The sequence below is a fragment of the Paraburkholderia dipogonis genome (assembly GCF_046027395.1).
Lineage (GTDB): Bacteria > Pseudomonadota > Gammaproteobacteria > Burkholderiales > Burkholderiaceae > Paraburkholderia > Paraburkholderia dipogonis_A.
In genome coordinates this window covers 171340-215388 of sequence record NZ_JAQQEG010000013.1, presented here as the reverse complement: position 1 = coordinate 215388, position 44049 = coordinate 171340, and the positions used below count along the sequence as shown (strand labels likewise).

Annotated in this window: 42 protein-coding genes and 1 tRNA gene (1 of these 43 only partly in view); 22 read left to right on the top strand and 21 right to left on the bottom strand. The window is 63.8% G+C overall.

Going from position 1 to position 44049, the window contains the following annotated elements; all coding sequences use genetic code 11:
• Positions 1-122: 122 nt before the first annotated feature.
• Complete coding sequence (locus PQR32_RS15715; protein WP_408228234.1) at positions 123-1421, bottom strand: c-type cytochrome; 1299 nt, start codon at positions 1419-1421, stop codon at positions 123-125.
• Positions 1422-1442: 21 nt separating this feature from the next.
• Positions 1443-2174 carry a c-type cytochrome gene (locus PQR32_RS15710; RefSeq protein ID WP_408228231.1) on the bottom strand — a complete coding sequence of 244 codons (732 nt, stop codon included), beginning with the start codon at positions 2172-2174 and terminating at the stop codon, positions 1443-1445.
• A 370-nt stretch (positions 2175-2544) separates the two neighbouring features.
• Here PQR32_RS15710 and copC point away from each other — a divergent pair, with 370 nt between their 5' ends.
• Together copC and PQR32_RS15700 are read left to right on the top strand one after the other, a co-directional pair.
• Positions 2545-2922: a copper homeostasis periplasmic binding protein CopC gene (gene copC, locus PQR32_RS15705; RefSeq protein WP_408228228.1), complete on the top strand. Its 378-nt coding sequence runs from the start codon at positions 2545-2547 to the stop codon at positions 2920-2922.
• Positions 2919-3848 (top strand): CopD family protein, encoded by a 930-nt coding sequence (locus PQR32_RS15700; RefSeq protein ID WP_408228225.1) that lies wholly within the window; start codon positions 2919-2921, stop codon positions 3846-3848. The genes copC and PQR32_RS15700 overlap by 4 nt, the downstream gene beginning before the upstream one ends.
• Before the next feature lie 228 nt (positions 3849-4076).
• Here PQR32_RS15700 and PQR32_RS15695 read toward each other — a convergent pair whose 3' ends face one another.
• From PQR32_RS15695 to dgoD, 3 genes are all read right to left on the bottom strand, one after another.
• Positions 4077-4307 (bottom strand): YodC family protein, encoded by a 231-nt coding sequence (locus tag PQR32_RS15695; protein WP_408228222.1) that lies wholly within the window; start codon positions 4305-4307, stop codon positions 4077-4079.
• A 13-nt stretch (positions 4308-4320) separates the two neighbouring features.
• Complete coding sequence (locus PQR32_RS15690) at positions 4321-4623, bottom strand: hypothetical protein (RefSeq protein WP_408228219.1); 303 nt, start codon at positions 4621-4623, stop codon at positions 4321-4323.
• 381 nt (positions 4624-5004) lie between these two features.
• Entirely contained in the window at positions 5005-6153 is a 1149-nt protein-coding gene (gene dgoD, locus PQR32_RS15685) for a galactonate dehydratase (protein WP_012434262.1), read from the bottom strand.
• 281 nt (positions 6154-6434) lie between these two features.
• On the opposite strand from dgoD, the gene PQR32_RS15680 reads away from it, so the two are divergent.
• On the top strand, positions 6435-7112 hold the full coding sequence (locus PQR32_RS15680) for a FadR/GntR family transcriptional regulator (protein WP_408228249.1): 678 nt from the start codon (positions 6435-6437) through the stop codon (positions 7110-7112).
• 75 nt (positions 7113-7187) lie between these two features.
• On the opposite strand, the gene PQR32_RS15675 is transcribed toward PQR32_RS15680, so the two are convergent.
• Positions 7188-8726, bottom strand: a complete 1539-nt coding sequence (locus PQR32_RS15675; protein WP_408228216.1) for a DHA2 family efflux MFS transporter permease subunit — start codon at positions 8724-8726, stop codon at positions 7188-7190.
• Between the two features lie 137 nt (positions 8727-8863).
• Between PQR32_RS15675 and PQR32_RS15670 the strand changes: the two genes are divergently transcribed.
• A complete protein-coding gene (locus PQR32_RS15670; protein ID WP_007180479.1) occupies positions 8864-9307 on the top strand; it encodes a MarR family winged helix-turn-helix transcriptional regulator in 444 nt (147 codons plus the stop codon).
• 128 nt (positions 9308-9435) lie between these two features.
• Here the strand turns inward: PQR32_RS15670 and PQR32_RS15665 are convergent, their stop codons facing one another.
• From PQR32_RS15665 to PQR32_RS15645, 5 genes are all read right to left on the bottom strand, one after another.
• Entirely contained in the window at positions 9436-9786 is a 351-nt protein-coding gene (locus PQR32_RS15665) for a hypothetical protein (protein WP_408228212.1), read from the bottom strand.
• 94 nt (positions 9787-9880) lie between these two features.
• Positions 9881-9957, bottom strand: a tRNA-Met gene (locus PQR32_RS15660).
• A gap of 89 nt (positions 9958-10046) precedes the next feature.
• Positions 10047-11705 carry an MFS transporter gene (locus PQR32_RS15655; RefSeq protein WP_408228209.1) on the bottom strand — a complete coding sequence of 553 codons (1659 nt, stop codon included), beginning with the start codon at positions 11703-11705 and terminating at the stop codon, positions 10047-10049.
• A gap of 216 nt (positions 11706-11921) precedes the next feature.
• Positions 11922-13469, bottom strand: a complete 1548-nt coding sequence (locus tag PQR32_RS15650; RefSeq protein ID WP_408228206.1) for a sensor histidine kinase — start codon at positions 13467-13469, stop codon at positions 11922-11924.
• Positions 13470-13478: 9 nt separating this feature from the next.
• Entirely contained in the window at positions 13479-14255 is a 777-nt protein-coding gene (locus tag PQR32_RS15645) for a response regulator (protein ID WP_408228203.1), read from the bottom strand.
• 231 nt (positions 14256-14486) lie between these two features.
• Between PQR32_RS15645 and recA the strand changes: the two genes are divergently transcribed.
• The 8 genes from recA (at position 14487) to PQR32_RS15605 (ending at position 22908) form a co-directional block, all read left to right on the top strand.
• On the top strand, positions 14487-15563 hold the full coding sequence (gene recA, locus PQR32_RS15640) for a recombinase RecA (protein WP_408228200.1): 1077 nt from the start codon (positions 14487-14489) through the stop codon (positions 15561-15563).
• Positions 15564-15570: 7 nt separating this feature from the next.
• Positions 15571-16266: a recombination regulator RecX gene (gene recX / locus PQR32_RS15635; protein ID WP_408228197.1), complete on the top strand. Its 696-nt coding sequence runs from the start codon at positions 15571-15573 to the stop codon at positions 16264-16266.
• Between the two features lie 159 nt (positions 16267-16425).
• Positions 16426-17166 carry a DUF2889 domain-containing protein gene (locus tag PQR32_RS15630; protein WP_408228194.1) on the top strand — a complete coding sequence of 247 codons (741 nt, stop codon included), beginning with the start codon at positions 16426-16428 and terminating at the stop codon, positions 17164-17166.
• The gene (gene sucC, locus PQR32_RS15625) at positions 17163-18332 is read left to right on the top strand and encodes an ADP-forming succinate--CoA ligase subunit beta (protein WP_408228191.1); all 1170 of its coding nucleotides are present in this window, start codon (positions 17163-17165) and stop codon (positions 18330-18332) included. Before PQR32_RS15630 ends, sucC begins: the two co-directional genes overlap by 4 nt.
• Before the next feature lie 135 nt (positions 18333-18467).
• Complete coding sequence (sucD, locus tag PQR32_RS15620) at positions 18468-19349, top strand: succinate--CoA ligase subunit alpha (RefSeq protein ID WP_085487621.1); 882 nt, start codon at positions 18468-18470, stop codon at positions 19347-19349.
• A gap of 144 nt (positions 19350-19493) precedes the next feature.
• Positions 19494-20198, top strand: a complete 705-nt coding sequence (locus PQR32_RS15615; protein WP_408228188.1) for a TerC family protein — start codon at positions 19494-19496, stop codon at positions 20196-20198.
• Positions 20199-20340: 142 nt separating this feature from the next.
• A complete protein-coding gene (locus tag PQR32_RS15610) occupies positions 20341-20964 on the top strand; it encodes a pilin (RefSeq protein ID WP_408228185.1) in 624 nt (207 codons plus the stop codon).
• Positions 20965-21123: 159 nt separating this feature from the next.
• Entirely contained in the window at positions 21124-22908 is a 1785-nt protein-coding gene (locus PQR32_RS15605) for a PglL family O-oligosaccharyltransferase (protein ID WP_408228182.1), read from the top strand.
• 66 nt (positions 22909-22974) lie between these two features.
• Here PQR32_RS15605 and moaC read toward each other — a convergent pair whose 3' ends face one another.
• The gene (gene moaC / locus PQR32_RS15600) at positions 22975-23451 is read right to left on the bottom strand and encodes a cyclic pyranopterin monophosphate synthase MoaC (protein ID WP_408228179.1); all 477 of its coding nucleotides are present in this window, start codon (positions 23449-23451) and stop codon (positions 22975-22977) included.
• Positions 23452-23709: 258 nt separating this feature from the next.
• Here moaC and PQR32_RS15595 point away from each other — a divergent pair, with 258 nt between their 5' ends.
• On the top strand, positions 23710-25419 hold the full coding sequence (locus PQR32_RS15595) for a M48 family metalloprotease (RefSeq protein ID WP_408228177.1): 1710 nt from the start codon (positions 23710-23712) through the stop codon (positions 25417-25419).
• Between the two features lie 67 nt (positions 25420-25486).
• On the opposite strand, the gene PQR32_RS15590 is transcribed toward PQR32_RS15595, so the two are convergent.
• From PQR32_RS15590 to PQR32_RS15565, 6 genes are all read right to left on the bottom strand, one after another.
• Positions 25487-26074 (bottom strand): DUF2946 family protein, encoded by a 588-nt coding sequence (locus PQR32_RS15590; protein WP_408228174.1) that lies wholly within the window; start codon positions 26072-26074, stop codon positions 25487-25489.
• On the bottom strand, positions 26067-27191 hold the full coding sequence (locus PQR32_RS15585; RefSeq protein ID WP_408228171.1) for a YheT family hydrolase: 1125 nt from the start codon (positions 27189-27191) through the stop codon (positions 26067-26069). The genes PQR32_RS15590 and PQR32_RS15585 overlap by 8 nt, the downstream gene beginning before the upstream one ends.
• Before the next feature lie 39 nt (positions 27192-27230).
• A complete protein-coding gene (locus tag PQR32_RS15580; RefSeq protein ID WP_408181847.1) occupies positions 27231-27677 on the bottom strand; it encodes a nuclear transport factor 2 family protein in 447 nt (148 codons plus the stop codon).
• Positions 27678-27854: 177 nt separating this feature from the next.
• Positions 27855-28880: a lipopolysaccharide heptosyltransferase II gene (gene waaF, locus PQR32_RS15575; protein WP_408228168.1), complete on the bottom strand. Its 1026-nt coding sequence runs from the start codon at positions 28878-28880 to the stop codon at positions 27855-27857.
• A 351-nt stretch (positions 28881-29231) separates the two neighbouring features.
• Positions 29232-29426, bottom strand: coding sequence for a zinc-finger domain-containing protein (locus PQR32_RS15570; RefSeq protein WP_007180502.1), 195 nt, complete (start codon positions 29424-29426; stop codon positions 29232-29234).
• A gap of 61 nt (positions 29427-29487) precedes the next feature.
• Positions 29488-30411 carry a branched-chain amino acid transaminase gene (locus PQR32_RS15565; RefSeq protein ID WP_408228165.1) on the bottom strand — a complete coding sequence of 308 codons (924 nt, stop codon included), beginning with the start codon at positions 30409-30411 and terminating at the stop codon, positions 29488-29490.
• 312 nt (positions 30412-30723) lie between these two features.
• Here PQR32_RS15565 and PQR32_RS15560 point away from each other — a divergent pair, with 312 nt between their 5' ends.
• The 9 genes from PQR32_RS15560 (at position 30724) to PQR32_RS15520 (ending at position 40750) form a co-directional block, all read left to right on the top strand.
• Positions 30724-31470, top strand: a complete 747-nt coding sequence (locus PQR32_RS15560) for an AzlC family ABC transporter permease (protein ID WP_408228162.1) — start codon at positions 30724-30726, stop codon at positions 31468-31470.
• On the top strand, positions 31467-31790 hold the full coding sequence (locus tag PQR32_RS15555; protein ID WP_310813994.1) for an AzlD domain-containing protein: 324 nt from the start codon (positions 31467-31469) through the stop codon (positions 31788-31790). Before PQR32_RS15560 ends, PQR32_RS15555 begins: the two co-directional genes overlap by 4 nt.
• A 272-nt stretch (positions 31791-32062) precedes the next feature.
• A complete protein-coding gene (locus tag PQR32_RS15550) occupies positions 32063-33256 on the top strand; it encodes a phosphoglycerate kinase (RefSeq protein WP_408228159.1) in 1194 nt (397 codons plus the stop codon).
• A gap of 460 nt (positions 33257-33716) precedes the next feature.
• On the top strand, positions 33717-35153 hold the full coding sequence (gene pyk / locus PQR32_RS15545) for a pyruvate kinase (RefSeq protein WP_408228156.1): 1437 nt from the start codon (positions 33717-33719) through the stop codon (positions 35151-35153).
• 416 nt (positions 35154-35569) lie between these two features.
• Complete coding sequence (gene fba, locus PQR32_RS15540; protein ID WP_408228153.1) at positions 35570-36634, top strand: class II fructose-bisphosphate aldolase; 1065 nt, start codon at positions 35570-35572, stop codon at positions 36632-36634.
• A 132-nt stretch (positions 36635-36766) separates the two neighbouring features.
• Complete coding sequence (locus PQR32_RS15535) at positions 36767-37657, top strand: phosphoribosylaminoimidazolesuccinocarboxamide synthase (protein ID WP_042321200.1); 891 nt, start codon at positions 36767-36769, stop codon at positions 37655-37657.
• 230 nt (positions 37658-37887) lie between these two features.
• Positions 37888-38406, top strand: a complete 519-nt coding sequence (gene purE, locus PQR32_RS15530) for a 5-(carboxyamino)imidazole ribonucleotide mutase (protein ID WP_132373250.1) — start codon at positions 37888-37890, stop codon at positions 38404-38406.
• A gap of 96 nt (positions 38407-38502) precedes the next feature.
• Complete coding sequence (locus PQR32_RS15525; RefSeq protein WP_408228150.1) at positions 38503-39699, top strand: 5-(carboxyamino)imidazole ribonucleotide synthase; 1197 nt, start codon at positions 38503-38505, stop codon at positions 39697-39699.
• 10 nt (positions 39700-39709) lie between these two features.
• Entirely contained in the window at positions 39710-40750 is a 1041-nt protein-coding gene (locus PQR32_RS15520; protein WP_408228147.1) for an L-threonylcarbamoyladenylate synthase, read from the top strand.
• Positions 40751-40842: 92 nt separating this feature from the next.
• Here the strand turns inward: PQR32_RS15520 and PQR32_RS15515 are convergent, their stop codons facing one another.
• From PQR32_RS15515 to dacB, 3 genes are all read right to left on the bottom strand, one after another.
• On the bottom strand, positions 40843-42093 hold the full coding sequence (locus tag PQR32_RS15515) for an SGNH/GDSL hydrolase family protein (RefSeq protein ID WP_408228144.1): 1251 nt from the start codon (positions 42091-42093) through the stop codon (positions 40843-40845).
• A 94-nt stretch (positions 42094-42187) separates the two neighbouring features.
• Positions 42188-43150, bottom strand: coding sequence for a sterol desaturase family protein (locus PQR32_RS15510; RefSeq protein WP_408228141.1), 963 nt, complete (start codon positions 43148-43150; stop codon positions 42188-42190).
• Between the two features lie 187 nt (positions 43151-43337).
• Positions 43338-44049 carry the end of a D-alanyl-D-alanine carboxypeptidase/D-alanyl-D-alanine endopeptidase gene (gene dacB / locus PQR32_RS15505; protein WP_459252006.1) on the bottom strand. The gene runs 968 nt beyond the window's last position, so only the last 712 of its 1680 coding nucleotides appear in the window; the start codon falls outside the window, past its right edge; it ends in the stop codon at positions 43338-43340.

The window sequence follows — 44049 nt, the reverse complement described above, 5'->3', positions numbered from 1 at the left end:
CCCCCCCCCCCCCCCCGGGCCGGCCCGCCCCCCCCCCCCCCCCCCCCCCCCCCCCCCCCCCACCCCCCCGCGGGGCCCCCCCCCCCCCCCCCCCCCCCCGCCCCGGGTGCAACGAACGCTGCTTAGTCGAGCGGCGCCGAACGCAGATCGGACACTTGCTGCGGTGACACGGCCGTTCCGTGGTTGCCCCACGACATACGGATGTACGTCACAACCGCCGCGACTTCCTGATTCGACAGCGCTTGCGCGAACGGCGGCATGCCGTACGGATGCGGGTTGCCATCCGTGCTCGGCGGGTAGCCGCCATTCAGCACCATACGGATCGGGTTGACCGCCGACGGCATCTGAATCGACTGGTTGTTCGCGAGCGGCGGGAAGTTCGGCGGCATGCCGAGACCATTGTCCGCGTGGCACTTCGCGCAGTTGTCAGCGTAGATCTTCTGACCTTGCTTCAACAGTTCGCCGCCGAACTTTTCTGACGTTTCGAGTTGCAGCGGTTCCGGTGCTTCGCTCTTTTGCGGAATCGTCTTCAGGTACGTGGCCATTGCGTTGATGTCCGCATCCGACATGTACTGCAGGCTGTTGTGAACGACTTCAGCCATCGGACCGAACACCGCGCCGCGGTTCGACACGCCGGTCTTCAGCAGGTCGGCGATGTCTTTGGTTTCCCAGTCGCCGAGGCCGGCTTCCTTGTTCGACGTGAGCGACGGTGCGTACCAGTTCTGCAGCGGGATCAGGCCGCCGGCAAACGCCGCCGAACTCACCGGGCCACCCATGGCGTTGATCGACGTGTGGCACATGCCGCAGTGGCCGAGGCCTTCGATCAGGTACGCGCCACGGTTCCATTCGACCGACTTGGTCGGATCCGGCTTGTACTCGCCTTCACGGAAGAACAGCGTGCGCCAGCCGATCAGCATGTTGCGCTGGTTGAACGGGAATTTCAGTTCGTGCGGACGGCTCGGCACGTTGACGGGCGTGACTGAACGCAGGTACGCGTAGATCGCGTCCGAGTCGGCGCGCGTGACCTTCGTGTAGCTCGTGAACGGGAAGCCCGGATACAGCAGGCTGCCGTCTTTCGAACGGCCAGTGTGCATGGCGCGGTAGAAGTCGTCCTGCGTCCACTTGCCGATACCGTACTGGTCGTCAGGCGTGATGTTCGGCGTGAACATCGTGCCGAACGGCGTAGCCATGGGCAGGCCGCCGGCGAACTGCTTGCCGCCGCGCACCGTGTGGCAGGCGATACAGTCGCCGGCGCGGGCGAGGTACTCGCCCTTCTTGACCAATTCGGCCTGGTCGGCGGGCGTTGCCGCCATGGCCGTGCCGTTATGCAGGTGGTCGCCGCCCGACCACAGGACGGGAACGAGTGCGGCAGCCGCAACGACGACGACTGCCGAGAGGGCGAACAAAGACTTGCGTTTCATTTGAGTGTCTCTCCCGGTGCCTTATTGCGGTTCGCTGCCGCAGGCAAGCGGAGTCTTCATCGAGCGGGCCGGAGCCGGCACGGGGTTTTGTGGAGCCTGTTGCGTGGAAAGCCATGCAGCAACGGCGTTCACGTCTTCGTCGGTCAGACGCGTGGCGATGGTGTGCATGCAATCAGGTGCGATGGCATGGCGCGAGCCCGAGCGCCATGCGCCGAGTTGTGCGCTGATGTAGTCGGAGTGCAGACCGACCAGACCCGGGATAGCGGGTTCCATACCGGTCAAACCCTTGCCGTGGCAAGCCGCGCAAGCCGGAATCTGCTTCGAGGCGTCGCCGTTCAGCACGATCTGCTGGCCGCGCGCGAGCGTGCTCGACGACACCGTCGGCTTGGCCGGCTGCGGATACGGAGGACGCTGTTGCGAGAAGTACGTGGCGATCTGATGAAGGTAGTCGTCCGAAAGGTACGTGACGAGGTAGTTCATGGGCGGGTACTTGCGGCGCCCTTCGCGGAAGTTCTGCAGCTGGTTGTACAGATAGTCGGCCGGCTTGCCCGCGAGGCGCGGGAAGTAGTCGTTGTCGGTACCTTGGCCATGCGAGCCGTGACAGGCCGTGCAGCCTTGCACGCGCGCTTCCATCGTATCGGGGGCCTTCGGTTGAGTCTGCGCTTTCGCAGCGCTATAGACGCCAGCAGAGCCGATCAGCAGAAGGGCGAGCAACGGGCGGAAAATGCGTCTTGAAGACACGCGTAACTCCATCAAAATCGGGGACCTGACCGAACTTCGAGCGGCTCGGTGTGAAGGGCAGCCGGCGCTGCGGCGACGCAGCATTCTATCATCGAAGGGTGATGGTGACTATTTGGCACATTAGAGAAGGTTCCGGCTGTCACAGCCATGCGACAGTTTGACGCGCACGACTGCTTCGCGCGGCTAGCCTGTTATCCCAAATTTGTCTGCGCGATCAACGGCGCACGCCTCGAGCCTGCGCGATCTATCCATAAACCAGGTTGAACCGACGCCCGCGCGAACTATCGAAGCGTACACTTCCGGGCGCGCCGGACTTTGTCCGGCCTCGATGCGCCTGGCTTCGACGCCCACCGTTTTCCTGATCATCCGCTATCGGCCTTACATGAAGCTACTTAATTTTTCCCGTCCGGCGTTGCGAGCGTCGATGCTCGGCGCCGCCGCGCTGCTTGTGACCTCCACGGCATTCGCCCATGCGCATCTGAGCTCGAGCGAGCCGGCGGGCAACGCCGAAGTCGTCGCGCCCACCGAAGTGACGATCCATTTCACCGAGCCGCTCGAGCCGGCTTTCAGCAGGATCGCGCTTGCCGACACGAGCGGCAAGGCGGCCGCGCCGGCTGAGTCGCAGGTCGACAAGGATGACGCCAGGGTCATGCATCTGCCGCTGCCGCAGTTGAGCGCCGGGCGCTATGCGGTGCACTGGATCGCGGTAGCCACGGACGGCCACCGTACCCAAGGCGACTTTGCGTTTATCGTCAAATGAGCATCGACGGACTCTGGATCGGGCAGGTCGCCATGGCCGCGCTCATGAACGTCGCGTTTGCGTTTGCCGTCGGTTCGGCGTTGCTCGGCGCGTGGCTCGCGAAGGACGCCCAGCAAAAGATCTCGCCCGCGCGTCCCGCGTGGTTGCGCGCGCAACGCTCGATGCTGACCGCCACCGTCGTGCTGGTCCTCGCGGATCTCGGCTGGCTGCTGTATCAAGCGGCGTCGATGAGCGGCGTCGCGTTGCCGGCCGCCATCGGCGTGGTGCCGACCGTGCTGACGCAAACGCATGTCGGTTACGGCTGGAGCCTTGCGTTCGCCGGCGCGCTGGTGCTGCTCGGCACGGCGATGGCCAGTCATACAGGCATGCTGCGCAACGCGCTGCTGTGGCTCGCGGTGATCGCGATCGCCGCGGGCAAGGCGTCGCTGGGTCACGCGGCCGATGCCGGGCCGGCCTCGGCCGCGATCGCCATGCAAACGCTGCATGTGCTCGTCACCAGCGTGTGGGGCGGTCTGGCGATGGCGGCGGGGCTCGCGGTCCTGCCGGCGCTCGGCACCTCGACCGCGCGCGGCATGTTGATCCGCACGGCGACTCAGGTGTCGAGCGTGTCGGTGGTGGCGGTTGCGCTCGTGCTGCTGTCCGGCATCTTCAACGCGGTGCGGGGTTCGGGCGGCTCGTTCGAGGCAATCGAACTCAGTACGTGGGGACATGTGCTGATGCTCAAGCTTGCGCTGGTCGCGCTCGCGCTCGTGCTCGGCGGACTCAACCGTTTTTTGGCGCTGCCGCGCCTGCGCCGCACGGCTTCGACGATGGACGCCCACACCTTCGTCAACGTGCTGTATCTCGAAGCGCTGGCGATGATCGGCGTGTTCGTCACGGCGGCCGCGTTGTCGCATAGCGTGCCGGCGTTCGCCACGCTCGGTTGACGCCACAGTGCGAGGTCATGCGCGCGAGTCGAGCGGTATGACCGACGGCACCTGAACCGCAGCGCGTCCGCGGCGGTTCAGGTCTGCAACGTCCCGCACGCGCCACATGAGCCGTAGCCGCCGCACGAGCCACATGAGACGTCACATAAAAAAGCGCCGCACAGCAAAAGCGTGCGGCGCAATACACACGGTCGCCTGGCGGTGGCCAGCAATCCGTTACTACTCTTTTCAGGCGGCGAGTGCGTGGCTCGTCCGCTCTAGTGTCTCCTCCGGAAACATCTCCTGCTGCAACTCGCCGGCGTCGCTGAACCATTGGCAGATCAGCCAGTTGCCCGGCGCGAACAGCACCGTCCCGCTCCAGGTTACGGTCATCGGGCGGCTGCCGGACTTGAGTTTCAGGACGTCGCCCACGCGAAACGCGGGTTTCGCCCGCCTCATGAGCTGCTTGGCCAGCCGCATGGTGAGCCTCCGCTTATTCGAGGCCGAGCCGATGTCCGAGGATCGGTGCGCAAAAGAGCGCGATGGCGCAGCCCGCGGCTTTGCCTTCGAGTTCGGCGCCCGCGGCGCGCGCGCCGTACATATGCGTCAGAAGATCGAACAGTTGCGGCAGGCAGTACACCACCGCGGCGCCGATGAAGCATTTCTCGACAACCGAGATGCGCCAGCCGCGTTCGAATGCGAGTGCCGCGCCGAGGATGCGCAGCACGCCGAACACCACCAGCGCGCCAACGGCGGCCTGTTCGCGGAGCAGATAGTCTGGAAGGAATTCGCCCATATTTTCCCCGATGCATGTGTTGTTTGAATGCATTTGAGCAAGGAGCGGGCCATGCGTCTGTCTGATGCCGAACAGACGGTATGAAAGCCTTGGTGGGTAAGGCTTTGCGGCGATGCGTGCGGGGCGGAGAAGGACGAGCGGAATGCCCGTTTGAGCCGGTTCGGTCCGAGGTGTTACGTTACTGCGACGGCCCGTGCGTCACGTCACCGTAACGCGCAGCCGCGAAAGAGGACGTCAGTTTGCGGCGGTTTGGCGCTCAAGGACGACGTGTGTCGGCGAGGAAGCCGAGTCCGTCGCTGACCGCGAAACACGAACGTCAGCGCGAAACAAAAACATCGACGCAAAAAAAACGCCGCCCACGGGCGGCGTTCCTTCGCGCACTTACCATTCGGCGACGCTGCCGTCCTCGTGGCGCCACACCGGATTGCGCCAGCGATGGCCGACCTTTGCCATCTCCCGCACCTTCTCTTCGTTGACCTCGATGCCGAGGCCCGGGCCTTGCGGAATCGACACGAAGCCGTCTTCGTATTTGAAGACTTCGGGGTTCTTAATGTAGTCGAGCAGGTCGTTGCCCTGGTTGTAGTGAATGCCGAGGCTCTGCTCCTGGATGAACGCGTTGTAGCTCACCGCGTCGATCTGCAGGCAGGTGGCCAGCGCGATCGGGCCGAGCGGGCAATGCAGCGCGAGCGCGACGTCGTAGGCTTCCGCCATCGATGCGATTTTGCGACACTCGGTAATGCCGCCCGCGTGCGACGCATCCGGCTGAATGATGTCGACGTAGCCGCCCGACAGAATGTGCTTGAAGTCCCAGCGCGAATACAGACGCTCGCCCAACGCGATCGGTGTGTTGGTCTGGTTGACGATGTCGCGCAACGCTTCCGCGTTCTCCGACAGCACCGGCTCTTCGATGAAGAGCAGCTTGTACGGGTCGAGTTCTTTCGCCAGCACCTTGGCCATCGGCTTGTGCACGCGGCCGTGGAAGTCCACGCCGATGCCGATGTTCGGTCCGACCGCCTCGCGTACGGCCGCGACGTTGTTGATGACGCCTTGCACCTTGTCGAAGGTGTCGATGATCTGCAGCTCTTCCGAGCCGTTCATCTTCACGGCCTTGAAGCCGCGCTCGACCACGGCGCGCGCGTTGTTGGCGACATCGCTTGGACGGTCGCCGCCGATCCACGAATACACCTTGATCTTGTCGCGCACCTGGCCGCCGAGCAGCGCATGAATTGGCACGCCATGATGCTTGCCCTTGATGTCCCACAGCGCCTGGTCGACGCCGGCGATCGCGCTCATGGTGATCGGGCCGCCGCGATAGAAGCCCGACCGGTACATCACTTGCCAATGGTCTTCGATCAGAAGCGGGTCTTTGCCGATCAGATAGTCGGACAGCTCTTCTACCGCGGCCGCCACTGTATGCGCGCGGCCTTCGACCACCGGCTCGCCCCAGCCGACGATGCCTTCGTCGGTTTCGATTTTCAGGAAGCACCAGCGCGGCGGAACGATGAAGGTTTCGAGCTTGGTGATTTTCATGGTGTGCGTCTCCTTTGTCGGCCGGCGTTAGCGCTTTAGCGCTCCGGCCCCATGCAAGGCATCGGCCTGTGCGCCTGCGAACTATTTCGAGGTTTCACATGCTACAACAAAAGCGCGTTTAAGTACTATTAATAGTACTATTGGCCAGATAGTGGTGAGACCCGCGTCTCGGCGCGGCGTTGTCGAAGCAGTGATCTCAAGGTTGAGATACCGGGATAATCGCGCTCGTTCCGGTCTTGGTTCCAATATCAATAGCGCCGCAAGGCCGCTAGGAGAAAGCTATTCAGCACGATCTGCATGGGCGTGTCGCCCATCTGCTGGCGACCGCGATTCTGCGCGGCGACTATGCGCCCGATTCGATCCTGCCGCGCGAAGCGGAGTTGATGGAGACGTTCGGCGTGAGCCGCACGGTATTGCGCGAGGCGTTGCGCACGCTGACGTCGAAAGGCCTGATCGAATCGCGTCCGCGCGTGGGCACGCGCGTGCGGCCGAAACGCGCGTGGAACCTGCTCGATGTCGATGTGCTCGACTGGTACTCGCGGGTCGCCGAGCCGATGGCGTTCGCGCTCAAGTTGCAGGAAATGCGCGAGATGATCGAGCCGTATGCCGCGAGTCTGGCGGCGGCCTCGCACACGGACGACACCTTCTACGCACTCGCCGCAGCCCATGCAGCGATGGTAGCGGCGCGCAATGTCGACGAATGGGTGCGCGCCGATCTGCAGTTTCATCTAAGCGTGCTGACCGCGTGCAGCAACGAATTGCTGATTCCGCTCGGCACGTTGATCGAGCGCACGCTCGAAGCACAACTGCGCCTGAACGCGAAACGCGCGGACGTGTTCAATGCGTCGCTGGCCGAGCATACGGCGGTGTTCGAAGCGATTCGCGATCGCGACGCCGGTGCCGCGCGCACGGCGATGGCAGGACTGTTGAGTGTGACGCGCGGGCGGATCGAGAGCTAGGGGCGGCGGCGCCGCGGCTGAGCACGGCGACGTGCCACGTGGTCGGGCGGCGGTGGATCGATTCTGCGCCGCGTGTCAATCCATCGCCGCGTGCGCCACCGACGCATCCGCCGCCTTGTGCGCGGGGCGGATCAACAACAGAAGCGGAATAACGAGCAGCGTCGCCATGAACATCAGCTTGAAGTCGTTCAGATAGGCGATCATCGACGCCTGCTGGGTGATCGACGCGTTCAGTGCGGCCATGTCGTAGTTCGAGCCGCTATTGAGCATTGGCTGGATAGCGGGATTGAAGGGCGTGATATTCGCCGCGAGGTCCGCATGCGAGACCTGCGTGTTGCGCGTCATCAGCGTTTGCACGATCGAAATGCCGATACTGCTGCCGATATTGCGCATCAGGCTGTACGTCGCGGTGCCGTCAGCGCGCAGTTCTGGCGTGAGCGTCGAGAAGGTCAGCGCGCTCAGCGGCACGAACACGAGACCGAGCCCGAAGCCCTGAATCACCCCAGGCCAAACGATGTCCGATGCCGACAGCACGATCGTGTACTGCATCATCTGCCAGAGCGCGAACGCCGAGATCAGAAAGCCCGCGAGCAGCAGAAGCCGCGCGTCGATCCGCTTCAGCAGGCGCCCCGCGAACAGCATGGCGACCATCGTGCCCGCGCCGCTCGGCGCAGTGACGAGGCCGGTGGTCGCGACCGGATAGTTCATCAGGTTCTGCAGCATGGGCGGCAGCAACGCGCGCGTCGCATACATCACCGCGCCGATCACGAAGATGAAAAACGTGCCTGTGGCGAAGTTCGGGTCCTTCAGCAACTCGTATTTGAAGAACGATTTTTTGCCGACCGTTGCCGTATGCACGAGGAAGAAAGCGAAGCTGATGGCCGCGAGCAACGCCTCGATAACGATTTCATTCGAACCAAACCAGTCGAGCTGCTCGCCGCGATCGAGCATGGCCTGCAAACCGCCGATGGCGAGACCAAGCGTGGCGAAGCCGAACGCGTCGAACTTCGCGTCGTGTTTCGGCTCGCGCGAAGGCAGGAAGGTCGCCACGCCGAACAGCGCGAACGCGCCGATCGGCACGTTGATGAAAAACACCCAGCGCCAGTTGTAGCTGTCGGTGAGCCAGCCGCCGAGCGTCGGTCCGAGAATCGGTCCGACCATCACGCCCATGCCCCACACCGCCATGGCCTGGCCCTGCTTTTCGCGCGGGTTGATATCGAGCAGGATGGACTGCGACAGCGGCACCAGCGACGCGCCGAAAATCCCCTGTAGCAAACGCGACGCGACGATTTGCGTGAGCGTCTCCGACAAACCGCACAGCGCCGACGACACCGTGAAGCCGCCGATCGCGAAGATCAACAGACGCTTGACGCTGAGCCGGTCGGACAGCCAGCCGGTGAGCGGCGTGGCGATCGCGGCGGCGACGATGTACGAGGTCAGCACCCACGTGATCTCATCCTGCGACGCGGACAGCGTGCCCTGCATATGCGGCAGCGCCACGTTGGCGATCGTGCTGTCGAGCGTCTGGATCAACGTCGCCAGCATGATCGAGATGGTGATCATCGGCCGGTTGAGCGGCGCGGCGGCGCTGGCGGCCGGAGTGTCGGAAGACATGAATGAGCGGAGGTCGTCGATATAGTAAGCATGCTTAGTATATCGGTTGCGCGCATGCTTGCCATCGGGAATTATGCGGAGCCTGAATTGCGCCCTTTTCAACGCTGAAAAACGAAGGCCTTTCGTATAATTCGCGCATGAAAACCCAACTCGATGAGCGCTTCGGCTTTCTGATTTCCGACGTCGGCCGCCTGACAGGCAAGCGTTTCGACGACCTCGCGAAGTCTTCAGTCGATCTGACGCGCGCGCAGTGCCGTGTGCTGGCGTACCTCGCGCACTACGGCGACACCAATCAGGCGCGGCTCGCGGACCTGCTCGAGGTCGCGCCGATTTCGGCGGGCCGTTTGCTCGACCGGATGGAAGAGGGCGGCTGGATCGAGCGGACTGCCAATCCGCAGGACCGCCGCGAGCGCCAGGTGCACATGACGCCGAAGGCCGAGCGCACGCTCGGCAAGGCGCGCAAGGTCGGCGACGAAGTCGCGCTCGAAGCGCTGAACGGCTTCACCGATGAGGAAGCGAAGCAGTTGATCGCGTTGTTGCAGCGGGTGCGGGGGAATCTGAGCCGCTTGGTGGATCGGTGACAGGCGGCGCGCGGTTGGTTGAGCGGGGTGTTGACTGCGCCGGCGCCGGCCTCAAGCCGTAGCTTCACAGTCTGAAGGTCGGCGCAGCGCGTGCGGTTGACGGCGCGCTTCGGCACGCCGTGCGCCGGCTACTTCGACTCGGGAGTCCCCGACGCTCCCGACGGCGGCACCAGTTCGAAACATGCCGGCGGCGCGACGGATGTTCTCGTTTTCGCGTCGGGCTGCTGCGGGTCGATACATTTGAAGGCGCTCTGATCGCGCTGGACGAAAATCGTGTCGGCCGGGCCAGAACTGCCATGCGCGCCATTCACGACGGCGACGATCTTGTAGCCGTCCTGCAGCAGCGTGGACAGCGTGGTCGCGCTGGTGCGCCACTGACTGTCGGGCGGTGTCTGAGCCCGAGCGGCGAATGCGGCAGTGCCGCTGAGAAACGCGATGGAAGCGGTAGCCACGGCAAGCGCGGCGGTGCGGAACGTCATCAAGAAACCTCCTTGAAGTTGCTGTAGTTGCAGTTCGGAAAGCCAAAACAAAAAAGCCGCTGAACCTTGCGGATCAGCGGCTTTTTCTTGCAACTGGTGGCGAATCAGGGACTCGAACCCCGGACCTGCGGATTATGATTCCGTCGCTCTAACCAACTGAGCTAATTCGCCGAAAGAAGCGAGATTATGCGGATGGCGCCGGAGGCTGTCAACCCCCGGCGCGCAACTTTTTCAAGAAGCTGTTCCGGCCATCAGACGTTTCAATCCTTCGCGTAGATGTCCGAGTCCTTGGTTTCCCGGACGAACAGCATGCCGATCACGAAAGTGACGAGCGCGATCACGATCGGATACCACAGTCCCGAAAAGATATTGCCCTTCGCCGCCACGATCGCGAAGGCGGTGGCCGGCAGGAAGCCGCCGAACCAGCCATTGCCGATGTGATACGGCAGCGACATCGACGTGTAGCGGATGCGCGTCGGGAACATCTCCACCAGCATCGCCGCGATCGGGCCGTAGACCATCGTCACATAGATCATCATGATCGTCAGGATCACCACGGTCATTGGCCAGTTGATCTGCGTGGGATCGGCCTTCGGCGCATAACCGGCGGTCTTCAGCGTCGTCGAGAGCGTCTTGTCGAAGGTCTTGGCTTGATCCTTGGCGTCCGCGGCCTTGCCGTCATACGTGTTGATCACCGTATCGCCGACCTTGATCTCCGCCAGCGTGCCCGCCGGGGCGGCGACGTTCTCGTAGTTCAAGCCGGCCTTCGAAAGCGCGCTCTTGGCGATGTCGCAGGAACTCGTGAACTTCGAGGTGCCGACCGGGTTGAACTGGAACGAGCACTCGTCCGGATTCGCGATCACGACGATCGGCGCCTTCGCGGTCGCTGTTTCCAGCGCCGGGTTGGTGTAGTGCGCCAGCGCCTTGAACAGCGGGAAGTACGTGCACGCGGCGATCAGCAGGCCGGCCATGATGATCGGCTTGCGGCCGATACGATCCGACAGCGAGCCGAAGAACAGGAAGAACGGCGTGCCGATCAGAAGCGCGATCGCGATCATGATGTTGGCGCTGCTGCCGTCCACCTTCAGCGTTTGCGTCAGGAAGAACAGCGTGTAGAACTGGCCCGTGTACCAGACCACGGCCTGGCCGGCGGTGAGGCCGATCAGCGCGAGAATCACGATCTTCAGGTTCTTCCACTGGCCGAAGGCTTCGGTCAGCGGCGCCTTGGAGGTCTTGCCTTCGGCCTTGATGCGCTCGAACACCGGCGATTCATGCAGTTGCAGACGAATCCACACCGACACAGCCAGCAGGAGGATCGACACAATGAACGGAATGCGCCAGCCCCAGGCGCCGAACGCGTCCTCGCCCATTGCCGTGCGCACGCCGAGAATCACCAGCAGCGACAGGAACAGTCCGAGCGTGGCGGTCGTCTGGATCCAGGCCGTGTAGAAGCCGCGGCGTCCCGCCGGCGCATGTTCGGCCACGTAGGTGGCGGCGCCGCCGTACTCGCCGCCGAGCGCGAGGCCTTGCAGCATCCGCATCGCGATGAAGATCACCGGCGATGCAAAGCCGATCGCCGCGTAGCCCGGCAGGAAGCCGACGAGGAACGTCGACAGGCCCATGATCACGATGGTCACGAGGAACGTGTACTTGCGCCCGACCATATCGCCGAGCCGCCCGAACACGATCGCGCCGAACGGCCGGACCGCGAAGCCGGCCGCGAAGCTGAGCAGCGTGAAGATGAACGCGGCTGTCGGATTGACGCCGGAGAAGAAGCTCTTGCTGATGAAGGCCGCAAGCGAGCCGGCCAGATAGAAGTCGTACCACTCGAAAACCGTACCCAGCGACGATGCGAAGATCACCCGCTTCTCTTCGCGCGTCATCGGCACGTGCGAGATTTGCCCGCCAACGGTAGCCATATGTCGTCTCCAATATTGATATGCACGCGGTCCGCCGGTAACGGCGTTCCCGTGGAACCGATTATTGGAGTGGAAACTTACGGCGTACTGACGTGGCGAGGTGAAATTGCAGCGTGACGCGTGTTGTGGGTTTTGTCCAACACGCGCCGATCTGGCGTCAAGCTCGCCCAATTTGCCATCAAGTTATCTCAATATGGAGATGGCGAATTTGCCGGCTCAAGTCGCGTTAGGGTAAGTCCCGCCCCGTCCGTGCACGTGCAAGCTGACGCGTACGAGCGTGCCGGCAAGCCGCGGCGAGGTTTGATAGACGTTGTCGTCGATCGTCAGCTCGCCTCCGTGCATGGTTGCGATCTCGCGGACGATCGCGAGTCCGAGGCCGCTGCCGTCACCTTCGCGGCCGAGAATCCGGTAAAAGCGCTCGATCACCCGCGAACGCTCGGCGACCGGAATGCCGAGCCCGGTGTCCTCGACTTCCAGATGCACGAGCCGTGCCGGTGCGTCATGCCTGACCCTGACGGTGATGCGCCCGCCCGGCGGCGTATAGCGGATGGCGTTGTCGATCAGATTCGACAGCATTTCGCGCAACATGACCGGATTGCCGTCCACTTCGACCGGCTCTTCAGGCGCTTCGTAGCCCAGATCCATCTGCTTGGCGAGCGCGGCCTGAACCCAGTCGCGCACGGCATGGCGCGCGACTTCCGTCACCTCGACCGGCGTGAAAACCTGCCCCGACATGCGGTTCTCGGCGCGCGCCAGCGCCAGCAACTGCGTGACGAGCCGCGCGGCTTGCTCCGAGCTGGTGGCAATCTGCTCGAGCGAGCGATGCACTTCCGCGGAGGCGTCCTGGCGCAGCGCCAGTTCGGCCTGGGTACGCAGGCCGGCTAGCGGCGTTTTCATCTGATGCGCGGCGTCGGCGATAAAGCGCTTTTGCAGTTCCATGTTCTGTTCGAGGCGCGTCAGCAGATCGTTGAACGAGGTCACGAGCGGCTCGATTTCCGGCGGCGCGCGGCGTGCTTCAAGCGGTGACAGGTCGTCCGGACGGCGCGCGCGGATATGCGCCTGCAGCGCGTGCAGCGGCGCGAGACCGCGCGAGAGCCCAAACCACACCAGCAGGATCGCGAGCGGCAGGATCACGAACTGCGGCAGGATCACGCCTTTGATGATGTCGTTGGCGAGCTGGCTGCGTTTGTCGAGCGTTTCGGCGACCTGCACCAGCACCGGCTGCGCACCGGGCGTCTGCGGAAACTCGACGGTCGTATAGGCGACGCGGATATCGTTGCCGCGCAGCACGTCGTCACGAAATTCGACGAGACCCGGCTGCGGCCGGTCTTCCTCGTGCGGCAGCGGCATGTCGCGCTCGCCGCCCACCAGTTCGCCGCGCGTGCCGAGTACCTGATAGAACACGCTGTCCACATTGTCCGCGCGCAGAAAGTCGCGCGTGGAGTCGGGCAGCGTCAGTTCCGCCACGCCGTTGACCGGGTGAATCTGGCGCGCGAGCACGTACGCGTCGGTTTCGAGCGCGCGGTCGAACGGGCCGTTCGCGATCGACTTGGCGACCAGATACGTGACCGCGAGGCTCATCGGCCAAAGCAGCAGCAGCGGCGCCAGCATCCAGTCGAGAATCTCGCCGAACAGCGAGCGCGGGCGTGCCTCGGCGGCGGCTTCGGTTTCGTCGGGCGGGGCGAACGGATTGGCGTAGCGCTCGTCGCGCGCTTCGTCGAGGTCCGCCGCGTGCGCCGTAGCGCGGTCTGCGCGCGCGGACATGGGCGTCCTCTATTTGTAGTGATGGCTCGCCGGCATCGCACCGGACGGCGGCGAGGCGGGCGGCTCGGGTTCGGCGGGCGGGGGCGTGGTCATGGCGTTCGCGCTCGTGGTCGCCGGCGACGCCGCTTTCTCGAGGCAATAACCAAGACCGCGCACGGTGATGATGCGCACGCCGCTCGGTTCGATTTTCTTGCGCAGGCGGTGCACGTAGACCTCGATCGCGTTGTTGCTGACTTCCTCCCCCCATTCGCACAGGTGATCGACGAGTTGTTCCTTGGAGACCAGGCGTCCGATCCGTTGCAGCAGCACTTCGAGCAAACCCAGTTCGCGCGCCGACAGATCAATCACCTGCTCGTTGACATAGGCGATCCGGCCGACCTGGTCGAACGACAGCGAGCCGTGCCGCACGACCGTCGGCCCGCCACCGGCGCCGCGCCGGGTCAGGGCGCGCACGCGCGCTTCAAGTTCGTTCAGTGCGAAGGGTTTGGCCATGTAATCGTCGGCGCCGAGGTCGAGGCCCTTGACACGTTCGTCGACGCTGTCCGCGGCGGTCAGGATCAGCACCGGCATATTGGAATTGCGCGCGCGCAGGCGGCGCAACACCTCGAGGCCGGACATGCGCGGCAGGCCCAGATCGAGAATCAGCAGGTCGAAAGTTTGCATCGACAGCGCGGTGTCGGCCTCGACGCCGGTCTTCACGTGATCGACGGCATAGGCCGATTGGCGGAGTGATCGAACCAGACCATCCGCGAGTATGCTGTCGTCTTCGGCAATCAGAATTCGCATGGTGCGCCAGCCTGGCCTTGCCGGCACCGCGGGTATCCCCCGGCGCACAGCGGTCTCCGAAAATTATTGTGGGTAGTTGGGCAGCGCGACGGTAAAAATGCGCGTTCGCATGAGAATCGTGCTTGCCAAAACTACTGTTTTTTTATACAGTGTCTGGGTTTCGTGTGCTGTCCTTCAAAAGTGGGCTGCACATCTGCCTCAGACGCCGTTCATCATAGCAAAGGACGATTCATGGAAGAAAGCAAGAAAGGCTCGGCTGGACTGACTGCTGAAAAGAGCAAGGCACTCGCTGCCGCACTCGCGCAGATCGAAAAGCAGTTCGGCAAAGGGTCGGTCATGCGGCTCGGCGCAGGTGAGGCGGTCGAAGATATCCAGGTGGTCTCAACCGGATCGCTCGGCCTCGACATCGCGTTGGGCGTCGGCGGTTTGCCGCGTGGCCGTGTGGTCGAAATTTATGGCCCGGAGTCGTCCGGTAAAACCACGCTGACGTTGCAGGTCGTCGCCGAAATGCAGAAGCTCGGTGGCACGGCGGCGTTTATCGACGCGGAACACGCGCTGGACATCCAGTACGCGGGCAAGCTCGGCGTGAACGTGAACGACCTGCTGGTTTCGCAGCCGGATACGGGTGAACAGGCGCTCGAAATTGCCGACGCACTGGTGCGTTCGGGCTCGATCGACATGATCGTGATCGACTCGGTCGCGGCCCTCGTGCCGAAGGCTGAAATCGAAGGCGAAATGGGCGACTCGCTGCCGGGTCTGCAAGCGCGTCTCATGTCGCAGGCGCTGCGCAAGCTCACCGGCACGATCAAGCGTACGAACTGCCTCGTGATCTTCATCAACCAGATCCGCATGAAGATCGGCGTGATGTTCGGCAACCCGGAAACCACCACGGGCGGTAACGCGCTGAAGTTCTACGCATCCGTGCGTCTGGACATTCGCCGTATCGGTTCGATCAAGAAGAACGACGAAGTGATCGGCAACGAAACGCGCGTGAAGGTGGTGAAGAACAAGGTTGCGCCACCGTTCCGCGAAGCGATTTTCGACATTCTGTACGGCGAAGGCATTTCGCGTCAGGGCGAAGTCATCGACCTGGGCGTGCAAGCCAAGATCGTCGACAAGGCCGGCGCGTGGTACAGCTACAGCGGCGAACGGATCGGTCAGGGCAAGGACAACGCGCGTGAATTCCTGCGCGAAAATCCGGATATCGCTCGCGAGATCGAAAACCGTATCCGTGAATCGCTGGGCGTGAACGCCATGGCTGAAGCCGTCACTGGTGCAGCCGCTGAAGTCGCGGGCGAAGAAGAGTAACCGTCACGTGATACGCAAGGGCCGGCCGTTGTCCGATTCCGGACGCCACGCGGACGGCCCGCGTGATGCAGACGACGAGTCGTTCGATCCATTCGAATCGTTCGACGCGCACGACCGCGCTGCGGGCCGCAATCCGCAGCGCGCGCAGTTTGAATCCTCCCCGCCGGTAGGCTCGGATCCCTCCGAAACCACCTACACCCGCTCGCGTCGCGTCCCAGGCGAAGCGAAACCCGGGCAAGACGAAGCCAAAAAATCCCAACGCCCAGCACGGTCGCTGAAGGGCCGCGCGCTCGGCTATTTGTCCCGCCGCGAATACAGCCGCACCGAGCTGGCGCGCAAGCTGAAGCCTTTCGTCGAGGAAACCGACTCGCTCGATACCGTGCTCGACTCGCTGGAAGCCGAGAACTGGCTATCCGATTCGCGCTTCGCAGAAAGCCTGATTCATCGTCGCTCGTCGCGCTTGGGCGCGAGCCGGATCGTCGGCGAATTGAAGCAGCATTCTGTCGACCAGACGCTCGTCGAAGAGGCCAGCGCGCAATTGCGCGAAACCGAACTCGCGCGTGCGCATGCCGTCTGGCAAAAGAAATTTGGCCGACTTCCCGAGACGCCCGCCGAGCGGGCAAAACAGCAGCGCTTTCTGGCTTCGCGCGGCTTTTCGGGCGCTACGATCGGCAAAATTCTTAAGGGAATGGACGAGGAGTGAGGCGGCGAGTAAGCGCGCCGTCCTTTACTCGCGTACAAACCCTTTGAGACAGCTCGTCCCCTCTCAGCCGCGCGCGGCGCGGTCGTGCGCATTCCGACCTGTCTCAAATACCCAGTATGCTAAAATTCGTGGGTTTTCCAATCCGGCCTTTCCTCCCGCATGCCGCTCTCCCCGCCAGTGTCCCGTCAGTTGCGCCATCGTCGCGCAATCAGAGCGGAAGCCTATGAGCGAGCCGATGGCCTGTGGGATGTGGAAGCGTGCTTGACCGACGAAAAACCGCGCGATGTGGTGCTTGCGTCGGGCGTCCGGCCCAATGGTCAGCCGATCCATGAACTCTGGCTTCGCATCACCATCGATCGCAAGCTCAATGTCGTCGACGCCGAGGCGTCGTCCGACTGGGTGCCCTATCCTGGTTTGTGCCAAATCAGCAATCCCGCCTACCGTGCCCTCATCGGGCTCAATCTCCGTCAAAACTTCCGTCGTGAGTCTGCCCGTTTGCTGGGCGGCACGGTCGGTTGCACGCATCTCACCGAGTTGTGCGCGATCCTGCCGACCGCCGCGATTCAGGCATTCGCCGGCGACGTGTGGAACACCGGTGACGGCACTTCGGGCGCGAACGCAGGTTCAGGAGACGAATCGTCCAATAGCACAGGCGAGCATTCCAACGATAAACCGCCATTCCAGCTGGGACGCTGCCACGCGCTGCGTTTCGACGGCGAGGCGGTGCAGCAGTTTTATCCGCGCTGGTATGGCCACGCGCCGCGTTCAGCGGATCGCGCGGCATCGTCAGGCGACGGGGCAGTCCGCCAGACAGGCGAGGGCGGCAACGCGCCCGGCATGAACGACGGCAGCGGAAACGAAGTTCAATCCAACTCTCAGACTGAAGGGAATCACGCATGAAGATTCACGAGTACCAGGGTAAGGAAATCCTGCGGAAATTCGGCGTCGCGGTACCGCGCGGCAAGCCGGTCTTCTCGGTGGATGATGCGGTCAAGGCCGCGGAAGAGCTCGGCGGCCCGGTATGGGTCGTGAAGGCTCAGATCCACGCGGGTGGCCGTGGCAAGGGCGGCGGCGTGAAGGTCGCCAAGTCGCTGGATCAGGTTCGCGAGTACTCGAACCAGATCCTCGGCATGCAGCTCGTCACGCACCAGACCGGCCCGGAAGGCCAGAAGGTGAATCGTCTGCTGATCGAAGAAGGCGCTGACATCAAGAAGGAACTGTATGTCGGCCTCGTGATCGATCGCGTGTCGCAGAAGATCGTCGTGATGGCATCGAGCGAAGGCGGCATGGACGTCGAAGAAGTCGCGGAAAAGACGCCTGAGCTGATCCACAAGATCGCTGTCGACCCGGCAACCGGTCTGAAAGACGCCGAAGCCGACGAGCTCGCCACGAAGATCGGCGTGCCCGCCGCTTCGCTGCCGCAAGCGCGCGCGATCCTGCAAGGCCTGTACAAGGCATTCTGGGAAACCGACGCATCGCTGGCCGAAATCAACCCGCTGATCCTGACCGGCGACGGCAAGGTCATCGCGCTGGACGCCAAGTTCAACTTCGATTCGAACGCACTGTTCCGTCATCCGGAAATCGTCGCGTATCGCGATCTGGACGAAGAAGATCCGGCTGAAGTCGAAGCGTCGAAGTTCGACCTCGCGTACATCTCGCTCGACGGCAACATCGGCTGTCTCGTGAACGGCGCTGGCCTCGCAATGGCAACGATGGACACCATCAAGCTGTTCGGCGGCGAACCGGCGAACTTCCTGGACGTGGGCGGTGGCGCCACGACCGAGAAGGTCACGGAAGCGTTCAAGATCATGCTGAAGAACCCGAACCTGACCGCGATTCTGGTCAACATTTTCGGCGGCATCATGCGCTGCGACGTGATCGCGGAAGGCGTGATCGCGGCGTCGAAGGCCGTCTCGCTGAAGGTGCCGCTCGTGGTCCGCATGAAGGGCACGAACGAAGACCTCGGCAAGAAGATGCTCGCTGAATCCGGCCTGCCGATCATCGCGGCGGACAGCATGGAAGAAGCGGCTCAGAAGGTCGTCGCGGCCGCATCGGGCAAGGCGTAAGCCGAGTCCGCTAGCTGTTGCGAGACGCTTTTTCCAGGTAACCAGGATTACGAATGGCGGCGTGCAAGCGACGCGGGCGAGAACATTCCGCCTCGCGGCGCCACCGCATGACGCCAAACGAACAGAGGTCAATACATGTCGATTCTGATTAACAAAGACACCAAGGTCATCACGCAGGGCATCACCGGCAAGACCGGTCAGTTCCACACGCGTGCTTGCCGTGAATATGCAAACGGCCGCGAAGCGTACGTTGCAGGCGTGAACCCGAAGCGCGCAGGCGAAGACTTCGAAGGCATTCCTATCTACGCTAGCGTCGCTGAAGCCAAGGCTGAAACGGGCGCGACCGTGTCGGTGATTTACGTTCCGCCGGCAGGCGCTGCTGCTGCGATCTGGGAAGCGGTCGAAGCCGATCTGGATCTGGCGATCTGTATCACGGAAGGCATTCCTGTCCGTGACATGATCGAGCTCAAGGCTCGTATGCGTGCCGAAAACCGCAAGACGCTGCTGCTCGGACCGAACTGCCCGGGCACGATCACGCCGGACGAACTGAAGATCGGCATCATGCCGGGTCACATCCACCGCAAGGGCCGCATCGGCGTCGTGTCGCGTTCGGGCACGCTGACGTACGAAGCAGTCGGCCAATTGACGGCGATCGGCCTCGGCCAGTCGTCGGCAGTCGGTATCGGCGGCGACCCGATCAACGGTCTGAAGCACATCGACGTGATGAAGATGTTCAACGACGATCCGGAAACGGACGCCGTCATCATGATCGGCGAGATCGGTGGTCCGGACGAAGCGAACGCTGCTGAATGGATCAAGGGCAACATGAAGAAGCCGGTGGTCGGCTTCATCGCTGGCGTTACGGCGCCTCCGGGCAAGCGCATGGGCCACGCCGGCGCGCTGATCTCGGGCGGTGCTGACACCGCTGAAGCGAAGCTGGAAATCATGGACGCTTGCGGCATCAAGGTCACCAAGAACCCGTCGGAAATGGCGCGTCTTCTGAAGGCGATGCTGTAAATCGAAATTCGCGCGCTGTCACGGCGCGTTTTTTGATACGCTTACGAAGCCCTTTCGTGAGCGTGCGGTTCTAAAAGCGGGGGAGTGTAGACTCCCCCGCTTTTTTATTGGCCGCGCGTCGGATTTCTTCTTATTCTTTCAATCATGCTCGAGTTCTTCGCCACGCTCCATTGGGGCGCTGTCATCCAGATCATCATCATCGACATTTTGCTGGGTGGCGACAATGCCGTCGTGATCGCACTGGCCTGCCGCAATTTGCCGCCGTCCCAGCGCACGAAGGGCGTGCTGTGGGGCACGGCGGGCGCCATCGTGCTGCGCGTGGCGTTGATTGCGTTTGCGGTCGCGCTGCTCGACGTGCCGTTGCTGAAATTCGCGGGCGGGCTGTTGCTGCTGTGGATCGGCGTGCGTCTGATGGCGCCGGCGCAGGACCCGCATGAGAACGTCAAGCCGGCCGACAAGCTGATGTCGGCGATCAAGACGATCATCGTCGCGGACGCGGTGATGAGCCTCGACAACGTGATCGCGATCGCAGGCGCGGCTGAGGCCGCCGATCCCGAACACCGGATCGCGCTAGTGATTTTCGGCCTGGTGGTGAGCATTCCGCTGATCGTGTGGGGCAGCCAGCTGGTTCTCAAGCTGCTCGACCGCTTTCCGATCGTCATCACGCTCGGCGCCGCATTGCTGGGCTGGATCGCGGGCGGCCTGATCATCAACGACCCGGCCGGCGACCGTTGGCCGATCCTCGATACGCCGTGGGCCGAATACGGCATGAGCATCGCCGGCGCGTTGTTCGTCGTGGTGCTCGGTTATCTGCTCAAGCGCCGCAACGCCCATCGCGCGGCGGCTTGAGACGCGTTCCCGCGCAGGCATGAGTCAAAACGCTGCAACGTTAGCCGTTCGGCTGACTGTCTGACACGAACGCCGCTGGCTACGATTGAAACGCCTGTTCCCGATCCGTGGGGCAGGCGTTTTTCGTTTCAGGAGCCTGCCGATGATCGTCACTTTGCCTTATTCTCCTTACTCCCAATCTTCGCAGTCCCCGCGCTCGAGATTTTGCCGAACGGCCTGGTCCGCGCGGCTTGCGCGCGCCTGCCGACGCCTCGGCTTCGGTTTCACGCTGATCGAACTGATGATCGTGCTGGCCATCGTCGGTGTGATCGCGGCCTATGCGATTCCCGCGTATCAGGACTATCTGGCTCGCAGCCGCGTCGGCGAGGGGCTGTCGCTGGCGGCGTCCGCGCGGCTGGCCGTCTCTGAGAACGCCGCGAGCGGCAACGCGTTCAGCGGCGGTTACGCGTCGCCGCCCGCCACCCGCAACGTCGAGTCCATTCGGGTCGACGACGACACCGGCCAGATCACCGTCGCGTTCTCGACGCGCGTCGCGCCCGCGGGTTCGAACACGCTCACGCTCGTGCCATCGGTGCCTGACAATGTGGATGCGCCAACCGCGCGCATCGCGTTGAGCAAGGGCGGAGTGCAGGCGGGCGCGCTCACGTGGGAATGTTTCGCGGGCGGCAAAGCGGCGTCCTCGCTGCCGGCGCCGGGTGCCGGGCCGGCACCCGCCGATGCGCTCACGTTGCCGTCGAATCTCGCCCCACCCGAGTGCCGTTCATGAACGAGTGCGACATGAGCGCGCGATGACCGCGAGAGCGGGGCGGCGTCGCAGTCGTCCGCACGTAAAAGGCTGATTTTCGGGATATTTCAGCCCGGCCGGCGCACAGCAGGAGAATTTTTTTGTATAGTGCGCCGGTTGCTGACGCCCACCGGTTACTCGATGCCCACCCCTTTCGCGCGCTACCTGTCTTTCATTCTGTTGGCTCTCGCGTTGGTGCTGCCTTATGCAGTTGTCAACCATACGTATCCGATTCCCACCTTTTACGCTGAATTCACCGCGCTTGCCCTGTATCTGCTGACCGGCGCTGGCGTCGTGCTGCTGGTGGCGAGCGCCAGGCCGCGCGTGACGTTCGCGTCGCCGGTGGTCGCGCTGGTGCCCTTGCTGTTCGGGCTGCTGCTGGTGGCGCAGTCGGTGGTGTTGCCGGTCACGCAACCGTCGATGAACTGGCTCGGCGGCGGCTATCTGCTGGCGGCCTTCATGGCGACGCATGCCGGTTATGGCTTCACGCGCGCCAAGCTCAACGAGACCGCGTTGCGCTGGGCGGCCGGGGCGTTGATCGTCGGCGGGCTGTTTGCGGTGTTTTGCCAGATCATCCAGTTGTTTCACCTCGAAGTGCGCGTGTCGCCGCTCGTCGTCGCCTATAACGTGACCGTCGAGCGCCGGCCGTTCGGCAACATGGCTCAGGCCAATCACCTCGCCACCTATATCGCGTTTGCGATGGCGGGGGCGCTGTTCCTCGTGCAGACGCGGCGGATTGCCGTCAGCATCTGGTTCCTCGTGTCGACGATTTTCGCGGTCGGCCTCGCGCTGACCGTGTCGCGCGGCCCGTGGCTGCAGATGGGCGTGATCGTGGTGGCGGGTTTCTGGATGGCGTTCGCGCAGACCCGCGACCCGTTGCAACTACGCCGCAGCAATCGCGAATGGATCATTCCGATCGTGCTGGCCGTGCTGTTTTTCGTGATCAACGCGCTGATTCGCTGGGCCAACGTTCACTATCACCTGGAGCTCGGACAGTCCGCCGCGGAACGCTTTCAGGATGCCGGCCAGATCGCGCCGCGCCTCGCGCTGTGGAAGTACGGCTGGACGATGTTCAAGACGCATCCGTTGCTGGGCGTCGGTTGGGGCGAATTTCCGAGCTATCAGTATGAGTTTGCGAAGTCGCTCGGCGGCGTCGAGATCGCCAACAATTCGCACGACATCTTCATCGACCTGCTGGCTAAGACCGGCTTGATCGGCCTCGCAATCGTGCTGTTTGGCCTGATTACCTGGCTCGTACGCGTGGTGCGCGCGCCGCAAAGCTCGGCGCGCGTGTTCGGCATTGCGCTGATCGGTGTGCTGGTCATGCACGCGCTGGTCGAATATCCGCAGCAGTACATGTTCTTCCTGTTGCCGGCCATGTTCGTGTTCGGCCTGCTGGAAACGCGGCCGCTGCGCCTCGTGCCCGCACGCCTGTCGTTCGGCGCGTTTGCCGTGGTGGTGTTCGGCGGTTTGGCCGCGCTGTATCCGGTGTATCGCGACTACGCGCGCGCCGAGGTGCTGTACTACGGCTCGCGTCCCGCCGAGCAATATCGCGCGGACCCGTCGTTCCTGTTCCAGGCGTGGGGCGAATATGGTCTGGCGACGCTTTTGCCGATGAATTCGACGGATCTGCAACACAAGCTCGCCATGCACAAACAGGCGATGGCGCTGCTGCCGGGCGAAACCGTGTTGCGTCGGTATGCGGTGTTGCAGGCGTTGAACGGCGATCAGGCCGCGGCACTCGATACTATCGAACGCCTGAAGATTTTCGCCACGGAACTGAAGGACTGGCCGTCGCAACTGAGCTACGTGTACCAGCTTTGCGACGAGCAGAAAACGCTGACCGGTTTCAAGGCGGAACTGGTCAAGCGCTACGGCATGCCGTCGGGCGACGTCAATGAGGACGACGACAGCGACGAGGAATGAGCCGCCGCGTTTGTTTCAAAGATTCAAAGCTTTAAAGGTGGGGCGGGGCGATGACGTTCGCAGTCGTCAACCCGCCACCCAATCCCCCGATTTCCCGCCGTGCTTCTCCAGCACCTTCACATCGGTGATCGTCATGCCGCGATCCACCGCCTTGCACATGTCGTACACGGTCAGTAGCCCGACCTGCACGGCAGTCAGCGCTTCCATTTCCACCCCCGTTCGACCCAGCGTTTCAACCTGCACCGTGCAATGCACGCCCGGCAACGTGTCATCGAGTTCGAAATCCACCTTGACGCGCGTCAGCGCGAGCGGATGGCAGAGCGGGATCAGATCGGCGGTGCGCTTCGAACCTTGAATCGCGGCAATCCGCGCAATGCCGATCACGTCGCCCTTCTTGGCGTTGCCGTCGCGAATCAGCGCGAACGTCTCCGGCAGCATGCGAATCGAGCCACGCGCAACCGCGATGCGCTTGGTCTCCTGCTTGCCGCCGACGTCCACCATATGCGCCTGGCCGGCGGCGTCGAAGTGAGTGAGTTCAGGCATGGTTGGGCTCCTTCAGAGGGCGCCTATCATAGCAGTGCGGCAAAGGCGCACGGCGGCGGCACTGCGGTTACGAGGACCAAAGCGCCGCGCGTCGTCACCCGCCGTCGGCGCAGGCGGCGCGGCAATCGGCCGGACGCCGAAATCCTTGTGACACGAATCACATGAATTTCCGCGACGACTGATTACAATTGCCCTATGCCCGCTATCTTAGTCCGAGCGGCGGGCGTCGCTTTTCGACTTCGTCATATCGACCTCGCGATGCGTGCGAAACGGTTCCTTGCTGCGTTGTTGTCTGTCGCGCTGGTGGCGCCGCCGGGCGCGTTTGCGCAATCGCACGGCGTGTCGAGTATGGCGCTCAACACGTTGCCCGCCGAACCACCGTTGGTCAGCGGCCCGGCCGATGCCTACGCCGATCCGCTCGTGCCGCCCGATATCGCGCAAGGCGTGTTCGGCGTCTACGGTGGAGCGCAGAGCCGCTTCTCGGGCAATACCGGCGTGAATACCAATTGGCGCACGCCGATCGTCACGCAGCAATTACCCGATCTCGGCAACGGTGGCTCCGGTTCGCTTACACCGCAGGCCGAACGCCAGCTCGGCGAGCGCGTGATGCGCGAGTTGCGCCGCGACCCCGACTATCTCGACGACTGGCTTGTGCGCGACTATCTGAACTCGGTCGCCGCGAAGCTTGCTGCGGCGGCGAGCGCGCTCTACCTGGGCGGATATCGTCCGGACTTCGATCTGTTCGCGGTGCGCGACCCGCAGATCAACGCCTTCTCGCTGCCTGGCGGTTTTATCGGCGTGAACACCGGTCTGATCGTGGCCACGCAGACCGAGTCCGAGTTGGCATCGGTCCTGGGGCACGAAATGGGACACGTCTTGCAGCGGCACATTTCGCGCATGATCACGACCGGCGAACGCAGCACCTATGCGGCGCTCGCCGGGCTGTTGTTCGGTGTGCTCGCCGGCGTGCTCGCGCATAGCGGCGACCTGGGCAGTGCGATTGCGATCGGCGGCCAGGCGTATGCGGTCGACAACCAGTTGCGTTTCTCGCGTTCCGCGGAGCACGAGGCCGACCGCGTCGGCTTTCTGCTGCTAGCCGGCGCCGGCTACGATCCCTACGCGATGACAACCTTCTTCGGCCGGCTCGATCGTGCCGCGATGAGCGATACGGGCATTCCGGCGTATGCGCGCACCCATCCGCTGACCGGCGAACGGATTGCCGACATGGAGGACCGTGCGCGCCGCGCGCCTTACCGGCAACCCCATCAATCGGCCGAATATGGTTTCGTGCGGGCTCGGGCGCGTCTGCTGCAGGACCGCTCGCGCAGCGAGTATGGCGACGAGATTTCGCGCTTGCGCTCCGAGATCGAGGACCGCACGGCGGTGAACGTGGCGGCGAACTGGTACGGCATCGCGTACGGACAGATGCTGCTCGAGCGTTACGACGACGCGGCGGCGTCGCTGGCGTCGTCCCGCGCTGCGTTCGCGACGGGCGAGCAGGCCGAGGGCGGCACGGCGCGCAGTTCGCCGAGCCTCGACGTGTTGGCCGCCGACATCGCGCGGCGAGCCGGCCGCGACGATGAGGCCGCGCGTCTGGCGGAGCTGGCGCAGAAGCGCTGGCCGCAGTCGAATGCCGCAATCGACATGCATATCCGCACCTTGCTGACCTTGCACCGCTTTGCCAATGCTCAGGCGCTTGCGCAAAAAGAGACACTTGCCCAGCCCGATCAGCCTGCCTGGTGGCTGTATCTGGCACAGGCTAGCGCGGGCACGGGCGACGCGTTGACACAGCATCGGGCGATGGCTGAGAAGTTCGCACTCGAGGGAGCGTGGCCTTCGGCGATCCGGCAATTGAAGGACGCGCGCGATCTGAAGACAATTGGCTACTACGACCTCGCGACCGTCGACGCGAGGCTGCATGAGATGGAGAGCCGCTACAAGGAGGAGCGGCTGGATGAGAAAAGTTAGATCTTGCCTGCAGTTTCGCTCGTTTGCGAACCGGCCTCGATCGACCAGCCCGTGCACAGGCTAGTGCTTAAGCGCCAGCGGCTGCCGGACTCGGCACAAATTTAAACCGCGCAGCCACATCGCCTCGCCGCACAGCCTGCAGCGGCAACACAATCTGGTTGTTCCAGCGAAACTCACCGCTCATCGAGTCGTCCGCCAGCGTTGCGTGATCGGAGAACACCTCGAGATCGTGGTCATGCAAAACCGCGATTCTCGGCGGCGTCGCGCTATCGGTAAACAGAATCCCGCCTTCCTCATCCACGAACACGGCTGCGGGCTCGAACGCGCCGCCGGCTTGATCCTGCAAAACAAGCGTGCCGCCGGCATCGGTATCCGCATCGGCTGACAACCTCACCACCCACGGCGTATAGCCCAACTCGACATACACGCGCTGCGGGCCGTTCTGGAAAAACCACTGTCCGCGCTCGTCGGCGCCGTAATTCCGGTTGATGAACCCGAGCAACGCTTCATGGCGGATCGGCGTGCCCGGCGAACCGCTGGCCTGCGCGGCCTCGTCGCGCATGCGCCAGTTGCCGCGCCTATCCAGCATCAGCCACCCAGTGCAACTCGGTACATTCGGCCACTTGGCCAGGGCCTGCTTGACGATGTCATCCATGATCGACGTGTCGCTCCAGATAGCCGAACACGCGCCGCGACAGCCAGTCGATGCGGCCCGGAAACGGCCCGGTCATAAAGCCGGCGTGGCCGCCGTGCTTGGGTTGGTCGAGTTCCACGGCCGCCGACACTTCATGCCGCGACGGCAACGCCTCAGCCGGCAGGAACGGGTCGTTGCGCGCGTTCAGCACCAGCGTCGGCACCTGAATGTGCGGCAGCAGCGGACGCGTGGTCGCCGTGCTCCAGTAGTCGTCGGTATCGCGAAAGCCGTGCACTGGCGCGGTCACCGCGTTGTCGAACTCGTACATGGTGCGGCTCGCCAGCATCGCATCTCGGTCGAACAGGCCAGGAAACTGCACCAGCTTCTGTTCGGCCTTCTGCTTGAGCGTCTTCAGGAAGCTGCGCGTGTAGACGAGGCCGAAGCCCTGCGACAACGCGCGGCCGCCGGCATGCACGTCGATGGGCGTCGAGATCGCCGCGGCGGCCGAGATCACCGACGCGGCATCCTCGCGCCGTTCACCCAGCCAGCGCAGCAGCACGTTGCCGCCGAGCGACACGCCGGCGGCCACGACCGGCCCGCGATGCGCGGCGCGCAGGCGCCGCAGCACCCAATCGACTTCGTTGCTGTCGGCGAGATGATAGAAGCGCGGCATCCGGTTCAGCGCTCCGCTGCAACTGCGAAAGTGCGGCACGACGCCGTGCCAGCCGTATTCGCGCGCGGCCGCCATCAACGAAGCAGCGTAGTGCGAGCCGGAGCTGCCTTCGAGGCCGTGAAACAGCACGAAGAGCGGGGCGGTGTCGGCGGGAATGTGAGGCGAAGCGCCGGGCGTGAGCGCGGATCCAGGCTGGCCGTCATGCTGCACCCAGTCCAGATCGATGAAATCGCCGTCGGGCGTGTCCCAGCGCTCGCGTCGAAACGAGACCGCGGGGCGGCGCGCGAACAGCGACGGAACGATGGTTTGCGCATGCCGGTTCGGCAGCCAGAGCGGCGCACGGTAGAGCAACTCGACGGTGGCTTCGACAGTCGCCTCGACGGCGGCCGCGGCGCGTGCCGTGCCCGACGGAGCGGATTGATCGTGCGTCGTGCCCAAAAGGGACTTCCTGCGGGGCGTGCTCATGCCTGCTTCAAAACAAAAAAGTAAAACGCGCGGCGCGCGTCAGTGCAGCGACCCCTGGCCGTGCCGCATCTTCGTGGCGAACTGGCTGGCGGCCTCGTTAGGCATCGGACTCGCGTGAATGTGCGCGATGCGCCATTCGCCGCGTTCGTGGACCATCACGTAAGTGGTGAACACCATGGCGGGCGTGGCTTTCGGGTCAGCCGGCCGGTGCGCTTCGGCAATCGCGTAGACCACGGTGCCGAGGCTGTCGTAGACACGGATATCGAGCGGTTCGATAAAAACCGGCGCGGTTTCGAGCTGGATCTGCAAGCCGGCGCGAATGCTGTCGAGGCCGTGCAGGTGGGAGCCGTCGGCGCAGATGCAGCTCACGAACTCTTCATCGATCCACAGACCCATCAAGCTGTCGATATTGACCTCGGCGACGGCCTGGTAATAGGCGTTGAGGGTATCGGCGGCGGCTTCGAAGATATGGGCAAAACGTGGCATGGCTCGTCAGTCTCTTGTGCGCGGCGCGCGGTTGCGGGACAGCGGTCAGCGGGACAGTCCGGGGCACCGGACCATCGCACCCGAGCGCCAGAATGCCCGCGCCGCAAGGCGCGAACATGACGCGACGCGCTCAGGGGCGTGCGGTGTTGCGTGCAAGTGTCAGCGGTGCCGGCGGGCTCAGCGTTGCGCGAGCAACATACCGCGCAAATCACCGAATACCTGCTCGGCGCTCAACTGCTTCAGGCAGTTCAGATGACCGAGCGGACACTCGCGCTCAAAACAGGGGCTGCATTCGAGATGAAGCCATTGTACCTTCGCAAGCTCGGACAAGGGCGGCGTATGGCGCGGATCGGTCGAACCGTACACGGCCACGAGCGGCCGGCGCAGCGCGGCGGCCACGTGCATCAGGCCGGAGTCGTTGGTGACGACCGCATTGGCGCGCGAGATCAGCGCGCACGCCTCGCCCAGCGCGGTCTGGCCGCACAGATTGCGCACGTTCGGCGCTCGCTCGGCGATGGCCTGCGCGAGCGGCGCATCTTTTGGCGAACCGAGCGCGACGATCTGCGTGTACGGGAACGACTGGCCGACGATTTGCGCGAGCGACGCAAAGTGTTCGGGCGGCCAGCGCTTGGCCGGGCCGTATTCGGCGCCCGGACAGAACACCAGCAGTGGTACGCGCGTGTCGAGATTGAAGCGCGCGGAGACGCGCGACGCTTCGTTCAGGTCCGCGTCGAGCCGCGGCATCGGCAGATCGTCGGGCACCTTGGCGCCGGGCGCGTAGGCGAGGGCGGCGTATTGGCCGACCATCGGCGGGCGCTCGTCCTTGCGCGGATTCGCGTGACGCACGTTCAACAGACCGTAGCGGCTTTCGCCGGTATAGCCGATGCGCAGGGGAATGCCCGCCATCCACGGAATCAGCGCCGACTTGAGCGAATTCGGCAGCACGTAGGCGGCGTCGTAGCCCACGTCGCGCAAGTCGCTCGCCAGCTGCCAGCGGCGCAGCATTTGCAGCTTGCCGTGCGCGAGATCGGTGGCGTAGACGTCGCGGATTTCCGGCATGCGTTCGAGCACGGGCGCAACCCACGAGGGTGCGACCGCGTCGATGACGATGCGCGGATGCAATTTCACGAGGCGCGCAAACAGCGGCTGCGCCATCAATGCGTCACCGATCCAGTTCGGTGCGATAACCAACGCGCGACGCATCAGAGTGAGTGTCCGGTGTCGAAACGAAGCCCCGCACAAGCCTTGCGCGGGGCATTCGGATAAGTAAAAGGGGAAAAGCCGCAAGCCGCGTGGCGCATTCCCGGCATGGCCGGAGACGCCGCAGCGGCGGCCCTGCTGTGACGTGTTTGCATTCGGACCGGGCTGCGCGTTCGCTTTCGCGTTGGCGTGATCACCGTGTGCTGCGCACTCGCAACTGGTCCGTCGAACGACAAGCCAGGCCGCGCAACATGCAATCGATCACGAAGCGAACCGCGCAACCCAACCCGCCACGAAGCGGCGAGCCGATCCGGCAAGCAGCGCCACAAGCAATCAGTGCTCAGTGTGCCGTGTTCAATGACCCTTGACGACTTCGCCGTCGCGCAGCTTGTAACGCGTGCTGCAGTATGGGCACTTGGCTTCGCCGTGCGTGACGTCGATAAAGACGCGCGGATGCGCGCTCCAGCGCGGCATGGCCGGATTCGGGCAGTACGCCGGCAGGTCTTTTGCCGACAGTTCGACCAGCGGCATTTCCTTGATTTCGCTCATGAGACGTTCTCGTTGTATGCAGGGTGCGTGCGGTGCGCCGGTAAAGCCGGTGCAGCGCGCGTTAAATCTTGGTGAGCCAGTTCGCGTACTTGTCGCTCTTGCCGTTCACGATGTCGAAGAAGCCCGCTTGCAGCTTCTCCGTGATCGGGCCGCGTGCGCCCGAGCCGATCGTGCGGTTGTCGAGTTCGCGAATGGGCGTCACTTCGGCGGCGGTGCCGGTGAAGAACGCTTCGTCGCAGGTATAGACCTCGTCGCGCGTGATGCGCTTTTCGATCACCTGGATGCCCGCGTCGCGCGCCAGCGTGATGACCGTGTCGCGCGTGATGCCGTCGAGGCACGACGCGAGGTCCGGCGTGTACAGCTTGCCGTTGTTCACGAGGAAGAAGTTCTCGCCCGAGCCTTCCGACACGTAGCCGTCCACGTCGAGCAGCAGCGCTTCGTCGTAACCGTCGGCGATGGCTTCCTGGTTGGCGAGGATCGAGTTCACGTACCAGCCCGACGCCTTGGCGCGGACCATCGACACGTTCACGTGGTGGCGCGTGAACGACGAGGTCTTCACGCGGATGCCCTTGGCGATGCCGTCTTCACCGAGGTAAGCGCCCCACGGCCAGGCGGCGATCGCCACGTGGATGGTGTTGCCCTTGGCCGACACGCCGAGCTTTTCCGAGCCGACCCAGATGATCGGGCGCAGGTAGCAGGACTCGAGCTTGTTTTCGCGGACCACTTCGCATTGCGCGGCAGCGAGCGTTTCGTGGTCGAAAGGCACGTCCATCTGGAAGATCTTGGCCGAGTTCAGCAGACGCTTGGTGTGTTCCTGCAGACGGAAAATCGCGGTGCCGCCGTCCGCCGTCTTGTAGGCGCGCACGCCCTCGAAGACGCCCATGCCGTAATGCAGCGTGTGGGTGAGCACGTGGATCTTGGCATCGCGCCAGTCGATGAGCTTGCCATCCATCCAGATCTTGCCGTCGCGGTCGGCCATTGACATACGATTCTCCAGCGGGTGCGTTATGAGTGCCCTCAAACCCTGCGCTTTCGCGTCAGGCTCCCCGGCGGGGCAGGAAAACCTGGGGGCGGCCCGGCGTTTTCCAGTGAGGTGTCGCCCAAGGGGACTTCCTTCGGGGCGTGCAAGGACCGTCATTTTAGCGTCTTTTGCACACGGAACGGGCATTTGGCCGCATTGCGGACGCTATAATCCAGCGCACGCATAATTCATATCCGAATGCGCCAGCGGGTGCTTGACGACCTGGCGCCGACTTCCCATCGTTGCAGCGCCCTTGGGCGCCCGCGTTTCGCCCCCATGCTCGCTCGCCTGTCAGATATCGATCGCCGTGCCTTCCGCGAAGGCGCGCGCGACTATTCGCCCACGCTGATGGCGATTTTCTCATGGGGCCTCGTCACCGGCATTGCCATGAGCAAATCGGTGCTCGCGTTGCCGCAGGCGCTCACCATGTCGCTGCTGTGCTATGCCGGTTCGTCGCAACTGGCCGTGCTGCCGCTGCTCGCCGCCAAGCTGCCCATCTGGACGGTGCTGCTCACCGCCGCGATGGTCAACACGCGTTTCGTGATCTTCAGCGTCGGCCTCGCGCCGCATTTTTCCTATCTGTCGATGTGGCGGCGCATCGTGCTCGGCTACTTCAATGGCGACGTGATCTATCTGCTGTTCCAGAAGAAGAGCTTCCCGACCGGCTATGTGCCGGGCAAGGAGGCGTACTACTGGGGTATGGCGATTTGCAGCTGGCTGTCGTGGCAGGTGTCGTCGATTGCCGGGATTTTGCTGGCGAGCCTGATTCCCGATAACTGGGGCCTTGCGCTGGCGGGCACGCTGGCCTTGCTGCCCATCATGGTGTCGGCGATCGCGACGCGCTCCACGCTGGTCGCGGTCAGCATCGCTGGCGTGGTGTCGCTGCTCGCTTTCGACCTGCCATACCGGCTCGCGCTGCCGCTCGCGGTGATCGCGGCGATCGTCGCCGGCAGCGCCACCGATCTGATGGTCGAGCGCGCCGACTTGCGCCGCATCCGTAACAGCGCCGGAGATTCCCGATGACATCCACCCAGATCTGGCTGGCCATTTTTGGCATGACCTTCGTCACCGCCGTGACACGCGCGATGTTTCTAATCGGCGGCGAGCGCACCGTTTTGCCGGCACGGGTCCAGCGCATGCTGCGTTATGCGCCGGCCGCCGCGCTCGCTGCAGTAGTTTTGCCGGACGTGCTGGCGACGCCAGACGGCCTGTCGTTCGCGCCGTCGAACCATGAGTTCTACGCCACGCTGTCGGGTCTCGCGTGGTTTTTGTGGCGGCGCACCATGCTCGGCACGATTGTCGTCGGAATGGTCGTGTTCACGTTGTTGCGTCTCTTCATGTGAATGAAGAAGCACGAAATGTTGCATTGCGGTATCCGCGTCGCATTCTCCAAATACGGGACATTCGCCCGGTCGCGGGTCAGAACGCTGTGTGGATCAGTTAAAATGCTTGTTTCCGGGATGAGCGCGCCGCTGCAAGGCGCGCAGGCCGCGGCCCTGCCGCCGGCACCCGAGTCAGTGGAGCCGCTGCCGTGCCTGAGCGCTGGAGTTCACCGCGCTTGAGTACCGCGCGTCCGTCCGCCACCGCCTTCTCATCAACTCGCACACACACGCCCATGAACAAGGTATTGCGTCTCTCCGATCTGATCGCCGAAGGCAAGCTATCCGGCAAACGCGTGTTCATCCGCGCCGATCTGAACGTGCCGCAGGACGATCAAGGCAACATCACCGAAGACACCCGTATCCGCGCCTCCGTGCCGGCCATCAAGGCCGCGCTCGATGCAGGCGCCGCCGTGATGGTCACGTCGCATCTGGGCCGTCCAACCGAAGGCGATTTCAAGCCGGAAGATTCGCTCGCGCCGGTCGCGAAGCGTCTGGCCGAACTGCTCGGCCGTGACGTGCCGCTGGTGGCGAACTGGGTCGAAAACGGTGTGAACGTCGCGCCGGGCGCGGTCGTGCTGCTGGAAAACTGCCGCGTCAACAAGGGCGAAAAGAAGGATTCCGACGAGCTCGCGCAGAAAATGGCGAAGCTCTGCGATATCTACGTGAACGACGCATTCGGCACCGCGCACCGCGCTGAAGCCACCACGCATGGCATCGCCAAATACGCGCCCGTGGCGTGCGCCGGCCCGCTGCTGGCCGCCGAACTCGAAGCGCTCGGCAAGGCGCTGGGCGCGCCGAAGCGTCCGCTGGTGGCGATCGTCGCCGGCTCGAAGGTGTCCACCAAGCTGACCATTCTGAAGTCGCTCGCCGACAAGGTCGATCAACTGATCGTGGGCGGCGGCATCGCCAACACGTTCATGCTGGCCGCCGGTCTGAAGATCGGCAAGTCGCTTGCCGAAGCCGATCTGGTGAACGAAGCCAAAGCCATCATCGACGCCGCGAAAGCGCGCGGCGCCTCGGTGCCGATCCCGACTGACGTGGTCACGGCCAAGGAGTTTTCGCCGACGGCCAAAGCCGAAGTCAAGGCCGTCGCCGACGTGCAGGACGACGACATGATCCTCGACATCGGACCGGAAACGGCCAAAGTGCTCGCCGCGCAACTGGAAAAGGCCGGCACGATCGTGTGGAACGGTCCGGTCGGCGTGTTCGAGTTCGACCAGTTCGGCAACGGCACGAAGACGCTGGCGGACGCTATCGCCAAGTCGTCGGCGTTCTCGATTGCCGGCGGCGGCGACACGCTCGCGGCGATCGCCAAGTACGGCATCCACGACAAGGTCAGCTACATCTCGACAGGCGGCGGCGCCTTCCTCGAGTTCCTCGAAGGCAAGAAGTTGCCCGCCGTCGAAGTTCTGGAATCGCGGGCTTAACGTGGTGACGCGCTCCCCAACGGCAAAGTCTGCAAAAGCGCGCGGCGGCAAGCCGCGCAACACCGCAGCAGCATCGGCAGGGGAGCGCGCGGCGCGCTCCGCCGCCACTCCGGCAGCGCTCGAGTCCGCGGTTGAATTCGCGACCGGCCCAGTTAGCGCCGAACATCAGCAAGAAGAATCCGGGGCGTCCCTCGCGCTCGCGGAGTTGACCACTGCCGGTGAGGCAGCGGAATTGTCCAGCGCAGATGCTGTGCAAACCACCTCGCCATCCGCAGAACTCCCCGACGAAGGACTCGCCCCTCCACCGGCACCCCCCGTGCTGGTCTCGAACACCGCTTCACTCAATAAAGCGACGCTGGTTTCAACCGGCGCGCAGCCCCCGGCAGCATCCTTCGGTGCGCAGCCTCCGCATCCGACTCGCAGCGCTCTTTCCAGCGATCTCACCCAGACGAGGAGACTCATGCATCGCGCCACCAAGATTGTCGCCACCATCGGCCCGGCTTCCAATACGCAGGAAATCCTGCTGCAAATGATTCAGGCAGGACTGGACGTGGTGCGGCTCAATTTCTCGCACGGCACCGCCGACGACCACCGCCAGCGCGCCGAATTCGTGCGCGAGGCGGCCCGCCAGGCCGGCCGCGAAGTCGCCATCATGGCGGACCTGCAAGGCCCGAAAATCCGGGTCGGCAAATTTGAAAACGGCAAGATCATGCTGGTCGCCGGTGAGCCGTTTGTGCTCGACGCCGACTGCGAACTCGGCAACGAGCAGCGCGCCGGTCTGGACTACAAAGACCTGCCGCGCGACCTGAAACCGGGCGACGTGCTGTTGCTCAACGACGGCTTGATCGTGCTGAACGTCTCGCGCGTAATCGGCAATGAGATCCACACGGTCGTGAAGATCGGCGGCGAGTTGTCGAACAACAAGGGCATCAACCGCCAGGGCGGCGGCCTGTCCGCGCCCGCGCTGACCGCCAAGGACATGGAGGACATCCGCACCGCCATGTCGCTCGGCGTGGATTATGTCGCGGTATCGTTCCCGAAGAATGCCACCGACATGGAAATGGCCCGCCAACTGGCGAACATCGCCGGCGCGCCGTTTGGCATCAAGCCGAAGATGATCGCCAAAATCGAGCGTGCGGAAGCCATTCCGGCGCTGCAAGGCATTCTCGACGCATCTGACGGCATCATGGTCGCGCGCGGTGACTTGGCCGTGGAAGTGGGGAATGCCGCAGTCCCCGCGCTGCAAAAGCGGATGATTCGTATGGCGCGCGAATCGAACAAGTTCGTGATCACCGCCACGCAGATGATGGAGTCGATGATCCACGCGCCGGTGCCGACCCGTGCCGAAGTGTCGGACGTCGCCAACGCGGTGCTGGACGGTACGGACGCGGTGATGCTGTCGGCGGAATCGGCGGCGGGCAAGTATCCGGTGCAGACCATCGAGACCATGGCGGCGATCTGTATCGAAGCCGAGAAATCGGAGCAGTCGGAACTGGACAAGGATTTCCTCGACCGCACGTTCACGCGGATCGACCAGTCGATCGCGATGGGCGCGCTGTTCACGGCGTTCCATCTCGGCGCGAAGGCGATCGTGGCGTTGACCGAATCGGGCTCGACCGCGCTGTGGATGTCGCGTCACTGGACCCACGTGCCGATTTTCGCGCTCACGCCGCGGGTTGGCAGCGAGCGGGCCATGGCGCTGTACCGCAATGTGACTTCGCTGCATCTGGACACCAACACCGACCGCGACACCGCGTTGCAGCAGGCGTTGGAGACCGTGGTCAGCAAGGGCTACGCGTCGCGCGGCGACATGGTGGTGCTGACTGTCGGCGAGCCGATGGGTCAGGCGGGCGGCACGAATACGCTGAAGATCGTGCGGGTCGGCGAACCGTATTGAGCGCGTGTGGTGCATGGGATCAGAGTGAGCGCTGAAGCACTAACTCTGATCGACATGCGCTCTGCTCGATCGGCACGCTCTGCGTCGGACCGGAGTAGGCGCTAAAGCGCTAGTTCCGGTCGACAGCTTTGCATGGGACCAGAGTAAGCGCTGAAGCGTTAACTCCGGTCGACAGCTTTGCATGGGACCGGAGTAAGCGCTAAAGCGCTAACTCCGGTCGACAGACTTGATTGGCCGAAGCAGGCTGCCATGCTCCGCGAGAGGCGGCGCACAGGCTCCAATCGCGCGTTGAGCGGTAAGGACCGCTCCGCGCTTTAGAGACCGTGTGAACGGGTATGCAGCTTGCTTCGAGACCACCTCGCCCAAAAAAAGATGCCGACGGCACAAGATTTCGTTTCAATCTATGGAGTTATTGCATGCCTCTCGTATCAATGCGTCAACTGCTGGACCACGCTGCTGAAAACGGCTACGGTCTTCCGGCATTCAACGTGAACAATCTGGAGCAGGTTCAGGCGATCATGGCGGCGGCCGACAAGGTCAACGCACCGGTCATCATGCAGGCGTCGGCCGGCGCGCGTAAGTACGCGGGCGAAGCGTTCCTGCGTCATCTGATCGAGGCTGCGGTCGAGTCGTATCCGCATATTCCGGTCGTGATGCATCAGGATCACGGCCAGTCGCCTGCGGTCTGCATGGCGGCGATCCGCAGCGGCTTCACCAGCGTGATGATGGACGGTTCGCTCGAAGCCGACGGCAAGACGGTCGCTTCGTACGAGTACAACGTGGACGTGTCGCGCAAGGTCGTGGAAGCGGCGCATTCGATCGGCATCACGGTGGAAGCGGAGCTGGGCGTGCTCGGTTCGCTGGAAACCATGAAGGGCGACAAGGAAGACGGCCACGGCGCGGAAGGCACGATGACGCGCGAGCAGTTGTTGACCGATCCGGAGCAGGCTGCCGACTTCGTCAAGCTGACCCAATGCGACGCGCTGGCCATCGCGATCGGTACGTCGCACGGTGCGTACAAGTTCAGCAAGAAGCCCACAGGCGATATTCTGTCGATCCAGCGCATCAAGGAAATCCACCAGCGCATTCCGAACACCCACCTGGTGATGCACGGTTCGTCGTCGGTGCCGCAGGAGCTGCTGGCGGAAATCCGTGAATTCGGCGGCGACATGAAGGAAACTTACGGCGTGCCGGTCGAGGAAATTCAGGAAGGTATCAAGAACGGCGTGCGCAAGGTCAATATCGACACCGACCTGCGCCTGGCCATCACCGGCGCGATCCGCCGCTACATGGCGACCAACCCGGGCAAGTTCGATCCGCGCGATTACCTGAAGCCGGCGCGCGAAGCGGCCATGAAAATCTGTGTCGAGCGCTACATGCAATTTGGCTGCGAAGGCCAGGCGGGCAAGATCAAGCCGGTTTCGCTTGATAAAATCGCGGAGAAGTACAAAGCAGGCGAGCTCGCGCAAGTCGTCCGCTAAGCTATCAATAGGCTCCGCACCTGGCCGTTTGGCCAGGTTGTCGTTAGATCGCCGTTCCCGCATCATCCGGGGAACGGCTTTTCCCTTTTGTTCCGGTCACACTTTCTGCCCAATTTTTAGCGAACCACGACGATGTCTACCCTCTACGAATCCACGCTCCGCTCGCTGCCGCTGCTCGGCCGCGGTAAAGTCCGCGACAACTATGCGGTGGGCAACGACCAGTTGCTGATCGTTACGACCGACCGTCTGTCGGCGTTCGACGTCATCATGGGCGAGCCGATTCCGAATAAGGGACGCGTGCTCAACGAAATGGCGAACTTCTGGTTCGAGAAACTGAAGCACGTGGTGCCGAACCACCTTACGGGCGTCGCGCCCGAATCCGTGGTGGCGGCGGACGAGGTCGAGCAGGTCAAGGGCCGCGCGGTCGTCGTGAAGCGCCTCGAGCCGATCCTCGTCGAAGCCGTGGTGCGCGGCTATCTGGCCGGCAGCGGCTGGAAAGACTACCAGGCCACCGGTTCGGTGTGCGGCGTGGAACTGCCGCCGGGTCTGCAGAACGCGCAGAAGCTGCCCGAGCCGATCTTCACGCCGGCAGCCAAGGCCGAAATGGGCCATCACGACGAAAACATCACGTACGACGAGATGGAGCGCCGCATCGGCACCGAACTGTCGGCTACGATCCGCGACATCTCGATCAAGCTGTACAAGGAAGCCGCTGACTACGCGGCCACGCGCGGCATCATCATCGCGGATACGAAGTTTGAATTCGGTCTGGACAACCACGGCAAGCTGTATCTGATGGACGAGGCGCTGACCGCGGATTCGTCGCGCTTCTGGCCGGCCGACCAGTATCAGGTCGGCACCAACCCGCCGTCGTTCGACAAGCAGTTCGTGCGCGACTGGCTCGAAACCCAGCCGTGGAAGAAGGAGCCGCCGGCGCCGAAGCTGCCGGACGACGTGGTTACGAAGACGGGCGAGAAGTACCAGGAAGCGCTCGAACGCCTGACCGGACACAAGCTCGCCTGATTGCGCGCAGCCGTTGGATTCGCGCCGCGTGAGAAAGCGCGGGGCGGCCTCGTGATTTCGCACCCGTCGGGCGGTCGCTGCCACGCGACAGGTTCGGGGACGCTTTAAGCAGAACGCCGGACCTCGGCAAGTTTTCCGCCCCGCAGGAAGTCTCCTTGGGAGATTCCCTCGAGAGGCCTGGCGCGAAGCGACGGGCCGGAGGCGCTCTCAAGAAACAAGGAAGCCGTAAGATGAGTGAAGCACAAACCGCCCATACGCATGGCGCGCCGGTTATCGGCGTGCTGATGGGCTCCAGTTCCGACTGGGAAGTCATGAAGAACGCCGTGGCCATTCTGCAGGAATTCGGCGTGCCCTACGAAGCGAAGGTCGTGTCCGCGCACCGCATGCCCGACGAAATGTTCGCCTATGCTGAAAGCGCGCGCGAGCGTGGCATTCGCGCGATCATCGCCGGCGCGGGCGGCGCGGCGCATCTGCCGGGCATGCTGGCCGCCAAGACCACGGTGCCGGTGCTCGGCGTGCCGGTGGCGAGCAAGTACCTGAAGGGCGTCGATTCGTTGCATTCGATCGTGCAGATGCCCAAGGGCGTGCCGGTCGCCACGTTTGCGATCGGCGAAGCCGGCGCGGCGAACGCGGCGCTGTTCGCGGTGTCGCTCTTGAGCGGCACGAGCGACGAGTATGCGGAGAAGTTGGCTGCGTTCCGCGTGCGCCAGAACGAAGCGGCTCACGCCATGGTGTTGCCGGCGCTGTAAGCGCAAGACTGATTGCTTAAGACGTCCCCCTGTCCGACCCCCGGCCGGGTGCCTGCCATCGCATGCGTGCAGACCCGGCCGCGACCGACCACTAAGATGAACCCAGACAACACACCGGTTTCACCGATTCTGCCCGGCGCATGGCTTGGCATGGTCGGTGGCGGCCAGCTCGGCCGCATGTTCTGTTTTGCCGCTCAGGCCATGGGCTACCGCGTCGCCGTGCTCGATCCGGACGAAAACAGTCCGGCGGGCGCCGTCGCCGACCGCCATTTGCGCGCGGCCTACGACGACGAGGCCTCGCTGACCGAACTCGCGCGGCTGTGCGCGGCGGTGTCGACCGAATTCGAGAACGTGCCGGCCGCGAGCCTCGACTTCCTCGCGAGGACCACCTTCGTGAGTCCGGCTGGGCGCTGTGTCGCCGTGGCCCAGGACCGTATTGCCGAGAAGCGCTTCATCGCGTCGTCGGGCGTGACGGTCGCGCCGCACGTGGTGATCGAATCGTCGGATGCGCTGGCCGCGCTCGACGACGCGAAGCTCGAAGCCGTGCTGCCGGGCATTCTCAAGACCGCCCGCATGGGCTACGACGGCAAAGGCCAGATCCGCGTGCGCAACGCCGAGGAAGTGCGCGAGGCACATGCTTCGCTCGCCGGCGTGCCGTGCGTGCTGGAAAAGCGTTTGCCGTTGAAGTTCGAAGTGTCCGCGCTGATCGCGCGGGCGGCGAGCGGCGCGTCGGTGGTCTATCCGCTCGCGCAGAACACGCATCGCGACGGCGTGCTGTCGCACACCATCGTCCCGGCACCGGATGCGAGCCCCACGCTCGTTCAGCAGGCGCAACAGGCCGCGCTGCAAATCGCCGACAAGCTCGGCTATGTGGGCGTGCTGTGCGTCGAGTTCTTCATTCTCGAAGACGGTTCGCTGGTGGCCAACGAAATGGCGCCGCGCCCGCACAATTCCGGCCATTACACGGTCGACGCCTGCGCGACCAGCCAGTTCGAACAACAGGTGCGCGCCATGACCGGCATGCCGCTCGGCGACACGCGTCAGCATTCGCCGGCCGTCATGCTGAACATTCTCGGCGACGTGTGGTTCCCGGACGGCCCGAAGCGCGCGGCCGTCACACCGCCGTGGCACGAAGTCGCCGCGATGCCGGCAGCGCGTCTGCATCTGTACGGCAAGGAAGAGGCACGGTGTGGCCGCAAGATGGGCCACGTGAACTTCACGGCGGCCACGCTCGAAGAAGCCCGCACGGCCGGACGCGATTGCGCGCGACTCCTGCATATCCTCACGAGCTGACACGAGCGCCATGCCGGATCAACAGAAAGCCGCCGAGGGCGCATTGCCTGTGAGCGCCGCGCAGATCGAACACGCGGCGGCACTGCTCGACGCGGGCGGTCTGGTCGCGTTTCCCACGGAGACGGTCTACGGTCTCGGCGGCGACGCCGAGAGTCCCGACGCGGTCGCCCGCATTTATGCGGCGAAGGGCAGGCCGGCGAATCATCCGGTGATCGTGCATCTCGCGCCGCAAGGTGATCCGAACTACTGGGTCGAGCATTTGCCCGCGGAGGCGCAGCGGTTGATCGACGCGTTCTGGCCGGGGCCACTCACGCTGATCCTCAAGCGCGCCGCGCGCATTCCCGCAGCGGTGAGCGGCGGCCAGGATTCAGTGGGGCTGCGCTGCCCGTCGCATCCTGTCGCGCAAGCGTTGCTCGAGGCGTTCAACGCGTTGCGCAACGGGCATGGCGGCGTGGCGGCGCCGTCGGCGAACCGGTTTGGGCATGTGAGCCCGACCACGGCGCAACATGTGCGCGACGAGTTCGGCGACGCGATTCATGTGCTGGACGGTGGCGCGTCGGATGTCGGTATCGAATCGACCATTGTGGATTTGTCGCGCGGCTTTCCGGCGCTGTTGAGGCCGGGGCGCGTGACACCGCAAGATATCGCCGACGTGCTCGGCGAGGCGCCGCGTTTGCCGGACGGCTCGGACGCGACTGCGCCGCGGGCTTCGGGCACATTGAAGGCGCACTACGCACCGCGCACGCCGTTGGCGCTGTTGCCCTTCGTCGCGCTGGAGCCTTTGCTTGCCGCGCGGCAAGCGGATGAGCGCGTGGCGCTGGTGGCGCGTGCTTCCCGTGCGGGACATTGGGCCGATGCCGAAGGCGTGCATTTCATCGCAGCGCCTGAAGATCCGCATGTCTATGCGCGCGAACTGTACGGTTTGCTGAGGGCTCTCGACCACGCGAACGTCACGCGGATTCTGATCGAGAAGTTGCCGGATACGATTGAGTGGATCGCGGTGAATGACCGGCTCGGGCGGGCGGCCGCGGCGTTCGAAGCGCAGGGATAGCGTTGACAGCGCCCGGCTGAACCCAGCCGGGCCCTTCATCAATTACGGCAAAGGGACACACGGCGGATCACAGGATCCGCCGTGTCGCCTGATTACTTGCCCAACCCCGTCGCCGCGATCTGCTGCTGCACGTACTGCGCGAACAACGCATGCAGATGCGTGCTCGGGTGAACCGTGTCCGCGAACATGTAAGTCTGGTCAGCGCCAGCTACCGTATAAGTCTGCGGCGAGCAGAACAACGACGAGCCGAACTGCGCGCCGTACTGGGCCGGGGTCAGCCCGTTCGTCGCGCTCGGATTGGCGGTGGCGTACGCCGTTGCGTTGTTCTGCATCGACGTCAGGTTACACGCCGTGCCGGTGTTGGACACCGTGAAGCCGAGCGCCTGGTAGTTCGGCAATTGCTGATCTATCCACGTGAACGCATCGGCCACGATGACCTTGCCCGTGCCCACCAGGCCAAGGGCCGTCAGGTTCTGGACCAGGAGGTAGTTATACGCCGCGGTAATGCCGGACAGCAGTGCAGCCGTGCCAGGCGTGCTCACGTTGGCTGCGACGCCGAGCGGCGTATTGCCGATGTCCGGCACTGTCGACACCACCACGTGAGTCGCACCCGAGCTGACGATTTTCTGAACTTGCGCGGCGAGCTGGGTGGCGGCCTGCGCGATCTGCGGGTTGGCCAGTTGTTGCAGGTAGCCGACGATAAACGCGACCTGGCCTGCCTGCGAGTTGGGCAGTTTGCCGGCCTGCACGAGCAGCGGATACTGCGTCTGTAGCGCGGCGCCGAGCGCCGTCAGATTGGTGGTGGTCCCCGCGAACTGGAAGATGTCGTTCGCACCGCCGTTGATCAGCACGAGCTGGTTCGCGTTGAAGCTCGTATGCGCGCCCAGGTAGTTGGCCACCTGCGTCACCACCGGCACGGTCGTCGCGGCCATATTATTGGGCGCCCAACCTTGGCCTTGGGCGTTGACGACGTCCGAGCCGCCCTGCGCGTAACCATAGCCGCCCGCCGCGACCAGCGGCTGGCCGAAGCCACCGAGGTACGCCGGCGTCAACGTGCCGCCGTAGTACTCGGCGACCTTCTGGGTCCACACTTCACCCGGGTTTGTCGTGAAGCGGCCGCCGCCGAAGCTCCCTTGAATCACCGGCGCGTAGGTGCCGACATCCGACAAGCTGTCGCCGAACGACACGACCTGCAATTTGACGCCGCCTGCAGGCGTGCTGCTCGCATTGTTGTTGTTATCGCTACCCCCGCCGCAAGCCGCGAGCAGAGCGAATGCCGTGCTGGCCATGGCGATCTGCGTCACGCGCAGCCAATTTTTTTTCCGCGATGCTGTTTGCTTCATGTTGACTACATCTCCTCGTATGTGTGGCCCTGATGCCATGTGTTGCAGGCAGCGCCCACCGCTTAAGCGGCGTGACGACAGCTTACAGAATCTTCTACGGCCTGCGTGGTGTTTGAAACGCGGCCGTATGGTCTTGCTTCACGCGAGTTGCCTCGCCTGAATTTTCACTTGAATCCGCGCGCGATACGGATGAATCGGCGGCGCGCCGCGCATGAAAATCCGCAGCCCACGCGGGCGGCGCAAACAGTGCGCGCAGCTTGTTGCGCCAGCCGCGCACGCTCGCGAAGTCGACGGCCATCGACGCCCATTCGTGAAACGTCGCCTTCAGCGGGTTGTAAGTGTGAAGCGGCTCGACGATGCCGTAGACCGGCGCATCGCGCGGATCTTCCTCGACATGGCTGCCGAACAGGCGATCCCAGATCACCAGCACGCCGGCATAGTTACGGTCGATATAGCGCTCGTTGCGCGCGTGATGTACGCGATGGATCGACGGCGTGTTGAACACGTATTCGAGCCAGCCGAGTTTGCCGATGGCCTGCGTATGCACGAAAAACTGAAAGCCGAGATTGATCAGCACGATCGCGACGATCTGCTTCGGGGGAAAACCGAGCACGGCCAGTGGCGTCCAGAAGAGCCACATGCCAGCGATCGGATACATCAGGCTCTGGCGGAACGCGGTGGAAAAATTCATGCGCTCCGACGAGTGATGCACGACATGCGCGGCCCACAGCCAGCGCACGCGATGACTGCAGCGATGGAATACGTAGTAGAGCAGATCCTGCGCGACGAACAGCACGACGAACGAGACCCAACTCGCCTGCCAGGTGTAGATGCGGTAGTGATCGTAGAAAAACGCGTAGACGGGGATGATGGCGAGCCACGCGAGCTTGTCGGCGGCTTGCTGCATCAGTGCGAGCGCGGCGTTGCAGAGCGTATCGCGCCAGCTATAGAGTTGCGCGGCCGGCCGCGTTCGCCGCAGGTGCCATGCCTCCCAGCCGATGCATGCGAGAAAGACTGGCGCCATGGCGAGCAGCAGCAATTCGGCATCGAATTGCATTGTGTCTTCCTCCGTGGTCCCTGGCCGCCGCGCTGTGCGCGACGGGTGTTGTCGTTGTTGTTCGAGCGGGACCGTAACCGATGCACGGACCCGGCGCCACGTCCAGCGTTTTACGCGCGCCTCAAACACTGCCCGACAGCGTACACGCTTAGGACGTTGCCGCGCGCGGCTTCGCTAGAAGGAACACTCAGTGAGCGCCGCGTTTGTGCGGGTTTTTCCTGGGCTTGCTGCTGCGCGGTTCGACGACGGGATCGGAAACCTTGGTGAAGCCCTGTGATGGCCCCTGATACACCCATTCGAGCAGCGCGTCGTGCGCGGCGCGCGCGGCTTCCGAATGCGGATCGTTGATCAGGCTGACGACCACGTAACTGTTACCGTCAGCCGAGGCCACATAGCCCGCGATCGCGCGTACGTCGCGCAACGTGCCGGTCTTGATGTGCGCGTTGCCGCCCGCACCCTGGTTGGTCAAACGGTTGCGCATGGTGCCGTCGACGCCCGCGATCGGCAGCGACTCCACGAACACTTGCGCGACCGGACTCGCGTTGGCCCGCTGCAGCAGATCGGCGAGCGCGAGCGCGGTGACGTGCTCGTCGCGCGACAGGCCCGAACCGTTGTCGAGCGTCAGATACTCCATGTCGATGCTGTCGCGGCGTAGAAACGCCTCGATTGCGCGCGCCGCTTTGGCGGGCGTGGCGGGGCCTTTTTCCTCGGCGGCGCCGATCGTCAGGAACAGGTTGCGCGCCATCGTGTTGTTGCTGAACTTGTTGATGTCGCGAACGATGTCGGACAGCATCGGCCCCTGGTGCGTCGCCACCAGTTTGGCGCCGACGGGCACAGCGCCTTCGCGCGTCGCGCCGCTGAACGTGCCGCCGGTTTGCTGCCACAGCGCGAGAAAACCG

Bases quoted from the DNA above. Each gene is read 5' to 3' on its own strand.
- PQR32_RS15565 (WP_408228165.1), bottom strand. From the start codon at position 30,411: ATGTCAATGGCCGACCGCGACGGCAAGATCTGGATGGATGGCAAGCTC.
- PQR32_RS15515 (WP_408228144.1), bottom strand. From the start codon at position 42,093: ATGAAGCAAACAGCATCGCGGAAAAAAAATTGGCTGCGCGTGACGCAG.
- purE (WP_132373250.1), top strand. From the start codon at position 37,888: ATGAGTGAAGCACAAACCGCCCATACGCATGGCGCGCCGGTTATCGGC.
- PQR32_RS15665 (WP_408228212.1), bottom strand. From the start codon at position 9,786: ATGACGTTCCGCACCGCCGCGCTTGCCGTGGCTACCGCTTCCATCGCG.
- PQR32_RS15525 (WP_408228150.1), top strand. From the start codon at position 38,503: ATGAACCCAGACAACACACCGGTTTCACCGATTCTGCCCGGCGCATGG.
- PQR32_RS15710 (WP_408228231.1), bottom strand. From the start codon at position 2,174: ATGGAGTTACGCGTGTCTTCAAGACGCATTTTCCGCCCGTTGCTCGCC.
- PQR32_RS15615 (WP_408228188.1), top strand. From the start codon at position 19,494: ATGCTCGAGTTCTTCGCCACGCTCCATTGGGGCGCTGTCATCCAGATC.
- PQR32_RS15630 (WP_408228194.1), top strand. From the start codon at position 16,426: ATGCCGCTCTCCCCGCCAGTGTCCCGTCAGTTGCGCCATCGTCGCGCA.
- PQR32_RS15590 (WP_408228174.1), bottom strand. From the start codon at position 26,074: ATGGATGACATCGTCAAGCAGGCCCTGGCCAAGTGGCCGAATGTACCG.
- PQR32_RS15595 (WP_408228177.1), top strand. From the start codon at position 23,710: ATGCGTGCGAAACGGTTCCTTGCTGCGTTGTTGTCTGTCGCGCTGGTG.
- PQR32_RS15580 (WP_408181847.1), bottom strand. From the start codon at position 27,677: ATGCCACGTTTTGCCCATATCTTCGAAGCCGCCGCCGATACCCTCAAC.
- PQR32_RS15650 (WP_408228206.1), bottom strand. From the start codon at position 13,469: ATGTCCGCGCGCGCAGACCGCGCTACGGCGCACGCGGCGGACCTCGAC.
- moaC (WP_408228179.1), bottom strand. From the start codon at position 23,451: ATGCCTGAACTCACTCACTTCGACGCCGCCGGCCAGGCGCATATGGTG.
- PQR32_RS15560 (WP_408228162.1), top strand. From the start codon at position 30,724: ATGCTCGCTCGCCTGTCAGATATCGATCGCCGTGCCTTCCGCGAAGGC.
- PQR32_RS15700 (WP_408228225.1), top strand. From the start codon at position 2,919: ATGAGCATCGACGGACTCTGGATCGGGCAGGTCGCCATGGCCGCGCTC.
- PQR32_RS15550 (WP_408228159.1), top strand. From the start codon at position 32,063: ATGAACAAGGTATTGCGTCTCTCCGATCTGATCGCCGAAGGCAAGCTA.
- dgoD (WP_012434262.1), bottom strand. From the start codon at position 6,153: ATGAAAATCACCAAGCTCGAAACCTTCATCGTTCCGCCGCGCTGGTGC.
- pyk (WP_408228156.1), top strand. From the start codon at position 33,717: ATGCATCGCGCCACCAAGATTGTCGCCACCATCGGCCCGGCTTCCAAT.
- PQR32_RS15675 (WP_408228216.1), bottom strand. From the start codon at position 8,726: ATGTCTTCCGACACTCCGGCCGCCAGCGCCGCCGCGCCGCTCAACCGG.
- copC (WP_408228228.1), top strand. From the start codon at position 2,545: ATGAAGCTACTTAATTTTTCCCGTCCGGCGTTGCGAGCGTCGATGCTC.
- PQR32_RS15690 (WP_408228219.1), bottom strand. From the start codon at position 4,623: ATGGGCGAATTCCTTCCAGACTATCTGCTCCGCGAACAGGCCGCCGTT.
- PQR32_RS15520 (WP_408228147.1), top strand. From the start codon at position 39,710: ATGCCGGATCAACAGAAAGCCGCCGAGGGCGCATTGCCTGTGAGCGCC.
- PQR32_RS15555 (WP_310813994.1), top strand. From the start codon at position 31,467: ATGACATCCACCCAGATCTGGCTGGCCATTTTTGGCATGACCTTCGTC.
- PQR32_RS15535 (WP_042321200.1), top strand. From the start codon at position 36,767: ATGTCTACCCTCTACGAATCCACGCTCCGCTCGCTGCCGCTGCTCGGC.
- PQR32_RS15585 (WP_408228171.1), bottom strand. From the start codon at position 27,191: ATGAGCACGCCCCGCAGGAAGTCCCTTTTGGGCACGACGCACGATCAA.
- PQR32_RS15695 (WP_408228222.1), bottom strand. From the start codon at position 4,307: ATGCGGCTGGCCAAGCAGCTCATGAGGCGGGCGAAACCCGCGTTTCGC.
- sucD (WP_085487621.1), top strand. From the start codon at position 18,468: ATGTCGATTCTGATTAACAAAGACACCAAGGTCATCACGCAGGGCATC.
- PQR32_RS15645 (WP_408228203.1), bottom strand. From the start codon at position 14,255: ATGCGAATTCTGATTGCCGAAGACGACAGCATACTCGCGGATGGTCTG.
- PQR32_RS15715 (WP_408228234.1), bottom strand. From the start codon at position 1,421: ATGAAACGCAAGTCTTTGTTCGCCCTCTCGGCAGTCGTCGTCGTTGCG.
- PQR32_RS15510 (WP_408228141.1), bottom strand. From the start codon at position 43,150: ATGCAATTCGATGCCGAATTGCTGCTGCTCGCCATGGCGCCAGTCTTT.
- PQR32_RS15655 (WP_408228209.1), bottom strand. From the start codon at position 11,705: ATGGCTACCGTTGGCGGGCAAATCTCGCACGTGCCGATGACGCGCGAA.
- recA (WP_408228200.1), top strand. From the start codon at position 14,487: ATGGAAGAAAGCAAGAAAGGCTCGGCTGGACTGACTGCTGAAAAGAGC.
- PQR32_RS15610 (WP_408228185.1), top strand. From the start codon at position 20,341: ATGATCGTCACTTTGCCTTATTCTCCTTACTCCCAATCTTCGCAGTCC.
- waaF (WP_408228168.1), bottom strand. From the start codon at position 28,880: ATGCGTCGCGCGTTGGTTATCGCACCGAACTGGATCGGTGACGCATTG.
- PQR32_RS15670 (WP_007180479.1), top strand. From the start codon at position 8,864: ATGAAAACCCAACTCGATGAGCGCTTCGGCTTTCTGATTTCCGACGTC.
- fba (WP_408228153.1), top strand. From the start codon at position 35,570: ATGCCTCTCGTATCAATGCGTCAACTGCTGGACCACGCTGCTGAAAAC.
- PQR32_RS15570 (WP_007180502.1), bottom strand. From the start codon at position 29,426: ATGAGCGAAATCAAGGAAATGCCGCTGGTCGAACTGTCGGCAAAAGAC.
- PQR32_RS15605 (WP_408228182.1), top strand. From the start codon at position 21,124: ATGCCCACCCCTTTCGCGCGCTACCTGTCTTTCATTCTGTTGGCTCTC.
- sucC (WP_408228191.1), top strand. From the start codon at position 17,163: ATGAAGATTCACGAGTACCAGGGTAAGGAAATCCTGCGGAAATTCGGC.